51 protein-coding genes, 1 tRNA gene and 1 other RNA gene (1 of these 53 running past the window's edge) are annotated in these 57,671 nt (G+C 61.7%); 33 read left to right on the forward strand and 20 right to left on the reverse strand.

Going from position 1 to position 57,671, the window contains the following annotated elements:
* Positions 1–108: 108 nt before the first annotated feature.
* On the reverse strand, positions 109–723 hold the full coding sequence (locus tag B0E55_RS23320; RefSeq protein WP_019746510.1) for a hypothetical protein: 615 nt from the start codon (positions 721–723) through the stop codon (positions 109–111).
* A 340-nt stretch (positions 724–1,063) separates the two neighbouring features.
* A complete protein-coding gene (locus tag B0E55_RS32665; protein WP_029254274.1) occupies positions 1,064–1,777 on the reverse strand; it encodes an RDD family protein in 714 nt (237 codons plus the stop codon).
* Positions 1,778–1,907: 130 nt separating this feature from the next.
* Between B0E55_RS32665 and B0E55_RS23330 the strand changes: the two genes are divergently transcribed.
* Positions 1,908–2,561, forward strand: coding sequence for a DUF4190 domain-containing protein (locus B0E55_RS23330; RefSeq protein ID WP_020968190.1), 654 nt, complete (start codon positions 1,908–1,910; stop codon positions 2,559–2,561).
* A gap of 28 nt (positions 2,562–2,589) precedes the next feature.
* On the opposite strand, the gene B0E55_RS23335 is transcribed toward B0E55_RS23330, so the two are convergent.
* The 5 genes from B0E55_RS23335 to B0E55_RS23355 form a co-directional block, all read right to left on the reverse strand.
* Entirely contained in the window at positions 2,590–3,330 is a 741-nt protein-coding gene (locus tag B0E55_RS23335; RefSeq protein WP_019746513.1) for an EAL domain-containing protein, read from the reverse strand.
* Positions 3,331–3,585: 255 nt separating this feature from the next.
* Positions 3,586–4,482 carry a tRNA glutamyl-Q(34) synthetase GluQRS gene (gluQRS, locus tag B0E55_RS23340; protein ID WP_046377796.1) on the reverse strand — a complete coding sequence of 299 codons (897 nt, stop codon included), beginning with the start codon at positions 4,480–4,482 and terminating at the stop codon, positions 3,586–3,588.
* A 1-nt stretch (position 4,483) separates the two neighbouring features.
* Positions 4,484–5,092, reverse strand: a complete 609-nt coding sequence (locus B0E55_RS23345; protein ID WP_019746515.1) for a TetR/AcrR family transcriptional regulator — start codon at positions 5,090–5,092, stop codon at positions 4,484–4,486.
* 51 nt (positions 5,093–5,143) lie between these two features.
* Positions 5,144–5,704: a TIGR03086 family metal-binding protein gene (locus tag B0E55_RS23350; protein WP_080910602.1), complete on the reverse strand. Its 561-nt coding sequence runs from the start codon at positions 5,702–5,704 to the stop codon at positions 5,144–5,146.
* Between the two features lie 51 nt (positions 5,705–5,755).
* Positions 5,756–6,823: an Lrp/AsnC family transcriptional regulator gene (locus B0E55_RS23355; RefSeq protein WP_225989443.1), complete on the reverse strand. Its 1,068-nt coding sequence runs from the start codon at positions 6,821–6,823 to the stop codon at positions 5,756–5,758.
* A gap of 111 nt (positions 6,824–6,934) precedes the next feature.
* On the opposite strand from B0E55_RS23355, the gene argE reads away from it, so the two are divergent.
* The gene (gene argE / locus B0E55_RS23360; protein ID WP_080910549.1) at positions 6,935–8,122 is read left to right on the forward strand and encodes an acetylornithine deacetylase; all 1,188 of its coding nucleotides are present in this window, start codon (positions 6,935–6,937) and stop codon (positions 8,120–8,122) included.
* A 30-nt stretch (positions 8,123–8,152) separates the two neighbouring features.
* Entirely contained in the window at positions 8,153–9,442 is a 1,290-nt protein-coding gene (locus B0E55_RS23365) for an MFS transporter (RefSeq protein ID WP_080910550.1), read from the forward strand.
* A gap of 22 nt (positions 9,443–9,464) precedes the next feature.
* Here B0E55_RS23365 and B0E55_RS23370 read toward each other — a convergent pair whose 3' ends face one another.
* Together B0E55_RS23370 and B0E55_RS23375 are read right to left on the reverse strand one after the other, a co-directional pair.
* Positions 9,465–10,244 carry a helix-turn-helix domain-containing protein gene (locus B0E55_RS23370; RefSeq protein ID WP_019746520.1) on the reverse strand — a complete coding sequence of 260 codons (780 nt, stop codon included), beginning with the start codon at positions 10,242–10,244 and terminating at the stop codon, positions 9,465–9,467.
* 39 nt (positions 10,245–10,283) lie between these two features.
* Complete coding sequence (locus B0E55_RS23375) at positions 10,284–10,955, reverse strand: response regulator transcription factor (protein WP_080910551.1); 672 nt, start codon at positions 10,953–10,955, stop codon at positions 10,284–10,286.
* A 134-nt stretch (positions 10,956–11,089) separates the two neighbouring features.
* Between B0E55_RS23375 and B0E55_RS31710 the strand changes: the two genes are divergently transcribed.
* Positions 11,090–11,398: a DUF6191 domain-containing protein gene (locus B0E55_RS31710; protein ID WP_007731580.1), complete on the forward strand. Its 309-nt coding sequence runs from the start codon at positions 11,090–11,092 to the stop codon at positions 11,396–11,398.
* Between the two features lie 51 nt (positions 11,399–11,449).
* Here B0E55_RS31710 and B0E55_RS23385 read toward each other — a convergent pair whose 3' ends face one another.
* Positions 11,450–12,268 carry a pentapeptide repeat-containing protein gene (locus tag B0E55_RS23385; protein ID WP_080910552.1) on the reverse strand — a complete coding sequence of 273 codons (819 nt, stop codon included), beginning with the start codon at positions 12,266–12,268 and terminating at the stop codon, positions 11,450–11,452.
* Positions 12,269–12,439: 171 nt separating this feature from the next.
* On the opposite strand from B0E55_RS23385, the gene B0E55_RS31950 reads away from it, so the two are divergent.
* The 4 genes from B0E55_RS31950 to B0E55_RS23395 are packed head-to-tail and all read left to right on the forward strand — an operon-like array spanning position 12,440 to position 14,033.
* Complete coding sequence (locus B0E55_RS31950; protein ID WP_206745219.1) at positions 12,440–12,628, forward strand: alpha/beta hydrolase; 189 nt, start codon at positions 12,440–12,442, stop codon at positions 12,626–12,628.
* A 36-nt stretch (positions 12,629–12,664) separates the two neighbouring features.
* Positions 12,665–13,018, forward strand: coding sequence for a hypothetical protein (locus B0E55_RS23390; RefSeq protein ID WP_080910553.1), 354 nt, complete (start codon positions 12,665–12,667; stop codon positions 13,016–13,018).
* Positions 13,015–13,605 carry a hypothetical protein gene (locus B0E55_RS31370; protein WP_020905887.1) on the forward strand — a complete coding sequence of 197 codons (591 nt, stop codon included), beginning with the start codon at positions 13,015–13,017 and terminating at the stop codon, positions 13,603–13,605. Before B0E55_RS23390 ends, B0E55_RS31370 begins: the two co-directional genes overlap by 4 nt.
* The gene (locus B0E55_RS23395) at positions 13,602–14,033 is read left to right on the forward strand and encodes a YbaB/EbfC family nucleoid-associated protein (RefSeq protein WP_108912727.1); all 432 of its coding nucleotides are present in this window, start codon (positions 13,602–13,604) and stop codon (positions 14,031–14,033) included. Before B0E55_RS31370 ends, B0E55_RS23395 begins: the two co-directional genes overlap by 4 nt.
* Positions 14,034–14,089: 56 nt before the next feature.
* On the opposite strand, the gene B0E55_RS23400 is transcribed toward B0E55_RS23395, so the two are convergent.
* Positions 14,090–14,177 (reverse strand) — tRNA-Ser (locus B0E55_RS23400).
* Between the two features lie 136 nt (positions 14,178–14,313).
* Here B0E55_RS23400 and ffs point away from each other — a divergent pair.
* The 4 genes from ffs (at position 14,314) to B0E55_RS23420 (ending at position 17,802) form a co-directional block, all read left to right on the forward strand.
* An RNA gene (gene ffs, locus B0E55_RS23405) (signal recognition particle sRNA small type) lies at positions 14,314–14,413 on the forward strand.
* Between the two features lie 42 nt (positions 14,414–14,455).
* The gene (locus B0E55_RS23410) at positions 14,456–15,748 is read left to right on the forward strand and encodes an aminotransferase class I/II-fold pyridoxal phosphate-dependent enzyme (RefSeq protein ID WP_080910555.1); all 1,293 of its coding nucleotides are present in this window, start codon (positions 14,456–14,458) and stop codon (positions 15,746–15,748) included.
* A 98-nt stretch (positions 15,749–15,846) separates the two neighbouring features.
* Entirely contained in the window at positions 15,847–17,202 is a 1,356-nt protein-coding gene (locus B0E55_RS23415) for a glycosyltransferase 87 family protein (protein WP_020968199.1), read from the forward strand.
* Between the two features lie 18 nt (positions 17,203–17,220).
* Positions 17,221–17,802 (forward strand): HhH-GPD-type base excision DNA repair protein, encoded by a 582-nt coding sequence (locus B0E55_RS23420; RefSeq protein ID WP_019746526.1) that lies wholly within the window; start codon positions 17,221–17,223, stop codon positions 17,800–17,802.
* A gap of 7 nt (positions 17,803–17,809) precedes the next feature.
* On the opposite strand, the gene B0E55_RS23425 is transcribed toward B0E55_RS23420, so the two are convergent.
* Positions 17,810–18,718: a LysR family transcriptional regulator gene (locus tag B0E55_RS23425; RefSeq protein WP_019746527.1), complete on the reverse strand. Its 909-nt coding sequence runs from the start codon at positions 18,716–18,718 to the stop codon at positions 17,810–17,812.
* 101 nt (positions 18,719–18,819) lie between these two features.
* Between B0E55_RS23425 and B0E55_RS23430 the strand changes: the two genes are divergently transcribed.
* Entirely contained in the window at positions 18,820–19,866 is a 1,047-nt protein-coding gene (locus tag B0E55_RS23430; RefSeq protein ID WP_024487913.1) for a YeiH family protein, read from the forward strand.
* Here the strand turns inward: B0E55_RS23430 and B0E55_RS23435 are convergent.
* Positions 19,859–20,863 carry an AraC family transcriptional regulator gene (locus tag B0E55_RS23435; RefSeq protein WP_021342611.1) on the reverse strand — a complete coding sequence of 335 codons (1,005 nt, stop codon included), beginning with the start codon at positions 20,861–20,863 and terminating at the stop codon, positions 19,859–19,861. The genes B0E55_RS23430 and B0E55_RS23435 overlap by 8 nt on opposite strands.
* A gap of 200 nt (positions 20,864–21,063) precedes the next feature.
* Here B0E55_RS23435 and B0E55_RS23440 point away from each other — a divergent pair, with 200 nt between their 5' ends.
* The 7 genes from B0E55_RS23440 (at position 21,064) to B0E55_RS23470 (ending at position 28,115) form a co-directional block, all read left to right on the forward strand.
* Positions 21,064–22,038, forward strand: coding sequence for a quinone oxidoreductase family protein (locus B0E55_RS23440; RefSeq protein ID WP_019746530.1), 975 nt, complete (start codon positions 21,064–21,066; stop codon positions 22,036–22,038).
* Between the two features lie 30 nt (positions 22,039–22,068).
* Positions 22,069–22,968: a TauD/TfdA dioxygenase family protein gene (locus B0E55_RS23445; protein WP_080910556.1), complete on the forward strand. Its 900-nt coding sequence runs from the start codon at positions 22,069–22,071 to the stop codon at positions 22,966–22,968.
* Between the two features lie 51 nt (positions 22,969–23,019).
* Positions 23,020–24,072, forward strand: coding sequence for a 3-keto-5-aminohexanoate cleavage protein (locus tag B0E55_RS23450; protein WP_003943988.1), 1,053 nt, complete (start codon positions 23,020–23,022; stop codon positions 24,070–24,072).
* 96 nt (positions 24,073–24,168) lie between these two features.
* Positions 24,169–25,530, forward strand: coding sequence for an MFS transporter (locus B0E55_RS23455; RefSeq protein WP_080910557.1), 1,362 nt, complete (start codon positions 24,169–24,171; stop codon positions 25,528–25,530).
* Positions 25,530–26,153: an RBBP9/YdeN family alpha/beta hydrolase gene (locus B0E55_RS23460; protein WP_047888063.1), complete on the forward strand. Its 624-nt coding sequence runs from the start codon at positions 25,530–25,532 to the stop codon at positions 26,151–26,153. Before B0E55_RS23455 ends, B0E55_RS23460 begins: the two co-directional genes overlap by 1 nt.
* Complete coding sequence (locus tag B0E55_RS23465; RefSeq protein ID WP_080910558.1) at positions 26,146–27,735, forward strand: long-chain-fatty-acid--CoA ligase; 1,590 nt, start codon at positions 26,146–26,148, stop codon at positions 27,733–27,735. Before B0E55_RS23460 ends, B0E55_RS23465 begins: the two co-directional genes overlap by 8 nt.
* An 8-nt stretch (positions 27,736–27,743) precedes the next feature.
* Entirely contained in the window at positions 27,744–28,115 is a 372-nt protein-coding gene (locus B0E55_RS23470) for a carboxymuconolactone decarboxylase family protein (protein ID WP_020905896.1), read from the forward strand.
* A 6-nt stretch (positions 28,116–28,121) separates the two neighbouring features.
* On the opposite strand, the gene B0E55_RS23475 is transcribed toward B0E55_RS23470, so the two are convergent.
* The gene (locus B0E55_RS23475) at positions 28,122–29,435 is read right to left on the reverse strand and encodes an ammonium transporter (RefSeq protein WP_003943791.1); all 1,314 of its coding nucleotides are present in this window, start codon (positions 29,433–29,435) and stop codon (positions 28,122–28,124) included.
* A 162-nt stretch (positions 29,436–29,597) separates the two neighbouring features.
* Between B0E55_RS23475 and B0E55_RS23480 the strand changes: the two genes are divergently transcribed.
* From B0E55_RS23480 to B0E55_RS23510, 7 genes are all read left to right on the forward strand, one after another.
* Positions 29,598–31,844, forward strand: a complete 2,247-nt coding sequence (locus B0E55_RS23480) for a DNA polymerase III subunit gamma and tau (RefSeq protein WP_080910559.1) — start codon at positions 29,598–29,600, stop codon at positions 31,842–31,844.
* Positions 31,845–32,521: 677 nt separating this feature from the next.
* On the forward strand, positions 32,522–38,632 hold the full coding sequence (locus B0E55_RS23485) for a type I polyketide synthase (RefSeq protein WP_080910560.1): 6,111 nt from the start codon (positions 32,522–32,524) through the stop codon (positions 38,630–38,632).
* Positions 38,629–40,215, forward strand: coding sequence for a hypothetical protein (locus tag B0E55_RS23490; protein WP_080910561.1), 1,587 nt, complete (start codon positions 38,629–38,631; stop codon positions 40,213–40,215). Before B0E55_RS23485 ends, B0E55_RS23490 begins: the two co-directional genes overlap by 4 nt.
* Positions 40,216–40,303: 88 nt before the next feature.
* Complete coding sequence (locus B0E55_RS23495; RefSeq protein ID WP_080910562.1) at positions 40,304–42,181, forward strand: multicopper oxidase domain-containing protein; 1,878 nt, start codon at positions 40,304–40,306, stop codon at positions 42,179–42,181.
* A gap of 222 nt (positions 42,182–42,403) precedes the next feature.
* Positions 42,404–43,618, forward strand: a complete 1,215-nt coding sequence (locus B0E55_RS23500; protein ID WP_080910563.1) for an acetyl-CoA C-acetyltransferase — start codon at positions 42,404–42,406, stop codon at positions 43,616–43,618.
* Between the two features lie 45 nt (positions 43,619–43,663).
* Positions 43,664–45,805 carry a 3-hydroxyacyl-CoA dehydrogenase NAD-binding domain-containing protein gene (locus B0E55_RS23505; RefSeq protein ID WP_003943799.1) on the forward strand — a complete coding sequence of 714 codons (2,142 nt, stop codon included), beginning with the start codon at positions 43,664–43,666 and terminating at the stop codon, positions 45,803–45,805.
* 108 nt (positions 45,806–45,913) lie between these two features.
* Complete coding sequence (locus B0E55_RS23510; RefSeq protein WP_080910564.1) at positions 45,914–46,966, forward strand: hypothetical protein; 1,053 nt, start codon at positions 45,914–45,916, stop codon at positions 46,964–46,966.
* Positions 46,967–46,989: 23 nt separating this feature from the next.
* Here the strand turns inward: B0E55_RS23510 and B0E55_RS23515 are convergent, their stop codons facing one another.
* Positions 46,990–48,291: a class I SAM-dependent methyltransferase gene (locus B0E55_RS23515; protein ID WP_003943932.1), complete on the reverse strand. Its 1,302-nt coding sequence runs from the start codon at positions 48,289–48,291 to the stop codon at positions 46,990–46,992.
* Complete coding sequence (locus tag B0E55_RS23520; RefSeq protein WP_080910565.1) at positions 48,288–49,691, reverse strand: FAD-binding oxidoreductase; 1,404 nt, start codon at positions 49,689–49,691, stop codon at positions 48,288–48,290. The genes B0E55_RS23515 and B0E55_RS23520 overlap by 4 nt, the downstream gene beginning before the upstream one ends.
* A gap of 338 nt (positions 49,692–50,029) precedes the next feature.
* On the opposite strand from B0E55_RS23520, the gene B0E55_RS23530 reads away from it, so the two are divergent.
* Positions 50,030–50,464, forward strand: coding sequence for an SRPBCC family protein (locus B0E55_RS23530; RefSeq protein WP_019746544.1), 435 nt, complete (start codon positions 50,030–50,032; stop codon positions 50,462–50,464).
* Between the two features lie 54 nt (positions 50,465–50,518).
* Here B0E55_RS23530 and B0E55_RS23535 read toward each other — a convergent pair whose 3' ends face one another.
* The 3 genes from B0E55_RS23535 to B0E55_RS23545 all read right to left on the reverse strand — a co-directional run bounded on the left by B0E55_RS23535 (position 50,519) and on the right by B0E55_RS23545 (position 53,211).
* Positions 50,519–52,030, reverse strand: coding sequence for an alpha/beta hydrolase (locus B0E55_RS23535; protein WP_080910566.1), 1,512 nt, complete (start codon positions 52,028–52,030; stop codon positions 50,519–50,521).
* Complete coding sequence (locus B0E55_RS23540; RefSeq protein WP_020905903.1) at positions 52,030–52,326, reverse strand: hypothetical protein; 297 nt, start codon at positions 52,324–52,326, stop codon at positions 52,030–52,032. The genes B0E55_RS23535 and B0E55_RS23540 overlap by 1 nt, the downstream gene beginning before the upstream one ends.
* A gap of 84 nt (positions 52,327–52,410) precedes the next feature.
* Positions 52,411–53,211: an Rv3717 family N-acetylmuramoyl-L-alanine amidase gene (locus B0E55_RS23545; protein ID WP_080910567.1), complete on the reverse strand. Its 801-nt coding sequence runs from the start codon at positions 53,209–53,211 to the stop codon at positions 52,411–52,413.
* A 109-nt stretch (positions 53,212–53,320) separates the two neighbouring features.
* Between B0E55_RS23545 and B0E55_RS23550 the strand changes: the two genes are divergently transcribed.
* From B0E55_RS23550 to B0E55_RS23565, 4 genes are all read left to right on the forward strand, one after another.
* Complete coding sequence (locus B0E55_RS23550; RefSeq protein ID WP_003943929.1) at positions 53,321–53,659, forward strand: YbaB/EbfC family nucleoid-associated protein; 339 nt, start codon at positions 53,321–53,323, stop codon at positions 53,657–53,659.
* Positions 53,660–53,671: 12 nt separating this feature from the next.
* Positions 53,672–54,292: a recombination mediator RecR gene (gene recR, locus B0E55_RS23555; RefSeq protein ID WP_080910568.1), complete on the forward strand. Its 621-nt coding sequence runs from the start codon at positions 53,672–53,674 to the stop codon at positions 54,290–54,292.
* Positions 54,292–54,861: a TetR/AcrR family transcriptional regulator gene (locus B0E55_RS23560; RefSeq protein ID WP_007731538.1), complete on the forward strand. Its 570-nt coding sequence runs from the start codon at positions 54,292–54,294 to the stop codon at positions 54,859–54,861. Before recR ends, B0E55_RS23560 begins: the two co-directional genes overlap by 1 nt.
* Before the next feature lie 86 nt (positions 54,862–54,947).
* Positions 54,948–56,420, forward strand: coding sequence for an MFS transporter (locus B0E55_RS23565; protein WP_069147121.1), 1,473 nt, complete (start codon positions 54,948–54,950; stop codon positions 56,418–56,420).
* On the opposite strand, the gene B0E55_RS23570 is transcribed toward B0E55_RS23565, so the two are convergent.
* Positions 56,407–57,120, reverse strand: coding sequence for a TetR/AcrR family transcriptional regulator (locus tag B0E55_RS23570; protein WP_182262141.1), 714 nt, complete (start codon positions 57,118–57,120; stop codon positions 56,407–56,409). The genes B0E55_RS23565 and B0E55_RS23570 overlap by 14 nt on opposite strands.
* A 65-nt stretch (positions 57,121–57,185) precedes the next feature.
* Here B0E55_RS23570 and B0E55_RS23575 point away from each other — a divergent pair, with 65 nt between their 5' ends.
* Positions 57,186–57,671: the 5' portion of an FAS1-like dehydratase domain-containing protein gene (locus tag B0E55_RS23575; protein WP_080910569.1), read on the forward strand. 93 nt of this gene lie beyond the right edge of the window; the window shows 486 of its 579 coding nt (coding positions 1–486); the start codon lies at positions 57,186–57,188; its stop codon lies beyond the right edge, outside the window.

Here is a 57,671-nt window from a genome sequence, read left to right on the forward strand (position 1 = left end):
ACAAGGCGCTCGGATGCGAGTTGGCGACCGTCCAGTTGCGCAGAACACACCGAAGGCCCTGCGGTTTCACGTGGAACCGCAGGGCCTTCTGTGATGCAAACGAACTGATCAGGCAGCTACATGGCCGCCGGTCAGCACGCGGTATGCGTAGGTACTGGCGATCAGCGCGACGGGCGCCGTCACGAGAAGACCGATTCCGCACAGCAGTGCGCCGATGATGTTGATACCGATCAGAGCGAGCGCCAGCAGGATCAACGTTCCGACGTTCGACGAGGTCAACGCGTAGCTCGATTTGATGCCCGAAATCGCATCCTGATTCTTGTCCACGATGAAGGTCAGCGTGTAGTAGAGCAGAAACGCCGCGATGATGCCGGGAATGATGCACAGAACCAAACCGACATAGGTGGCGACGGCGACAAGGAAACCGCCGAGAACAACTGCACCGATGTTCGTGAATTGGAAGAAGGTGCCGAAAGCCGGCTTGATTCCGTCCAATTCGCTCAACGCTCCACGAAGGAATGCGGCTTGGATGATGTAGCCGACGATTGCGGTGACCAATCCACCCACGATCGACAGCGCGCTGAATTCGGTATTGGTGTAGTCGAAGCCGTTGAAAGCACCCTGGATGAGTCCGGCGATCAGAAAAGCGATGATCGAGATCCCGATCCAGACCAGTGCGTTGTCTTTGAACTTGTTCCAGCCGTAGGAAATTGCCGCACCCACAGAAAGCTGGGGGGCGCCGAAGCCTGCGCCGTAGTCATTCGGGGGCGGAGGCGGGAAGTTGCCACCACCGGGAGGAGGCGGGTACCCACCGGGAGGCGGGTAGTTTCCGCCGGGAGGGGGATAGCTTCCACCCTGCGGGGGTGGAGGGAAGTTGCCCTGTGGGGGCGGCGGGTAGCCGCCGGGCGGGGGATAACTTCCACCCTGCGGAGGACCCGCCGGTGGAGGATAACTCCCCGGAGGGGGTGTTCCCTGCTGGCCGTACGGATCCTGGGGTGGGAATTGCTTCCCGTCTTCTGGGTTCTGGTTCGGGTCTTGCCCACCGGTTGTCATATATGTCTACCTAACCCTTGACTACCTGAGTCCCACCAGCGAGCTCGTCATGCTTGCCCTGCTTGGTGGGGCTGTTGTTGATGGTGACCGCGATGACGATGTACGCAACGAGCGAGAGAAGTCCTCCGATGATCGGAATGATCGACAAGAGGTTGAATGCGTTGCGAATTGCGGACTGCTGCGGAGTGGGAAGGCCAGCGCCTCCCGGGGCCTTCACCGACAGCCCAAGGAGCTTCTTGCCTGGGGTCCAACCTTGTGTGACCTCGAACCCAACGAAATATGCGAATGTCAGAAGGGCAGTCAGCAGGCCTGTTATCCAGTATCCCGAGTCGACGAAGATGATCAGGAGCCCGACCACTAGGCCGAGAATGATGTAGTCGATAAGGCGAGCGCCGAATCGAATACCCAGTCCACCGGCTTCGGCGCCAGAGGGCAGTCGATTTCCTCCGCCGTACGCACCTTGGTCGTTGAACTGCGGAGGCGGCGGGAAGTTGCCGCCTTGCGGAGGCGGCGGGTATCCACCGGGCGGCGGGTAGTTGCCACCCTGAGGGGGCGGGAAGTTCCCGCCCTGTGGAGGAGGCGGGTAGCTACCGCCCTGCGGGGGGCCGGCGGGAGGTGGGTAACTTCCGGGAGGAGGTGTTCCCTGCTGGCCATATGGATCCTGGGGTGGGAATTGCTTCCCTCCTTCTGGATTCTGGTTGGGGTCGTACCCGCCGGTTGTCATGTGTTCCCCTCAGTCGTAAATATCGCGCTCGAGTGTGACAGTGGATATGACCCTACTGGGATCAAAGAGCGATGTGGATGACATCTGCTCACTTGGATTCGGAGGTCACCTGTGGTTTAGGCTGCGTTGTATGACGAGTTCCGGGGGCAACAACGACGATTCTTCGAGCGATTACCAGGCAAAACCTGGATACGGAGAATTTCCGAGCCTGCCGCCCGAGGGGTACGGCGTGTCCCCGTCCGAAACGCAGTCTTCACCTGAAGTTCCCGGATATACCACTCCCAACGAGCAGTACCCGGGTTATCCGCCGCCGTCGTACAACCCAACCGGTAATACGCCTCAGCCGGGTGGAATTGGTGAACCCAATCCATACCTGCCGCCGCAGAATTTCGGACCGCCGAATCAATATCAGCCGAATCAATATCAGCAACCCGGACAATACGGACAAGCTCAATACGGACAGCCCCAATACGGTCAACCGCCGAATGCGTACGGTCAACCGAACCAATTCGCTGGTGGATACATCCCGCCGATGCAGCCAGTCGGCACCAATGGTCTCGCAATTGCGTCGTTGGTGGTATCGCTTGCAGGCGGTTGTTTCTACAGTCTCGGCGGAATCATCGGAATCATTTTGGGAATCGTCGCGCTCAATCAGATCAAGCAGACAGGTCAAGAGGGACGCGGGCTTGCGATAGCCGGAATTGCGGTCGGAGCAACCTTCTTGGCCATTTTTGCCGTGATTCTCGTGGTCGCACTCATCGCGAGCGCATCGTCGTCGTACTGAAGTGGCGTCGTACTGAAGTGGCTGGCGCTCACACGGGAGTGACTATGGACGACGCAGGAAGCGGCTTCCCGAAGTAATAGCCCTGGCCCATATCGCAGCCGGCCTGCAAGACGTTGGCTGCGTGTTCCGCGGTTTCGACGCCCTCGGCGATCGAATCAAGCCCGAGTTTCCGAGCGATGTCGGCGATTGACTCCATGACCATGAAGGCGCGGTCTCCAGCACGACCCGCTGCGCTGACGGCCCAGGTCAAGGATTGGTCGATCTTGAGAATGTCGAGCGGCAATTCCGACAACGCGGAGAAAGACGCGAAGCCCGCCCCGAAATCATCCAGCGCGATTCGAATTCCCTCGTTATGCAAGACGTGAAGAGTCTCGGCGGCATGCCGACCCACGACGCCGAGTTCGGTGACTTCCACGATGATTCTGCTCAGTGGGGTTTCTGAACTGTCCAGCGCTCCGAGGATCTCGTGAGCGGCGTGCGGGGTAGCGAGTTGGCGAGGTGAAAAGTTGACCGCGACCATCATGTGCTCAGGCCACGACGCTGTTTGGGCACAGATCATGTCCAGAGCCTGCAGCCCGATGGGAATGATGAGCCCAGAGGATTCGGCGGAGCGCATGAAATCTTGGGGTTCGATCAACCCTCGAAGCGGATGGCGCCACCGCAGAAGTGCTTCATAGCTGATAATTGCTGACGAGTTCAGATTGACCTGGGGTTGATACAACACCTCGAATTGATGGTCGTCGAGTGCCTCGCGAAGCTCGCGGACCATGCGTATTCCTTTTCGTCCTGAGTCGCCCGTGCCGCACGTGCGTGTCAGCGTGGATGCTGCAAGTGGGTACTGCGGTCGGATCCCAGGTTCAGATCCCGGGCGTAGTTTTGCAGGGACTACTCGCCCTGAATTTCCTTCGCCAGTCTTGACCGTACTTCACTAATCGAGAATTGCCAACGAATAGCTATTGCGGACGGCTTTGTCATATCGGACAATCGAGCTTTTGTCCCGACGAGGTGTCGATTGAAACTTCACTTACTTCGCCGGGAAAATCCACGGGGTTCGGGGGATCTTGCGAGAGTCGAATCGATCCGCCAATTGGGGTGGTGTGACAACTTCGCCGGGTTCAGCGAGACCGATGCTCGACGCGATCATTGTCAGGACCTGTTCGGCACTGCGTCCGGCCTCGAGTTGATCGGCCAGAGTCACTGCGCCGTCGCGCTTCGCGAGTCGTTTGCCTTCACTGTTCAACGCGAGAGGAACGTGGGCGTACGACGGCGGTTCGATGTCGAGCAGTTGAGCAAGGTTCGCCTGACGCGGCGCCGAGGTCAGGAGGTCGTCGCCGCGGACCACCTGATCGATGTTCTGCGCACCGTCGTCGACGACAACGGCGAGGTTGTAGGCGGGTACGCCGTCTCCGCGGAGCAGGACGACGTCGTCGACTTGCCCCGTCACCTCGCCGAACAGTTCGTCGTGCACGGTGAACGAATCGATGTCGGCCCGTAGCCTCAGCGCGGGGGATCGGCCGCTTGCCGATTTCTCGGCGCGTTCGGCCGCCGACAGGTTCCGGCACGTGCCGGGATAGGCGCCATCGGGAGCATGGGGAGCGGACGGTGCCTGCAGGATCTCCTTGCGTGTGCAGAAGCAGGGATAGGTCAGGTGGCGCTCGCGTAGTAGCTCGATAGCGTTGTGGTACAAGGGAAGACGGTGCGACTGCAATACGACTGGGCCGTCCCATGTGAGGCCGAGCCTGCGCAGATCGTCGAGTTGTCGTTCCATCGAGCCGGGTCGGACACGGTCGAGATCCTCGACTCGAATGAGGAAGTCGCGACCGCTGGTGCGGGCGAACAGCCAGGCCAAGAGGGCGGTACGGAGGTTTCCCAGATGGAGATCGCCGGACGGGCTCGGCGCGAAGCGCCCTGCTCCTGCCACGTCAGCTGGCGAGCCCGACGGAGGCGAGCGGGTTCTCGGCGTCGTGCAGGGTGAGGCGGATCTGGGTTTCCAAAGCGTGATCGAGGTACTGCGGCGGATACATGGCGGGGCTTCCGAGTGCGTCGAGGGCCAATCCATTGACGGTTGAAAGTAGAAGTGCCGCTCTGGTTTCCGCTTCCGGAGTTCCGATCCCGATCAGAACTGTCGAGATGCCGGTGCGGATTGTGAACAGGGTTGTCCGGCGGATTTCGGAGAGTGACTCACTGGTTGCGGCGCGCACGGCAAACGCGGCGAGCACATGCGCCTCACGCGTGCGTTGCTCGTCGAGGGGCAGGAGTTGCGAGAGCGCCTGGAACAGGGCGGTATGCGGGTCCGCGTCGGCGGACGATTCGGCCAGTCTGGTCAACAATCGATCGACGAGTGTTCGCAGTGCGAATGCGAACATCTCGTCCTTGGTCGAGAAATGATGTTGCACTGCGCCGATCGAGACACCCGCCCGTTTTGCGACCTCGCGAACGCTGGCATTTTCCAGTCCGGATTCCGCGGCGACATCGAACAATGCCGCCGCAAGCAGGTCTGGACTCGTGGAGGATTTTCGGCGTTCCGGCATACCGCGACATTACATGTGTATGGAAGTAATGCCCACGTCAGGGGTGCTTTTTCACGCCTTCCGGCCGAGGAAGGCAAGGAGTTTCGTCGCTTTGTCAGCGTTGTCCGGAACCTGTATTTCCGGGCCGCACACACCGCTCATACGGATCGACTCGCCGAGGCCCGCGGCGATCTCCGACACCCACTCCACGTCCGTGTCACGCATCGTCGTATCGGTGCCGGTCGCGGCTGCGAGATCCCAACCGTGGATGACCAGATCGAAACACAAGAACCCCTCGACCGTGGCCCCGAGGTTGGTCCGGCCGAAGTGCCCGTCGTATTCGAGGGTGGACTTTGCCGGATCGTCCAGAATGGCCTGCATCGAATCTCGGACGGCCGCCCAGGCTGCCGACGGGTCGTCGTCGACCGACGGACCGGGTGCCAATTCCAGGCCGACTACCTTGACCATGTCTCGTTCGCTGTCGAGCACGTGTCTCACCACGTCGCGGGCGGTCCAGCCCTCGCAGGGGGAAGCGTTGTCCCAGCGGTCGGCGGGTACGGCGTCGATCCGCGCCGTGAAGCCGGCGGCCAGATCCCGATAACGCTGGGCGGGGGAGATCTCTGTTGAAGTCATGACAGCAATCCTTCTCCACCGCGGCGCGTCATGATTGATTATTTCGGACATTCACTCGATCTCCGGGGCTTCCGCCCAGATGTCCATCGGTACGACCCCGGCGCTCTTGCCTTCGTCATCGAGAAGTCGGCCCACCCTCTTCATCGATCGCAGCACCACTGACCTGTTCAGCACCACCAGGCCCGGTGCCTCTTGTGCGAGTTGTACTTCGGTAATGGGAGTTTCGCGAAGGGAGTGTGCGGCGATCGCGAGCAGTGTGTTGGCGCGTCCACCGGATATCCGCATGCACACTCGTGTTCCAGGCACTCGCTCCACCAGAGCACGAATCGTCGACCGGTCCGTGGGATCGACATATCCCCACACCCAGGTCACGAGGGGCCAGCCGGACAGCGGTAGAGACACGTCGCAGCGGAACACGATTTGGTTGCGCGACGTCAGTTCGGCAAGTCGCCGCCTGACCGTACTTTCGCTGAGGCCGGTACCGACCGTGAGCTCGGCAATCGAGGATCGACCGTCCTCGCCCAGCTTCAATATCAATTGGCGGTCGACCGCGTCGAAAGTCTTCCCGTGATGGCGCTGATCCGTCGGAGCATATTTGTAGCGCACAGGCCGGTCTGTCATCACCGCCCGCTGCGTGGCATCGAGTACCTGCAATTTCCAGTCGTCTCCGATCGCGAAGACCTCGGTGACGAGGTGCGCACGCGAACTGACGATCCCGGGCACCGACGCGAGTGAGCGAAGCAGGAAACGCGACAGGAAAGCCATGTCTCTGACCTCGACGAGAAGGGTCAAGTCGCCTGGGCCGCTTGTGTGTTCGACGCTCAGAACCTGCGGCCAGCGGGCAAGACGTTCCGCAATCGCCAAGGCGTTCGAAGTCGTACAGTCGACTTCCACGAAAGCCAGACACGATTCCGGACGGCCGTGGCCGGTTGCCCTCGCGGAGACCCAGGCGGTGCCGGAGTCCTGTAGCCGTTGCCAGCGGCGCGCGACGGTAACGGGATCAACTTTGAGCGCGTCACCAACCGTGCGCCACGACGCTCGCGGGTCGAGTTGCAGGCAATTGATCAGGGCGAGGTCGACGTCGTCGAGCACGGCGGAATCCTGCGTTTCTTCGATCATGTTGCAAGTATCGTGCATCTTCATTGTGTCTGGGATCACTTCATTCATGCTCGAAGGGCAGAACGCGGTGGCAAGTGCCCACCGCGTTCGTGCTGTGAAAGGAGAACCCAGATGTCGTCCACCACGTTGTCCGCTGTTCCAACCGAGAGAAGTCTCGACTGGGTGCAGCGCCTCATCGGAATCGATACGACGAGTGCCGTGAGCAATCGACCGTTGATCGATCTCATCGCCGCGGAACTACGTCGCCACGGGGTCGAGCCGATACTCGTTTCCGACGACGAGGGTTCCAAGCTGAACCTGTTGGCAACATTCACGCCTCCTGACGGAAGCACTGCCGGTGGAGTGATGTTTTCCGGCCATACAGATGTAGTGCCGGTCGACGATCAAGACTGGAGCAGCCATCCTTTCACTCCCGAAATTCGCGACGGAAGTCTGTACGGACGCGGCACGTGCGACATGAAGTCGTTCATCGGGATCGTTGTCGCGGCGATCCCCGACATCGTTGCTCGGCCGCTGGCGAAGCCGATTCACTTTGCATTCTCCTACGACGAGGAAGTCGGCTGCATCGGTGCGGCCGGGTTGGTCGAGGAGGTTGTTTCCCGGAACCTGCGCCCTGATGTGTGCGTCGTCGGAGAGCCGTCGGAGATGCGGGTCATTCGCGCACACAAGTCGATGAACGTCATACGTGTTGATCTGCATGGTGTTTCGGCGCACTCGTCGCTTACTCCGCGAGGAGTCAACGCGATCGAATACGGCGCGGAGTTGATTCGATTCGTCAGAAGCGCGGCCGACGAGCTCCGTGCGTCCGGCCCGTACGACGACGCATTCGACGTGGCCTGGACGACGTGTTCGGTCAATCTCGTATCCGGCGGGATCGCAGTGAACACTGTCCCCGAGGATTGCTCGATCACTTTCGAATTCAGGAGCATCAGCTCAGCTGGCGCCGCAGATTTGCTCGAACGCTTTGCCACCGAGGCGAATCGGATCGAAAACCTGATGCAGGAAGAAAACCCGTCAGCCTCCGTGACGATGCACGTGTCGGCCTCGGTTCCTCCCCTGGAGACGGATGCGAATGCTTCGGCGGCCGCACTGGTCGAACAATGGGGTGGTCGGCCCTCGGACGAAAAGGTCGCGTACGCCACCGAGGCCGGGATGTTCGCGAGTATCGGTGTCCCCACTGTTGTGTGTGGGCCGGGAAGCATCACTCAGGCGCATGCACCTGACGAGTACGTGACACTTGACCAATTGGCACAGTGCGAGCAGTTCGTTCGGAACGTCATCGCTCACGCCCGCGCCTGACCCACCCTCACCCCCCCCCTAAGGAAAACCATGTCCACGGCAACTACGCCAACCTCCGGAGCAGTCACCCCGGAACGCCTGGCCGCTGCTCGCAAGGCGGTGATCAGCAGTTCGCTCGGCGCTGCGCTCGAATGGTTCGACGTCATCGTCTACGCATCATTTGCAGTGGTCATCGCCCATAACTTCTTTCCCGGCGGCGACAACACTCTCGGCTTGATACTGACGTTCGCGACGTTCGCGATCTCGTACGTCATCCGGCCGCTTGGCGGGATGGTTCTCGGAAGCTATGCCGACCGTCGCGGGCGCAAGAACGCCTTGACGTTGACGATGATGCTGATGATGATCGGCACGCTCATCATGGCGGTGGCGCCGACGACCTCGATGATCGGGCCGTGGGTCGGCGTCGTCATCCTGGTTTCGCGACTCATTCAAGGATTCTCCGCAGGCGGTGAATTCGGTACTGCTACAACCTTCCTCGTGGAAACTGCACCGCACAAGAAGGCGTTCTACTCTTCCTGGCAGGTTGCCAGCCAGGGTGCTTCGGTTTTCCTGGCATCGTTGTTCGGATACGTGCTCAATACCCATCTCTCGCATGAAGCGCTTTACTCGTGGGGCTGGCGCGTTCCGTTCTTCTTCGGCATCATCGTCGGGCCGGTCGGTCTCTACATCCGCGCCAAGCTCGATGAAACGGACGATTTCAAGACGAGCGTCCCGGAAAAGGCCCCGCTGAAGACGACGCTGACCAGGCATCTCGGCCGGGTGCTGACCGGCGCCGCAGTAGTCGGCGTCGCGACGATCTCGATCTACCTCATCTTGTACATGCCGACGTTTGCCGTGAAGAACCTCGGAGTATCCGCCTCTGCCGGCTACCTCGGCGGAATCGTCGCCGGGCTGGTCACCTTGATCACCGTGCCGTTGATCGGTCATCTTGCAGACCGGGTCGGACCTGCGAGAGTTATGACCTGGGCCGCCGTTGCGGCAATCGTCCTGGCCTGGCCGCTCTTCAAACTGATGGTCGATCACCCCTCGACTCTGACGCTCGTCCTGGTTGTTTCGGTCCTGGGCGTCATCATGGCGTTTGCCTTCGGCCCGTTGCCTGCCTTGATGAGTTCGCTGTTCCCGGCGGAGATCCGGGCTACCGGGATGTCGTTGTCGTACAACCTCGGAGTGACCTTGCTCGGCGGAATCGCGCCGTTGGTCTTGACCTGGTTGATCAGTACGACAGGCTCGCTCGACGCTCCGAGCTACTACTACATGACGGTCGCAGTGCTCTCCCTCGGCGGGCTGTGGTCTGCCAGGACGCTTTTCAGTCAGAAGTGACGGCGGGGGAGCGCGGTAGCGATCATGCGACCGCGTCTCCCTCTGCCAGCGCGACAACGGTTTCCGACCCGTGCCAGTCGGGGGCTTGGGTTCGCAGTAGAGCTGCCGGGGTCAGCGAAGAGATTCGGCGGCATTCACGCGTCAAGTGGGCCTGATCGCTGAATCCGCAGTGGGCTGCGGATTCAGCGAGGCCCAGTGCGGGTCGACTGCGGGCGAGCGCCATGAAACGCTGGAGGCGCAGGATCGAGCGCAGCGTTGCAGGGCCGTATCCGAAGGCGTCGTTGCATCGACGCTGGAGTTGGCGCGAAGTCAGTGCCGCCGCGTCGGCGAGAGTGCTGACATTCCACGAATGTTCGGACAGTGCGGTGCGGACGTGGTTGATCACCGGATCGTGACGGAAACTCGAACTTGCCCAACTCCGGACAGCGCTTTCGAGGATCGAGACTTGTTCGTGGTCTTCGGAATTTTCCAAGCGGTTCAACAGTATTCGTTCCGTGCGTGCGTCGGTTACAGCGCTGAGGTCAGCGCGAGAATCTCGAAGCTCGGACGCCGAGGTTCGCAACATCGGCGATGCCGATCCAGGGCGGAATCGAACACCCACGGAGCGTGTTCCGGGCGGAAGAGTGAATGACCATGCAGCGGTTTCGGGGCCACAGACGCGTATGCCGACGCCACGTATCCACAGCACGTCCATGCAAGCATCGGGCACGAGCAGGTGTTCACCTTCTGCGCACGCCGTCCAGCCACACACCAGGATGTCGGAGAGATCCGGGGCGACCGATTGTGGTGTGTACCAACCCATGACAAGAGCCTATCGAGCGCCACCGACACGAAGGCGAGTTCATTCGACCGGGCCGAAGCGATATCCGAACCCCCGGATGGTTTTGATGTACTTCGGTTTCGCGGGATTGGATTCGAGTTTGGACCGCAAGCTGAGAATGGTCGCGTCGACCACACGTGTCTTTTCGTGGTCGGAACCCCAGACGTTTCGGATCAGATGATCACGCGAGTACACGCGCCCAGGCTCGGTCGACAGTTCCAGGAGTACCCGCCATTCGGTCCGGCTGAGGACGAGCAGCTTTCCGCCCATCGTCGCCGTCATTGAACGTCGATCGAGGAGCAGGTCACCGTGACGTTGGTGTTTTCCGGCGGCGGGATGCGCGGTTTCACGAAGGATCGCGGTGACCCGAAGATCGAGCGCGTGAGAATCGATCGGGTTCAGTACGAAGTCCGAGACAGCGCCATGTGGTGCTTCGTCGATGTCCTCGTGGGTATCCACCAACATCATGATCGGCATCGAACTGCGCAAGCGGATCTGTCGTGCAATCTCGTAGCCGTCGATGTCCGGCAACAAGAGATCGATCACGGCGATATCGAAACTGTCGGTGTCCAGGTCGTCGAGTAGGCGGCGCCCGGTGCGGACGAGCTGTGTTTGATGACCAAAATGTACTAATTCGGCCCCGAGTGTCTGGGCAAGCTCCGAACGGTCGGTAGCTGCAAGTATCAAGCTCACGTGAAATCCTCCCCCCGAAGGTGTTACTAGTCGTAACAGCTTGCATTCTGGCAGATCATCCACCGCATGGCCACAACAAGGTGGCTGATCAAAAGTTGAGGGAACCTGGGGGCGTTCGTCGCTAGACTTCTTTCATGGGCACTCTGTTCGCGTTGACGCTGCCAGGCTTGCTCGTGCTGCTGGTCCTGTTCGCGTTCGCCGAGACTCTCTGGAACCGGCTCACCGGTGGCCGGGCCCTGCCGTGGACCAGGGGGCGCACGACTCGTCCGGTCTCGGCGGCGGGCTTCGAAGAGGTTGCTGCCCTGTTTCAGGGGTCCAAGCATCATGAATTCGAACAGCGGCAGAGCGCGTTGATGCATCGTGAGGACGGAACCGACGGTGACCCGCCGTGGGTGTCCGTCGATCCGGAAGCTAACAAGGTCGTTCTCCGTCGACGGAGTTGACAGTCGCCGACAGTCGACGGAGTTGACAGTCGACGGAGTTGACAGTCGGGCTCAGGCCCAGTGGCTGGGGCGGGTCAGTGAATCGGGGAGTGTGGTAGCCGAATCGCCAACCGCCGCGTTGATCTGGAACTGAGTGAGAAAGATACTGCCGCGGAGTTTTGCGCCGCGAATGTCGGTGCCGCGCAAGTCTGCACCGATCAGATCGGCGCGATCGAGTTCGCAGCCGCGGAGGTCTGCACCGATCAGATAACTCCCGCGAAAGTTGGCCCCACGTAGGTCGGAACCACGAAATTTGGCGCCGATGAGGTCTGCGCCGCGGTGGTCGAGTTTGCGACCCTTCTTGCCCGAGACAGGTGAGCGCACAAGGTCACTCGTCTGCAAGAGCAGTGTGTTGACAGTCGCTCGGTGTGCTGAGACGTCGACGGCTTGAATCTGCGAAGGCGTGCCGTTGGTCAGGCTTTCCGTCTCTGCGAGTGCAGCGTCGAGTTCCTTTCGTATCGAGTGGGTTTGCTTCAGCGAGCGGGCTTCGGCGAGATACCAGAGCAGTTCGTGCAACTGGCGTACGACAGGGAACGTTTCGAACATGTCTGACGTGGTCTCCGGGGCGTCATGCCAGCTGATGCCGTCGTAGGTCTGCTGTGAAACCTTCTGTCCCGCACCGAAACAGTCGTACACGGTGCAACCGGTGAAGCCCTTCTTTCGCAATCCGGTGTGAATGCCGCAACGGAAATCCTGCTGCAGGTTCTTGCAGGGGTCGCCGGCATTCTTGTTGGTCGCGAAGTCGGAGGACTTGGAAAAGGGGAGTGCGACGCAGCACAGGCCGAAGCAACTGCTGCAATCCGCGAGCAGATTGGTCTGGCCGGCAAGCACGCGTACTCCCGATTGTTGGGTTGGACGGAAAGTCTGGCTTCGAGTTCGTGAGTCTGTCAAACGAATTTTCGTGGTTCTGAAGCAGTCGATGCGCTGCTACGCTGCTTTTCGCATGTCGATTCGAAGCCGGGGGGCTTGGGTGGGGAACGAAATACTGCAAGCGGGCGGCGGTTGGATTCGGGGCAACGGGCGTTGGAGAGGGCCGCAATCGCAGGGTCGACTTCAGTGACGACGTGGTATGGATACGATGCGCCGCAATCGATTCCACAAGCAGGGCTCGACGGGTACGCCGACGGCGGCGCGGGATCGCTGGATCGATTCCAAGACGGACTGCGTGCATCCCACGACGGCACGCATTAATGCAACACGGTCATCGGACACATTTACGGATCGACCGTGATCGGCGCTGCGGCGCCTCGGACGGACGATCAATGGACGCGAATGATCTGTTCTTCGTGGGAAGCCCCGGAACATGTCGGTGGCCACGTGTACGCCGCCGCCGCGGCCAACGATCCGGTTCCGATGATCGGGGACGTGTTCGGCGGTCTCTCGCATGGCGCGAACCCCGCGAACGATCTTCCGCTGATCGGATTCGGTGCCACTGTCATCGAATCCGCACCCGGAACCGGGATCGACGCGGGTCTGTTGGGCGAGCTCCCCAGCCCAGTCGCACACAGCGAGTATTGGGAACGCACCAACCCGGCTCTTGCCGGGATGGGCCACGTGATCGCCGGACTAGGAGCGCCATGACCAACGCAACGCGACGCCGTAAAGCACTCGGCATGAGCAGTATCGCGGTGGCAATCCTGCTGTCGGCGTGTACGACCCTGCTGTCGGCGTGTACGACGACGGAGAACGGGAAAGTGATGGAAGCCAACTTGAATCTGACCCTCATGCAGGCACAGGCCAAGGTGATCGAATACATGACGGACACGATCACGGTACTGCCGCCGGGCGCCTACTTGACGCGGTATTCCGAACTGAACCAGAAGGTCACCCTCGATCCGGGTGGCACCGTCCCGTGCAATGACAGCAATCTGTCGAAGGACACATCCGTGGACTACGGCGTGACGTACTTCCTCACCTCAACTGAAACCGCCGACATCCCAGGTTTCGGTGATCCGATTCGCAATCTGTGGACTGAGCGCGGCTGGAAGTTTCGAACGTACGACTCCGCTGGGGACTCGACGAGCACCGAGACAATCTTGCCGGATGGATATCGAATGGTTCTGGAGGAGTACGCGCGGGGAGCAAGTTTGACCGGGTCGTCGCCGTGTTTCCCCCGACCCGATGCATCGGATCGTCCGAACGCGCCCGTGCAGATCGATCAACCTTGACCGGGCCCGCGTCCTCGTTTCCCGAGTTGACTGTCCTCGCTCGCCAAGTCGACGCCGAGGTCGGGAAGGTTCGCGCCCGCGCAGATGCTGGAGGTGGTGCAGTCAGCGTCGAGGTCGACGCGTACGGCGCGATCACTGACTTGCAACTCACCGAGAGCGGTCTCCGGGCCGGCGCGGCTGCGCTCTCCGCCTCGATCGCAGCGGCCCACCGAACCGCTTCTGCGTCAGCAGCGTCTGCCGCGCAAGAACTACGCGCCCCACTCCCCCGTGACCTTCGCGTCGCCAGGGCAATGAATGCTTTCAATGCAGTGGACGCGTTCGATCAGGCGCCGGCCGCACCTGAACCTCACGTGGTGAAACGAGCCGACCGCGCGTCAGTCGACGACGACCTACCCTTCGACGGCGGTTCGTTCATGCGACGTGCCTGAGCCCGGGCAAAAAGAACCCCTGCGAACCGCTTCTCAGCAGTTCACAGGGGTTCCTTTGGCGGAGGATAGGGGATTTGAACCCCTGAGGGCGTTAACCCAACCCGCGTTCCAGGCGAGCGCCATAGGCCACTAGGCGAATCCTCCGTGGAGCAGCATACCCAATTGCGAGCGTGAAGCGTTAAACGGGTACCTGACCTGCGAAGAACCGGTGGATCTCAGGGTTTGCATCTCCGCCCCGATAGGTGGTGTGCAGCGGCCGACGAAAGCCGTCTACACTGTTCATTGGATCCCGCGCGGCGCGCATCCTGTGAACTCCCCCAGGGCCGGAAGGCAGCAAGGGTCAACGGGCTCTGCCGGGTGCGCGGGGTCCTCTATTTTTTTCACATACCCGACCCCGCCTCGTCGGTGAAAGGCCGCTCCGGATGCCTATCCAAACCCAGATCGGGTTGATGAGCCATGAAGAACTCACCTCCGAGCATGAGAGCCAGAGCGCGAAGTACACGCAGCTCCAGGCGCAGAAGCTCGCACTCGATCTGACCCGCGGTAAGCCTTCCCCGGAACAACTCGACCTTTCCGCAGAGCTGCTGACGCTGCCCGGCGACGGTGACTTCCGTGACGGCAGCGGCACCGACTGCCGTAACTACGGCGGACTCACCGGTCTGCCGGAACTGCGCGCCATCTTCGGTGAGCTGCTGGGTATCCCCGTTGCGAACATTCTCGCCGGCAACAACGCGAGCCTCGAGATCATGCACGACAACGTCGTGTTCTCACTGCTGCACGGCACTCCGGATTCGGCCCGGCCGTGGGCACAGGAAGAGAAGATCAAGTTTCTCTGCCCCGCACCGGGCTACGACCGCCACTTCGCGATCACCGAGTCCCTCGGCATCGAGATGATTGCGGTGCCGATGAACCACGACGGCCCGGATGTCGTCAAGATCGCCGAACTTGTTGCGTCAGATCCGCAGATCAAGGGCATGTGGGCGGTTCCGGTTTACGCGAACCCCACCGGTGCCGTGTACTCCGAAGAAATTGTCCGGACGCTCGCGTCGATGCCGACGGCCGCGCCCGACTTCCGCCTGTACTGGGACAACGCGTATGCCGTGCATCCTCTCGTCGGCGAGACTGCGCCTTCCTACGACATTCTCTCGATGGCAGCGGAGGCCGGTCACCCCAACCGTCCGCTCGTGTTCGCGTCGACGTCCAAGATCACTTTCGCCGGCGCTGGTGTGAGCTTCTTCGGTAGCTCGGCGGAAAACCTTGCCTGGTACCAGAAGTTTCTGGGTAAGAAGAGCATCGGACCTGACAAGGTCAATCAGCTTCGCCACCTGCGTTTCTTCGGCAGCGCCGACGGCGTTCGTGCGCACATGGAGAAGCATCGCGCGTTCCTCGCGCCCAAGTTCGAGCTCGTACTGCGGATCCTCGAGGATCGTCTCGGTGCTTCGAAGGTCGCGTCCTGGACGGAGCCGAAGGGCGGATACTTCATCAGCCTCGACGTGGTCGACGGCACGGCCAAGCGCGTCATCGAACTGGCGAAGAACGCGGGTATCGCGCTCACCGCTGCCGGATCGGCTTTCCCGTACAGCACGGATCCGGATGACCGGAACATCCGGTTGGCCCCGAGCTTCCCGTCCACGGCTGAACTCGAAGTTGCCATGGACGGCGTGGCGACGTGTGTCCTGCTCGCAGCCACCGAATCGCGTCTCTCCGAGATCTGAGTTCTCGAAGCGGCGTGCCCGGTCGGTACTTTTCGGTCTCGTCTTGTACCGTTCGGAGCATCAATTCCCGACATAGGGTGTAAATCCCGGAGGTTGTAGTGACGGGCGCGATCAACGCTTCGGATGGGCCTTCTTTCGAGGCGCACACCGCGAAATCAGAGTCGGTCATCGAAGCTGACATACCGCGACGCAGTCTCCGTGTCGGTGTTCTCGGATTCTCTGTACTCGGTGTTCTGGCTGTCGCGTCCGTGCTGATGGTTCTTTTCGCCGTGCCGATGAATACGCGGTACTGGGGGATCTTCGAAAATTTCCTCGATCTCGACGTCTACCGCCACGGCGGCAGCGTTGTGGTTCAGGGCCTTCCGTTGTACGACGGGCCAGTCCTGGAAGGGATGATGTTCACGTACACCCCGTTTGCGGCTTTGCTGTTCACGGTGTGGGCGGTGCTCTCGTTCAAACAGGCGATTGTCGTGTGGACGGGTTTGAACATCGCTGCGCTGTTCGCAGTGATCGTGTTGTGCTGGAAGTACCTCGGTTATCGGCTCGACGTGAAGGCGTACGCCGTCAGTGCGTTGGCCACCACGATCTTTCTGTTCATGGAACCGATACGTACGACGCTCTGGCTCGGGCAGATCAACATCTTCCTGCTGCTCTTGATCGTGTGGGACCTCGGTCGGGACGAGAAGAGTCGGCTCCGAGGAATCGGGGCAGGCATCGCCGCCGGTGTGAAGCTCACTCCGGCCTTCTTCTGGGCGTACCTCTTCATCACTCGTCAATGGCGTGCGTTGGTGACGGCCGTCGTGACGTTCGCGGCGACCGTCGCGATTGGTTTCGTCGTGATCTACAACGATGCGTACAAGTACTGGACCGGCACTCTTGTCGACAGCGAACGCGTCGGACCGACGGATGCTCCGAGCAACCAGTCCGTGTCCGGTCTGATTGCTCAGCTCACTCACACTCCGACGCCGTCGCGGGTCCTGGTCCTCGTCTTCAGTGCGCTGGCAGTATGCCTCGGACTCGGTGCCGCGTGGATTGCTCACCGGCACGGCCAGAAATTGCTCGGCCTCACCATGACGGGGTTGACTGCGACCACTGTCTCGCCGTTCTCGTGGGGTCATCACTGGGTGTGGTTCGTCCCGCTGGTCGTCCTCGCCGCGCACTACGCGATGGTGTCGAAGAAGCGCTGGGCGTGGGTGGCGCCGTTCGTTTTCCTGCTCCCAGTCTTGAACTGGTCTCACACTTGGTGGGACCCGTCGGTCATTCCGGGTACGGATCGCTTTGTCGGAATGGGCCTGTTCATGTTCGTGCCGCCCGAGTATCTGCGGATTCCGACCGTCGGCGTCTACCTCTGGGTCTTCACGCTTGCCGCGGTCTCGACGTTGGTTCTGTTCGGCTGGAAGAAGTGGAAGATTCCGGCTCCGGATGCGTCGGCGCCGGTCACAACTGCCGCCTGACGTGGCAGTATCGGACTCATGGCACTTCAACTGAACCTTGTCGGTGACCCCGAAGCTGATGCCCTCCTGGCCGAGGACCCGTTGGCGTTGTTGATCGGAATGCTTCTCGATCAACAGGTTCCGATGGAAACGGCCTTCCTCGGTCCGAAGAAGCTGGCGGATCGGCTCAGCGGTATCGACGTCAGGCGTATCGCCGACATGGACACCGACGAGTTCATCGCCATCTGTGCCGAGCCTCCGGCTGTGCACCGATTCCCCAAGTCGATGGGCGAGCGTATCCAGCTCATGTGCCAGTTCATCGTCGAGAACTACGACGGCGACACCGCGGCGATCTGGACTTCGGGAAATCCCGACGGCAAGGAAGTGCTGAAGCGGCTCAAAGCCCTACCCGGTTACGGGGATCAGAAAGCCCGGATCTTCCTGGCGTTGCTCGGAAAACAGATCGGCGTCGAGCCGAAAGGTTGGCGCCAAGCGGCCGGCGACTACGGGCTCGAGGGCTCGAGGCGCTCGATTGCAGACGTGGTCGACGAACAGTCTTTGCTCGAGGTCCGCGAGTTCAAGAAGGCCGCAAAGGCCGCAGCGAAGGCCGACAAGAAGTAAGCCGCTTTCAGGATTTCCGGGACCCGCTCGCACGCACTACTTTCATCAGGTCGCCTGCGGGGCCCTCGAGCTGACGCGGCGGGCGCCACACTGCACGCAGGGATCGGTCGAGTTCCAAGCCTTCGACGGCTACGACCCGAAGTTCTCCCTGCTTCACCTGGTCCTCGACGGCCAGCGTGCTCAGTACCGCCGGGCCGACGCCACCGAGCACGCTGGTTCGAATCGCGGCCGAACTACCCAGTTCCAACAACGGTGCACCGCGCTCGTATTCGTGTAACGCCAGGTCGAGAGTCGTTCTGGTTCCCGATCCGGGCTCACGCACCAGCAGCGGTGTCGCTGCCAGTTCGGCGACGGTCAGCGGCTTTCGTCGACGCGCCCATGGATGATCCGGGTGAACGATCACGACCAGCGAGTCACGCGCGACGGTGACGCTGGGCAGGCTCTTCGGAACGGTCGGTGACTCGACGAATCCGAGGTCACACATTCCTACTTCGACGGCTTCGAGTACGCGTGTCGAGTTGTAGACCTGAAGGTGGACGGTGACACCAGGATGCAGTGATCGAAAGACGCCGAGCCAGGCCGGGATCAGATGTTCGGCGACGGTCATGCTGGCACACACGGTCAATTCCGCGGATCGTTCGGTCCGCATCCCTTCGGCGACGTCGAGAAGCTGCTTCGAGTTGGCGAGGACGCGGCGCGCCCAGTGGACGATGACGGTCCCCTGCGGAGTCAAAGTCGCCCCCGTCGACCTTCGGTGTATGAGTGGCATCCCGAGCTGCCGCTCGAGGGCTTTGACGGCGCGGCTGGCATTCGGTTGTGCGATGTGAGCCAGACGGCTTGCAGCACTGAGGCTTCCGTGATCATCGATACCGACGAGTAGCTCGAGTGTGGTGAGGTCGGGCCACCTTCTGGTCATGCAGACAGGCTATACCCAGCATCTATTCCATATCGATCTGATATGTCGTGATGGTAGAAATCGCCCTACCGGAGCGATGGTGGCTCAAGGACGCTGGATGAGTGAACCGTGATGTGAAGTCCGTGGCCGAGAAACCCGCAGTCGCCCCTTCGTCAGAAGTACGACGGTGGTCGAGCGTCGCTGCATTGATGCCCGGAGTTGCGTTGTGCGCCTTGGGGGCCACGGTCGCGCTGGTTGCCGGTCAGTTCACCTCCGCCGTGAGTCCGTTGCTGATTGCGATAGTGGCGGGTGCGGTGTTGGCGAATACCGTCTCTTTGCCGGCGAAATTCCAACCTGGCCTGGCATTCTCGGCGAAACGGCTACTTCGGGTGGGTATCGCTCTGCTCGGGCTGCAATTGATGTTCTCCGACATCGTCGGTTTGGGTTGGGGAGTGATCGCCGTTGTGGTGGCGATAGTGTTCCTCGGTATCGCCGGGACCATGTATGCCGGAAAGCTTCTGGGATTGAGTTGGTCGCAGAGGATTCTGATTGCCTGCGGCTTCTCGATCTGTGGCGCCGCCGCTGTGGCTGCTGCGGACGGTGTGGTGAATGCGCGAGAGGAAGAGTTGCTGACCGCTGTTGCGCTGGTGGTGATCTTCGGAACTCTGATGATTCCGACGATCCCCTTGCTGGCCGATGCTTTCGGTATGAACGAGATCGAGGCGGGCATGTGGGCCGGTGGGTCGATCCACGAAGTGGCACAAGTAGTGGCTGCCGGCAGCGCTCTCGGCGCCACCGCGTTGGGTGTCGCGACCGTGGTGAAACTTGCGCGCGTATTGATGTTGGCGCCGGTCATGGCGTTTCTGAGCATTCGGCAACGCACGATGGTCGACAACACCGCAACGAAGCGGCCCCCGCTGATTCCGTTGTTCGTCGTGGCATTCATCGGCTGCATGGGTTTGCGCTCCACCGGAATGTTGCCAAATGAGCTTCTCGGATTGGCGAAGACCGTGCAGACGGCGCTGTTGGCTGCTGCGATGTTCGCTCTCGGGCTGGGGGTGCGGCTGAGCGTCATTCGTGGAGTGGGCGCACGACCATTCGTTCTGGCCGCGATTTCCACCGTGTGGGTGGCGACGATCGCCTACGTCGGAGTCGTGCTGGTCAGCTGATCGAGCGTTGAGTCCGCCATGCGCTCGGGCTCGTCGAGAACTGAGTGCGAAACCAGCGCGAGAAACTACCCTGCGTCGAAAACCCCAGGTGGACCGCCACTTCGGTCAATGAATAGCGAGGGTTGGCGACAAATCGTTCCGCGAGGGTGCTTCGGACCGAATTGAGAACAGCCGTGAACGTATCTCCGGATTCGGCGAGATGACGGTGCAGTGTCCGCCGGTCGAACCCGAGGCTTCGTGCCACCTGCTCGACAGAGCAGCGGCCGGTCGGAAGCAGAACTTCGATCAATTCCTTGGTGCGGCTGAGGGTGTCGGAGGTTTCCGATGCGGGAAGTGAGTCGAGGAACTGGCGAGCGTACGGCCGGAGCAACTCGTCGGACAGTTGGTTTGCCGCATCCAGGTCGGCGGCGAAGAAAACGATTCCGGTGAATTCGTGATCGAATTCCACGGTGTCGCCGAGGATTCGTCGATGCGTGCTCGTATCTTTCGGGGCATTGTGCGTGAATCCCACGCTGACCGGATGCCATCGAGAACCCAGGAAACTTCGCAGGATCTGCAGCGTCGCGCCGACTGCGAGTTCGACGCTCTGTCTGGTGTCGACCGGTTCGCCGACCTCGAGCGAGATTCGCAGGGTGGCGAGTCCGTTGACCTCGTTCAATCGGATGCGCAATGACTCGTTGTACGTGTGCTCGTATCGCATCAATACGTCGAGCGCGCTCCTGACGTCTGGTTCTTCCCTGATGACCAAGCTGAGGGGACCGAGATTGGACAGTCGACGCAGGCCGGCGAGTAGAAGCCCGAAGTCTTCGTGTCCGGACTCCGCTGCCGATCGCTCCAGGAGCGATGCGATGGAGGCGGCCGGTACCCATTGGTCGGGGTTCGCCAGGCTTGCCGGGCTCAGGCCGACACTTCTCATGAGGGCCACAGCGTCCACGTCCACTGTTCGGCACAGGTCGACGTATCGGTTCAGTGACGCGTAGCGGGCGAGTGGCTTCATAGGGCCCCCTTTACTCGATGTCCCGAAATGTTGTGTTGTGTGTCTCGTCAAGTTAAGCATGTGAGCCGGATCTCACATAGTTTTGTTCACATCAGTTCGGCACGACCGCGAAGTCGAGCACCGGCTTCTGGAAGTTGTTGCGTACGAATACAGCTCGACCGTAATCGAGTCGAGCCCGCCCACAGAATTGGAGAGCATTGATGGCAAACGCCATTCGGTTCCATGAGATCGGCACACCGTCCGTCATGCGTTGGGAAGAGATCGAGGTAGGACGACCGGGTGCCGGAGAGGTTCGGGTTCGTCATGAAGCGGTGGGGTTGAACTTCGCCGACACCTACTTTCGAAGTGGCCTCTATCCTGCGCAATTGCCTGCCGGGATGGGCGTTGAGGGCGCCGGTGTGGTCGAAGAGATCGGCGAGGGAGTAGTCGATTTTGCAGTGGGGGACCGTGTGACCTACACCGGCAGTCCGCTGGGTGCGTACGCCACCGAGCGGATCATGGCGTCGTCCGACCTGATCGCGCTACCCGACGGCATCGCCTTCGACACCGCGGCCGCCATGACCATGCGAGGACTGACCGCCGCCTACCTTCTGCGTCGCATCTACCCGTTGAAAGCGGGAGACACCGTGTTGCTGCATGCTGCGGCGGGCGGGGTTGGACTGATCTTCACCCAGTGGGCAAAACTGTTGGGAATCAAAGTGATCGGAACGGTGTCGAGCGACGAGAAGGCGAGCGTTGCCCGAGCTCACGGGTGCGATGAAGTCGTCATCTACACCCGCGAGGACGTCGTAGCGCGTGTCAAGGAGATCACCGGGGGCGTCGGCGTGCCGGTTGTCTACGACAGTATCGGGCAATCCACGTTCGACATCTCTCTCGATTGCCTTGCCAGGCGCGGGCTGCTGGTGTGCTTCGGAACGGCGTCCGGGCCGACTCCGCCGATTCAGGCAATGCAGTTGGCCGTCAAGGGATCTCTCTTCCTCACACGTCCGGCACTTGCCGATTACATCGCGGATCCCGAGGAACGTGCCGAATTGGCGGGCGAACTGTTCTCACACGTCGAATCCGGGCGAATCACGATCGAGATCAACCAGCGATACCCCCTCGAAGATGCGGTGCGTGCGCACCACGACATGGAGTCCGGTCGCAGTATCGGTTCCTCCGTCTTCTCCGTCTGAACCGAAACAGCACTTCCCAGAGGAATTGTCATGACCAACACCGCAACGTTGACAGAAAACCTTCCCTCGTCGACCAGCATGATCCACGTCGAGAAATTGACCTGTTCGATCGGGGCAGAGTTGTCCGGGGTGGATCTCGGCGAGGTCGCGCGAGATGCTGCACTCTTTGCCCAGATCAAGGGATTGCTGCTCGAGCACAAGGTTCTGTTCTTTCGCGACCAGAACTTCTCCAAAGCCGAGCACGTAGAGCTTGCCCAGCGATTCGGGGAGCTCGAGGATCATCCGGCACTGGGCAGCGACCCCGACCACCCGGGCCTGGTCCGCATCTACAAAGACCTGGACAGCCCGTCGGAGCATTTCGAGAATGCGTATCACTGCGACGCCACCTGGCGCGTGAACCCGCCCATGGGATGTGTATTGCGTTGTGTGGAAACACCTCCGGTCGGCGGCGACACGATTTGGGTGAACATGGCACTCGCCTACGAGAATCTGCCGGCGCGGGTCAAGGAGCAGATCAAGGATCTGCGTGCCAGGCACAGTATCGAGTCGACCTTCGGCGCTCGGATGCCGATCGATCAGCGGCACCAGCTGAAGGAACGCTTTCCCGACGCCGAACATCCCGTGGTACGAACACATCCGGAGACCGGCGAGAAGATTCTTTTCGTCAATTCGTTCGCCACACACCTCGTGAACTATCACACGCCCGAGAACGTCCGCTACGGAATCGATTACGCCCCCGGCGCCGGGAATTTGCTCACTTACCTGGCGAGCCAGGCTCAGATTCCCGAGTATCAGGTTCGGTGGCGCTGGACCGAGAACAGCGTCGCGATCTGGGACAACCGTTCGACACAGCATTACGCGGTGCAGGACTACTGGCCCGCGGTTCGAAAGATGGAGCGCGCCGGAATCATCGGCGACGCACCGTTCTGATCTCTCTGCTCAGCCCCGAAGATAATTCATTCACTCGATCGGAGTCACGCTATGCATTTCCACGACGATTCACTGTTCCCTGAAACCCAGGACAAGCTTGTCATCACCGTTGCTCCCTACGGACCGGAGTGGGAGCCGGACGATTTTGCAGAAGACCTCCCGCTGTCGATGGACGAGCACGTCCAGCAAGCCGTCGACTGCTTCAACGCCGGTGCCACAGTTCTCCACATCCACGTGCGTGAACTCGACGGCAAGGGCTCGAAGCGACTGTCGAAGTTCAACGAGCTTCTCGGCCGCTTGCGTGAGGCCGTTCCCGAGATGATTCTGCAGGTCGGCGGCTCGATTTCGTTTGCCCCGGAGGGCGAAGGCGCCGATGCGAAGTGGTTGTCCGACGACGTGCGTCACATGCTTGCGGAATTGGAGCCGGCTCCCGACCAGGTGACGATCGCGATCAACACCAGCCAGATGAACATCATGGAACTGATGACCGACGACGACATCGCGGGTACGTCGATGCAACGTCCGGAATTGGCCGATACGTATCGGGAAATGACCGTGCCCGCCGGTCCGGAGTGGGTGGCAGAGCACCTGCGCCGGTTGCAGGCCGCCGGAATCCAGCCGCATTTCCAGTTGTCAAGCATTCCGCAGCTCGAAACGGTGGAGCGGTTGATCCGACGCGGCATCTACACCGGCCCGGTCAACCTCACATGGGTGGCAATCGGCGGCGGCTTCGACGGCCCCAACCCGTACAACATGATGAACTTTGTCCAGCGTGTTCCCGACGGTGCGTGCCTGACGCTGGAAACGCTGATGCGTAGCGTCCTGCCGGTGAACACGATGGCCATCGCGATGGGCTTGCACGCTCGTTGCGGCAACGAGGACACCATCTGGGGCCGCAAGGGCGAGAAGATGACGTCGGTGCAGCAGATCGAGCAGTTGGTGCGCATTGCAGGCGAATTGGGCCGCGAGGTGGCTACCGCGAAGGAAGCTCGGGACATCTACCGGATCGGTGAGACGTATGCCGACACCGACGAGACGTTGGCGAAGCTGGGTTACGCGCCCAACCGCCGGATCGGCCAGCTGGGATTCACGCAGCACGCCTGAGTTCGCACCCTCTCGTACAACAGTTCCGGGGGTACGAACCGCGACGGTTCGTACCCCCGAATCCCCCCGTCTACCTCGAGTACTTCTAGGAGAGTCATGGGACTGCAAGCTCCCGCCACGCCACGTGTGGACACCGCGCTCGGAATGGGCGGACGACGAAAGTTATACCCGTGGATCGTTTTCGCCCTGGCTTTCGGTCTTCTGCTCTCTGACTACATGTCGAGGCAGGTGCTCAGTGCAGTCTTCCCGATCCTGAAAGCGGACTGGGATCTCTCCGATTCGCACCTCGCCTCCCTGAGCAGCGTGGTGGCGTTGATGGTCGGGCTGTTGACGTTCCCGTTGTCGCTGCTCGCGGACCGCTGGGGCCGCGTCAAGAGCTTGATCTTGATGGCGGTGTTGTGGAGTGTCGCGACGTTGCTGTGCGCAATCGCTCAGACCTACGAACAGATGTTGGGCGCCCGATTCTTGGTCGGTGTCGGTGAAGCGGCGTACGGCAGCGTGGGTATCGCCGTGGTCCTCAGTGTGTTTGCGCCCCGCGTGCACGCAGCTCTTGCCGGTGCCTTCATGGCCGGTGGATCGTTCGGTTCGGTCATCGGTGTGGCAATCGGTGGGTTCATCGCAGTCCAGTTCAGTTGGCGGTGGTCTTTTGCCGCCATGGCGATCTTCGGTCTGATTCTGGTTGCGCTGTTCCGTGCCCTCGTCACCGAGAAGAAGCTCACCGCTTACGCCGTCGAGGCCGCGCCGGATGCCGCCGGGGAAGCGGTGAGACACGACGGTTTTCGTGCGCCGGTGTCCTCGCTGTTCACCAATCCCGCCGTGTTGTTCGCCTACATCGGTGGTGGTCTCCAGATGTTCACCGCCGCTGTACTTCTGGCGTGGTTGCCGAGCTTCTTCAATCGCTACTACGATTTGGCCCCGGACAAGGCCGGCGTCACGGCTTCCGTGTTCGTCCTCCTGGTCGGAAGCGGGATGGTGGTCTGCGGTTTCATCACAGATAGATTCAGCCGCGACGATTCGGCGCGAAAATGGACTACCGCCATCGTTTACTGCGCCATCTCGTTGGTGACGCTGAGCATCGGGCTCCGGTTGGGCACGGGGACAGCGCAACTCGTATTGCTCGGTATCGGTGCATTCTTCTCCGCCGGTTCGTCGGGGCCGACGGCAGCTATGGTCGCGAACCTTACCCATCACTCGATTCGAGCGTCGGCCATGGGAACGCTCACCGTTGCCAACAACCTTCTTGGGCTGGCGCTCGGTCCCTTCGTGGTCGGCATCCTCGCCGATCACCTGGGTCTTCTCGGTGCTCTACAGCTTTCGCCCTTCGTCTATGTCGTCGCGGCCCTCGCGTTGGTAGCCGGCAAGCGTGCCTATCCCGCCGGGATGAGGCGGTTGGCGACGTTGCAGAATCGGCCCGAGATCCCCGGCGCCACTGAAGTAGCAGAAGTTCGGAGTTCCTGATGGATGAATCACCCACGGTAGTAATAGTTCCCGGTCTGCGCGATCATGTCGAGGATCATTGGCAGACTCACCTCGCGCGCAGGCTCGACAACGTTCTGACGGTTCCTCCCCTCGAGACCGACAAGCTCAGTCGCGATGCCAGGGTTGCGGCATTGGACGAGGTGTTGACAAGTGTTTCCAGCCCGGTGGTCCTGGTCGCGCACAGCGCCGGAGTTATGACAGTTGCCCACTGGGCGAGGGCGCATCATCGAGATGTTGCCGGCGCACTTCTGGTCACGCCGGCGGATCTCGAACTTCCTCTACCCGAGTCCTATCCGTCTCTCGAGGAGCTCGATCGGAACGGGTGGCTACCGATACCGCGTCAGCGTCTGCCTTTTCCGAGCACGGTCGCGGCGAGTCGGAACGATCCGCTCGCCGGGTATCGCCGAGTTGTGGGTTTGGCTGAAGGATGGGGGAGTCGGTTGCTGGATCTGGGTGAGGTCGGACATCTCAATCCGGCGTCCGGATACGGGTATTGGCCGCGGGCGGAATCATTGGTGTGGGAACTGCTCGAGTCGGTGTCGCACGCCGCCTCGTCTCGTACCACGGATTCCGAGTCGCAGGAGGAACACAGTCATGCTTGATCTTGCTGCTCTGCTGGAAGATTCGGCCCGGCGATACCCGGAACGGGATGCGCTGGTTCTCGGAGAAGCGAGGCTGACGTATGCGCAGTTCGACGCCTACGCGAATCGCATCGCCCATCTGCTCGTCTCGCGGGGTGTCGAGCCAGGTGACAAGGTGGCGTTGTCCTGCCCGAACGTTCTCGAGTTCCCGATCGTCTACTACGGCATTCTCAAGGCCGGTGGCGTCGTCGTTCCTCTGAACATCCTGCTCAAGGGGCGCGAAATTGCCTATCACCTGGCTGATTCGGAAGCGAAGCTGTACTTCTGTTTCGAGGGAAGTCCCGAATTACCGATCGCCGAGTACGCCATCGCCGGGTTCGAGCAGAGCGAGACCTGTTCGGCCCTGATCGTGATCAGCACCGAGCCGGGTGCACCGTCGTCGATCCTCGGAGTCGAGACTCTAGGCGAAGCACTGGCATCCGTGTCCGGCACGGAAACGCCTGCAGCCGCGGTTGTTCGTGAACCGACGGACACCGCCCTCATTCTCTACACCAGCGGCACGACCGGAAAGCCCAAGGGCGCCGAACTCACTCACTGCAACATGGTCTTGAATGCACTGTCGACCAACCGGTTGTTCGAGAGCGTTCCGTCCATGCATGAGCGTTATCTCCTGACTTTGCCGTTGTTCCACTCGTTCGGCCAGACAGTGACCATGAATGCGGGAATCTGCGTCGGTGCCACTTTGGTGTTGATGCCGCGCTTCGATGCGACGGCGGCACTCGAGATCATGGAACGCGAAAAGATCTCGGTCTTCGGGGGCGTCCCGACCATGTATTGGGGACTGCTCGGCGTGCTGGAGGAGGTAGTGAAATCCGGGGTGGATATCGAGACCGTTGCACAGAACATGCGGTGCGCGATCTCCGGTGGTGCAGCGCTTCCCGTCGAAATCTTGACACAGTTCAGGGAACGCTTCGGTGTTCAGATCCTCGAAGGGTACGGGTTGTCCGAGACCTCTCCGTTGGCCTTGTTCAGTGACCCGGAGAGCGACCCCCGGCCCGGTTCGATCGGCGTGCCGATCTGGGGCGTCGAAGCGCGGCTTGTCGATGACTCTTGGCGTACGATCACCGGCCCCGATGAAGTGGGTGAGTTGGCCATTCGCGGGCACAACGTCATGAAGGGCTATTTCAACCGACCCGAGGCGACGGCGGAAGTCATGTGCGACGGATGGTTTCGCACCGGGGATCTGGCACGGGTCGATACCGACGGAAATTACTACATCGTCGACCGCGCGAAGGACATGATCGTGCGGGGAGGATTCAACGTCTACCCGCGCGAAATCGAAGAGGCTCTGCTCACCCACCCAGCCGTCTCACTCGTCGCCGTCGTCGGGGTGCCGGACACGAGCCTCGGCGAAGAAGTTGTCGCCTACGTGATCCGAGAGCCGAGTGAAGAGATCTCCGAATCGGATCTCGTGGAATGGTCGCGGGAACAGATGGCCGCCTACAAATATCCGCGCCGCATCGAGTTCGTGCCGTCGCTACCGATGACGGCAACCGGAAAGATTCTCAAACGTGAACTGAATCAAGCATTTTCGATTGTCTGAGGAGATCGATGACTGACGTTCGAGCAAGTGAAGCTTTTCCCGTGACCCAGGCCATGAAGGATTCGGGTGGCTGGAATCCTTTGTGGGACGGACTTTCGGAGCTGGATCCCGAGTGGACCGAGCTGTACATGAAGACAGCAATGCAGCCCTGGAACAGTGGGGTGCTGTCACCTCAGGTGATCCAGTTGCTGTGCATAGCCGTCGATGCGGCGAGCACACACATGTACGCGCCCGGCGTACGACGCCATATTCGCGCTGCGCTCGACATGGGAGTGACCCCGAAGGAGATTCTCGAGGTGCTGAAACTGACCACCGTCGTCGGGATTCACTCCTGCAATGTCGGCGTTCCGATCCTGATGGAGGAAATCGCGAACCGGTGACGGCGGTCAGTCCCGCTCGCGGTTCTCCCGTTCCTCACGCTGACGCTGGAGGAACGGGCTCGGGTTCTGTCCGCCGATCGGACCGTGGCCGAGGACTCCGTGCTCGTAGGCGGACTCCGCGTGCAGGGCAACGTCGATTCCGCGGGCCTCGTCTTCACGCGAAATACGGAAGCCGAAGGTCTTGTCGATGAGCTTTCCGAGACCGTAGGTCACACCGAAGGCATAGAGCGCGACCACGACGACACCGACGAACTGCTTGCCCAGCTGCGCGAATCCACCGCCGAAGAACAAACCTTCCGGACCGCCCGTCATCACGGCCGTCGCGAGGAGTCCGATCAGCAACGAGCCGACGATTCCGCCGACGAGGTGCACGCCGACGACGTCGAGGGAGTCGTCGTAGCCGAGCTTGTGCTTCCATCCCACGGCGTACGAGCAGACGATGCCCGCGATCAGACCGATGACGAGCGCACCGAACATGTTCACCGTTCCGCACGACGGGGTGATCGCGACCAGACCGGCGACGACGCCCGAAGCTGCGCCGAACGTCGTGGGGTGTCCGTCACGGTTCTGCTCGACGAACAGCCAGCCGAGTAGTCCGGTACAGCCGGCGACGAGTGTGTTGAGGAAGATCTGCGAGGCCATACCGTCAGCCGCAAGGGCCGACCCGGCGTTGAATCCGAACCAACCGAACCAGAGCAGACCGACGCCGAGCAGGACGAACGGCAGATTGTGCGGACGCATCGACTCGGCCTTGAAACCCATCCGCTGGCCGAGGACCAGTGCCAATGCCAGGCCTGACGCTCCGGACACGATTTCGACCACGAGGCCACCGGCGTAGTCGAGTGCGCCCATCTGGGCGAGCCATCCCTGCGGATTCCACACCCAGTGAGCGACGGGGACATAGACGAGCAAGGACCAGATGGGGACGAAGATCATCCAGGCGGAGAACTTCGCGCGGTCGGCGATCGCACCACTGATGAGTGCTGCAGTAAGGATTGCGAACGTCAATTGGAAGGTTGCGAACAACACTTCCGGGACATTCCCGTGCACGGTCGACGGGTCGATGCCCGCCATGCCGATGTGTTCGAGTCCGCCGATGATGCCACCGTGATCGTCGCCGAACACGAGGCTGTAGCCCACGAACAACCACGCGACCGTGACGAGTGCGATGGAGACGAAGCTCATCATGATCATGTTGAGTACGCCGGTCGAGCGGACCATGCCGCCGTAGAAGAGCGCGAGTCCTGGCGTCATCAGAAGTACGAGTGCAGTACTGACGAGCAACCAGGCAGTTGCTCCGGCATCGATGGTGGCGGGCACAGTTTTCTCCTCACGCATGCGGACCAGCCCGCGTGCACGGAACCCACGATGGGTGCGTGCGGTTTCCTCCGCACTGCGATTGTGTTGCGAACATGTTTCGGGAGAAGTCGGCGTTGCACCCGCACCGGATCACCTGTCGTGGGTCGCCGGTAGTCTTTGCGCGTGGCCCTGTACCGGAAGTATCGACCCGCGTCCTTCGCCGAGGTGGTGGGGCAGGAGCATGTCACCGCACCGCTCAGCACGGCCCTCGACACCGGACGCATCAACCATGCCTATCTGTTTTCCGGCCCGCGTGGCTGTGGAAAGACGTCGTCGGCGCGAATCCTGGCGCGTTCGCTGAACTGTGAGCAGGGACCGACGTCGACGCCGTGCGATGTATGCGACTCGTGCGTTTCGCTTGGCCCGGGCGGCACAGGCAACCTGGACGTGACGGAACTCGACGCCGCAAGTCACGGTGGCGTCGACGACACCCGAGAACTCCGAGACAAGGCGTTCCACGCCCCCGCCGCTTCTCGCTACCGCGTCTTCATCATCGACGAGGCACACATGGTGACGGCGGCGGGCTTCAACGCGCTGCTCAAGATCGTCGAAGAGCCGCCGGAGCACCTCATCTTCATCTTTGCGACGACGGAACCGGAAAAGGTTCTCCCGACCATCCGTTCTCGTACACACCACTACCCGTTCCGCCTGTTGGCGCCGTCGACCATGCGCGGACTCCTGGAAAAGATCTGCGCCCAGGAAGGCGTACCGGTCGAGCCTGCTGTTTATCCCCTGGTCATCAAGGCTGGCGGCGGTTCGCCTCGCGACTCGTTGAGTGTCCTCGATCAGTTGCTCGCGGGAGCCGGCGAAGAAGGTGTCACGTATCCGCGGGCGCTCTCTCTTCTCGGAGTCACCGACGTCGCGCTCATCGACGAAGCAGTAGACGCCCTGTCTGCCAGTGACGGAGCCGCCTTGTTCGGCACTGTCGATCGGGTGATGGACGCCGGTCACGATCCACGCCGATTCGCGCTCGATCTCCTCGAACGTCTACGCGATCTCATTTTGATGCAGGCAGTCTCCGATGCCAGCGAACGAGGGTTGGTCGATGCGCCGGAGGCCGAGCTGGTCACGATGCGTGAACAGATTCAGCGAGTCGGCCCGGCCACGCTCACCCGTTTCGCCGAAACCGTCCACGCTGGTCTCAGTGAAATGCGTGGGGCGACGGCGCCGCGGCTGCTGCTCGAAGTGATGTGCGCGAGAATGCTGCTTCCTTCGGCCTCCGACACCGAGTCGGCTGTGTTGCAGCGGCTCGAGCGCCTGGAACAAGGTATTCCGGCTGCCGGAGTCGCGGCTGCCGCTGCCCCTCGCGCGGCAGCAACGCCGGCACCGACTGTGCCGCCGCTCGAACCGGAGATTGCTTCCAAGTTCCAACGGCCCTCCCAACGCAAGGCCGAGCCTGAGGCACGGCCGGAACCAGCCGCCCCGGCTCCGGCGGCGCCGCCGGTCGTCGAGGCTCCTGTCGTCGAACCTCCGGTAGCGGCAGCTCCCGTGGTCGAGCCTCCCACCGTCGAGATCGTGGAACCGCCGGTTGCGGAAGCTCCAGTGGTTGAAGCTCCGGTGGTTGAAGCACCAGTGGTTGAAGCTCCGGTTGCCGAAGCTCCAATAGTTGAAGCTCCTGTGGTTGAACCACCGGCCCCTGCTCCGGTCGAAGCGGAAGAGCTGATCGGGCTTGCCGAGCCGGAACCCGACTACGAGCCCGAGCCCGAGTACGAGGAGCCGGCGGCTGCAGAAGCTGCGCCGGTCTCGGCGGGCCCCACAGTCGAGACCCTCCGTGAATCGTGGAACACCTTGCGCAACAAGGTCGGTGAACGAAACAAGGTTCTTCCGGCCATGCTGTCCGCTGCGACGGTTCACGACGTGCGTGGGCATGTTGTGGTCATCGCTCACGGCTCGCCGGTCCTGGGTGCTCGTGTGACGCAACCGCACAACGCGGCGGTCATCTGCGAGGTCCTTGCCGAGATGTTCGGTGGCACTTGGCAAGTCGAGTATCAAGAAGGTGCGCCCACAGCGCCGGCAGCATCGAGCGCACCCAAGGCGACAGAAGCTGCGAGCCGCCCGGCCGCTGCGCCCCGATTCTCGCGCCCCAGTCAGGAGCGTGCAGCGCAGCAGCCCAAGGCCCCGCAGCCCCAGCGCGGAGATTCGGACGACATTCCGCCGCCTGAGGCCCCCGACTATCCGGAAGACCCTGGACCGGCCCCTGCTCCTGAGGTCGACTACGAGGCAACTCCTCCGCCTGCAACGCCGGAGGACGAGGACGAGATGTTCGCGGAGGCGGCTGAGCCCGCTGATCCGACTGCCAGACGTGATCCCGAGGACGTTGCAAAGGAACTCCTCAAGGACGTCCTCGGGGCACGCCGCCTCGAAAGCTGAGTTGCCGACTCGGTCCGTGCGCGTGAAACGGCTGTCGGAATGCCGCGGCACCACTGTGTGATCGAATTGTTATAAGTGCCGTTCCTTTTGTGTGCGCACGTGTCGAAAGGGCACCGACTCGGCCCGGCAAAGCTGAATTGTGTGTGGCCGGTTTGCTGGCACATTCGTTCGCCCAATTCCGGTGTAACGAAACATCGATTCGGACGATGGTCGCCGAAGAATATCTGGAATTTCTTGTTGCCTGATCGACATTCGCGTGCTGTTGCTAATTCTCAGTGTGTCACGAATGTTCAGATTGATAGTTGTCGGATGTTTGTTTTGCGGTGATCGACCAATTTGGGACATTCGGCGAATTGGCCACATATTCGGCATTGCGGCATTTCGGTGCGCACTCAACTGAGCATTTGCCGATCTCGAGAAAAAGGTGGCCGTGAAACCGGCATCCGGTACGGATGTTCAAACCACTGCTTGACCGGCGACGAAGCAAATAAGTAACTCTGAGTTACAGCTAACTCTCGATTGCTATCAAATTGCTGACACATGTTCACGGAGCTGAACGACCTTTGTTATTTGTTTATGCCTTGAGGTGAATCTGCGTTTTACACACGGCTGAACGCGTGGTTAGTCTTCGGTCGATTGAGTCTCCCGTGGATGCGCGCGAAAATAGGAAGTGTAAGATGACTGAAGATTCAACTAATCCCGCGATCGCGATAGTCGGGATGAGCATGTGGTCTCCCGGTGCCCATGATCTGCAAGGATTTTGGGAGAACGTCCTCGCGCGACGGATGCAATTCCGAAAGTTCCCCGAGTCGCGGATGTCGCTCGACGACTACTGGAGCGCGAGCCCTGACGACGTCGACAAGACATACGCCGACCGCGGCGCGTTCATGGACGGTTTCGAATTCGACTGGGTCGGTCGCCGGATACCGGAGCGAACCTTCAAGTCGACAGATCTCACACACTGGTTGGCGCTGGAAACAGCACTCGGGGCTTTGACGGACGCGGGCTACAGCCGAGGATCGGTGCCAACTGGACGCAGCGCCGCAATCGTCGGCAACTCCCTCACCGGTGAAGAATCCCGGATGTGGTCGATGCGTTTGCGTTGGCCTTACGTCAAGCGCGCACTCGCTGTGGCAGCCGAAGCGCGCCAGTTGGACAGTTCCGTCGCCGATGCTCTCGCCGAGACGATGGAAGAGGTCTACAAAGGCCCGTTGGTGGAGCCGAGTGAAGACACTCTGGCCGGCATGTTGTCGAATACGATCGCCGGCCGTATCTGCAATTACCTCGACTTCAACGGCGGCGGGTACGTCGTGGACGGTGCGTGCGCGTCCGGAATGCTCGCGGTGGCGACTGCAGCCGAAAAGCTGGCGTCCGGCGCGGCCGACTTCGTATTGGCAGGTGGAGTCGACGTCAGCCTGGATCCTTTGGAACTGGTGGGATTCGCCCGTTTGGGTGCACTGACACGCGGCGACATGAACGTGTACGACGCAAGCCGAAGCGGATTCATCCCGGGTGAAGGTTGCGGATTCGTGGCCTTGAAACGACTCGAGGACGCCAGGGCGGACGGCGACTACGTGTACGCGACGATTCGCGGCTGGGGCATCTCTACCGATGGCAAGGGGGGAATTACCAAGCCCCGCGCCGAAACTCAGGCCGAAATGATCCGTCGCGCATACTCGGGAGCGGGATTCGCGGCCAGCGAGGTTGCCTTTGTCGAAGGACACGGAACTGGTACTCCCGTCGGGGACCCTGTCGAATTGGCCGGAGTCCAGCAGGCCGCGCAGACGGACGGACCAGTCGAGGCTCGTAGCATCGGCATGACCTCACTGAAGTCGCTGATCGGGCACACGAAGGCGGCTTCGGGCATCCTTGCGCTGATCAAGGCGACCATGGCCGTCAATCAACGAATCCTTCCGCCGCTCGCCGGTTGCACCGACCCGAACCCGGCGTTCGGAACCGAAGCACCGGCACTCTTTCCGCTTGTCAACGGCGAGATCAGAGATCCGTCGGAGAAGATGCGTGCCGGTGCGCAAGCCATGGGTTTCGGCGGTATCAACTGCCACGTCGCGATCGAATCGGCTGATGCACCGTCCAGCAAGCTGACACCCTCGCAAGACGTCCGCACGATGATGGCGTCGTATCAGGACACCGAGGTATTTGTACTCTCTGCAGATTCCGCGGTGGACTTGGCGACCCGAGCGCGGGATGTTGCAGATCTGGCGGTTCCGTTGAGTGTTGCGGAGCTGCTGGACTTTTCGGCGAAACTCTCGCGAGTGATCTCGCCGACCGCGCCCTTCCGTGCCGCAGTGGTGGCCGGACGTCCCGCGCAGTTGGCCGAACGCATGCGTCAGCTTGCCGTGATCTGCGAGAACTCCGCTCCAGCTTCCGGCCAGGTCAAGGTGGTGAGCAACGAGATCTCGATTTCGAACAGCGTCCGCCACGACATCGGATTCCTGTTCCCTGGACAGGGATCCCAACAACTCGAGATGGCTCGCGTGCTGATCGAGCGCTTCGAGTGGGCGCGCGAACTGGCGACCAATGCGGACGGCTGGTTGGAGGGAGTTGGAGCGGAGGCGATCACGCCGCGGATTCTGCGGAACCCGGTCAAGAGCGCAGACGCTGCGGAATTGGCGAAGTGGAAGCGGGACCTCGCCCAGACACAGTTCACCCAGCCCGCCGTCGCCTTGGCGTCGCTGCTCTGGTTCGAGTACCTCCGCCGATTGGGTGTCACACCCAGTGCTGTCGCCGGCCACAGTCTCGGGGAGTTGACTGCGCTCTACGCGGCCGGAGCTTACGACCAGAAGACGCTGATCACCTTGGCTGCGGCGAAGGGTGCGGCCATGGCTGTCAGTGGTGGTGGAAACGGCGCAATGGCGAGCCTGACCTGCGACCGATCGACGGCTGAGGCGATCATCGCGGAGGCAAAGGGTTACGCGACCGTCGCGAATCTGAATACGCCTACGCAGAGTGTGGTTTCGGGTACCAAAGACGCGGTCGACGATGTGGTTGCCATCGCGAAGACCCGCGGAGTGTCGGCTCAGGCGCTTGCCGTGTCGAATGCTTTCCACTCCGAGATGATGAACGAGGCCGAACGGGAGCTGAAGTCCACTGCGCCCGTTGACGAGCAAGTCGATTCGTTGACTTGCCCCGTGTATTCCTGCGTCGAAGGGGAACGCGTACAGACGCCACTGGCACTTCGCGAACTGGTCACCAAACAGGTTGTCTCACCGGTTGACTGGGTCAAGACGGTAAGTGGGATCTCGCAGGAAGTGGACCTGCTCGTCGAGGTCGGACCCGGCCGTGTGCTGACCGGGCTCACCAAGGCGATCAATGGGACCGACGGCGTGCGCTGCTTCCCCGTTGCGTCCAAGTCCGGACGCGACGAGGACTTCAACGTCGCACTGGCCGCGATGTACGTACACGGCGCTCAGGTCCGCTGGAACGAACTTTTCGACGGCCGGTTCGTGCGCGAATTCGTTCCTGCCGATCAGAAGGTGTTCATCGAGAACCTGGCCGAGGCGAAACTGACGGTTGCCTCTGCTCCCGAACCGCTCGCACTTGGTACGTCCGGCGGGGATCCGGCTGCGGCGCTGGCCGATTACCTGAGCCGACGCGGGACCTTCCTCGTCGACGTCATTCGCGCGGATGTAGGCAGTGGAGCGACTTCTCCGTCTTCTCCATCTGCTCCGACTTCGCGGGCAGTCACCAACGGCCACGAATCTGTAGCAGCGAAAGCTCCTTCGCCGGTTTCGGCTCCGGTAGTCGAAGAGCCGGCTGTTGCGGGCGCCGGGTCCGTGGAAAGTGAGCTGATCAGGATCCTCGCCGATACGACGGGATTCCCCGCCGAGTCGATCACGACGGATCTGCGTCTGCTCGATGATCTGAATCTCGACTCGATCAGTGCGGCAGAGGCTATTTCGAAGGTTGCACATCAGTTCGAGGTTGTCGACCTCGACCCTGCCGAGTTGGCCAACGCCACCATCGGAGAAGCAGCATCGCTGATCCTTGCGGCATCACCGCATCCCGGTTCTGACGTTCCAGCAGCGAGTTCTGCGCAGTCGGACGTGTCGCGAATACTGCTCGAGGTAATCGCGGAGGACACCGGATTTCCGGTGGAGTCTCTCGACGTCGACCTCCACCTTCTGGACGACCTGAACATGGACTCGATCAAGGCCGCCGATGCAATCGCGACGGTGGCAACACGATTGGGTGTTCAGGGTGACCTGGATCCGGCCGAACTCGTCAACGTCAGCCTGGGTGAACTGATCGAAGTGCTCGATCGGTCCGCGAAGGAGAAGTCGGGGCAGCAGCAGCCGGCTGCTCGGGCGCTGCCGGCGAAGGCAAAGGGTATATCAGCCGACAGTTTCACCTGGGTTCGCGATTACACCCTGGAAAAGGTTCGGAGCGAGACAGCGTTGCACGGAGTCCGAGACCTCACGGACACGACGTTTGTCGTCATCGGTGACGACGCCGGTTTGGTCGGAAGGTTGGAATCCGAACTTCGAGGTCGTGGTGCTCAGGTCGACATTCGCACATTCTCCGACAGCACTACTGCGAATGCACACCACGTGGTTGCCGTCATGCCGCGCGTGACCGATGATTCCGTCACCGAAAGCGGCTTGCGCCGTGGGATCGAACACATGTACAAGATAGTTCCGGCGCAGCAAAGTGGAGGCGCGCGAACCACATTGGCAGTGGTTCAGTTCACCGATGTCGAGTTGAGCAATCCAGCGCCGGTGCCGAGTGTGGCGGCTTTCACCGCTTCGGTGCATCACGAGCGTCCCGAACTGGATGTGCGCGTCATAGGATTCGACGGCTCGACTGCGGACGCGGAGGTGGCAGCCACTGTCGTCTCCGAGTTGGATTCGGTTGCACCCTATGTGTTCGCGACTTACGACGCCGAGATGGGACGCACGGCACTGCAACCGCGAGTTCTCGCCTCCAACGACTACACCGTCCGCGAAAGCGGATTGGGAAGTTCGGATGTCGTGGTCGTGACCGGTGGCGCGAAAGGCATCATGGCCCAATGTGCTCTGGCCCTCGGCCGAAAGACCGGCGCCGAACTGGTGCTGATCGGAAGCTCTCAGCGACAAGCGGGCGACGAAATCGCCTCCACTCTTGCGGACTTCACGTCTGCCGGTTTGAGCGCTCACTACTATCGCTGCAACGTCACGGATGCCGCGGCGGTGACCGGCGTCGTCGCCCAGATCGAGGTCGAGGTGGGGCCGATCACCGGGTTTGTCCACGGTGCGGGGGCAAATGTTCCGCGGCGGTTCGAGAGAGTCGACAGCGCTGCGGCTTTCAAGGAGGTTGCACCTAAGGTCCTGGGCGCAGCCAACTTCGTCGAAGCGCTCGCTGATCGTGACTTGAAGCTGTTCGTGGGCTTCTCTTCCATCATCGGATTCACGGGTATGCCCGGAAACAGTTGGTATGCATACGGAAACGAGCTTCTCGACGAAATGGTGGTGCGGTATGCCGCCGGGCACCCGAAGACTCGGACGTTCTCGCTCGCGTACAGCGTGTGGGGAGAGACCGGGATGGGCGCCCGCATGGGCAGTGTCAACCACCTCGCGAAGATGGGTGTCATGCCGATTTCGACGGCTGCGGGAGTGGATCATTTCCTTCGCCTGGTCGACAGCGGACCCGAGGCGAGTCGTATCGTCGTGACCAGTCGACTCGGCGGTCTCGACACCTGGGCGCCGGCAGCACCGGCTCTGCCGGCGGTGTCGCGCTACATCGACCAAGTGGTGACATTCGAGCCGCAGGTAGAACTGGTGACCCGGACGACGTTGTCCACCTCGGCGGATCCCTTTGTCCTCGATCATGTCTGGAAGGGATCGGCGCTGCTTCCGACGGTGTTCGGGCTCGAGGCGATGTCGCAGGCGGCGGCGTATGTCACCGGACGCGTGACCCTGGGTCGCGTCCGCATCGACGACATCAAACTGGATCGACCGATCGTCGTCGACACCGTCGAGGGCACCAGAGTCGAGATCAAGGCAAGCGTCGTGGAGCAGGATCGTGATGCCGCAGGAACGCGGGTGCATGTCACGATCGGCACCGAACGGACCGGGTACGGGCGGCCCCATTTCTCGGCCGACTTCATCTTCGGGCTGGACGAATCACTGCCGGAGTTCGAGAAGGAGTTGCCGCGACCGGTGCTCGACATCGATCCGTTGGACGACCTCTACTCGTGGTTGCTGTTCCAGGAGGGCGATTTCCGCCGACTCGAAGAGATCTCGAGCCTCGATTCCGAGCACATTCTCTTCAGTGCTATTTCGCGAGCCGACCGTAAGCAGCACCTCCTCGGTGATCCGTATTTCCTCGATTCCCTGCTCCAATCGGGCCAGATCATGGTTCCGCGGGAGATCTGCCTTCCGGTCAACATTGCGCGAATCGACATGTACGACGGACGATTCGAGGCTCGTTCGTTCACCGCGTACGCCTACGACAAGGTGCAGACAGAGACCCACATGCAAGCCGACGTGGCGGTGGTGAAGGACGGACGAGTGGTGATGCAGCTCGAGGGATATCGCTCCCAGATTCTCTCCCACGACGAAAGCCGTCCTACGGCTGAGGAAATCGCGGATCCGACTGCGCGCGACGCACAGATCATTCTCGACAAGCTCGCGCAACACAGCCGGGCGTTGGGAGTGAAGAGCCCGCGGGTTGTGGTCGCGCACACCCCGGGGATTCACGAGTTGACCAAGTCGGAACGCCACGAGCAGGAGAAACCGATCGCCGAGGCGGCCGTGAACATTCATCTCGATGAGGATGTGGTGATCAAATGAGTAATGCCTTTGCCATCGAATGGCAGGAAACCGGAAAGCCCGTCGTTGTCGGTGATATTCCACCCTCTGTGGATGTCTCGCTCTCGCACGACGGCAGCAAGTCACTCAGTTCGGCCGGCGACTGGCCTCAGGGGTGTGACATCGAACCGATTCGCTCCCGAACCGTCGTTCAGTGGAAGGCGCTTCTGGGTTCGGCGCGGATTCCGCTGCTCGACGAGTTGATCGCAGGCGGCGAATCACTCGATCGTGCGGGCACCAGGCTGTGGGCGGCGGCCGAGGCGATCCGAAAGGCCACGGGGCAGATGTCGGTTTCTCTGGCGATGGGCGCCAGGGAGGACGACGCAGTGACCTTCCGCGGCGGCGCAGAGGGAAGCGTGGTGGTTCTGACCTTTCCGGCTCTGTTGACAGACAACGAGGAGCGGATTCTCGCTTTTGTGACCGATGAGGCGGATGCCGAAGAGCGTGTTTCGGACGAGGAGGATGCCGAAGAGTCGGCGCAGGACCCGGCACCACAGTTCGACACCGGCCCGTTGTCGGCGAAGTCTCTCGCGCAGTTCGACCCGATGGCCTACGGCTCCGACGTGCATGTGGTGGCCCGAAGCGGCTATCCGGCGGTGTCGATCCGGTTCCCCGTCGGGTTCCGGGACGCGTGCAACGTCGGTGGATCAGTGGGGTTCGCGAGCTTCGCGCTGTGGTTGGGCGCTTTGCGAGAGAGGGGAACCGGACCGATCTCGAAGCAGATCGTGGAGGACATGGCGACGGGTCGTTGGGGCATGGTGACCAACAACTCCGAGGTGTTCATCGATGCGAACCTGTACACCGACGACATTGTCGAGGGGACGATCTGGATCACCGAGCTCACCGGTCCGGATCGGGCAACCACCAATCTGCATGTCGAATGGTGCCGGGTCGACGGCGAGACGCGCACTCACATCGGGTGGAGTGCGATGCAGACGACGTGGGTGGAAATCCTCTCCCACGGTGTGGTGGCGGCACGGCCGATGCCGCAGTACTTCCACGATTTCATCGAGCCGATGACGATTCCGACGGGGGCGAAGAACATCGCTGTCCCCACACAACCGAAGGACGTCGATCGTGGTTCCTTGATCCGCTCGGCTCCGATGGTGCCGCGCAATCCGTACCTGCTCGAATCCGAGGTGTTCTCGACGACGATGCAGGACGGAAACGTCGTGGGCAACATCTACTTCGGCAACTATTACATCTGGCAGTCGAGGGTTCGGGACAAGTTCCTCGCCCGTTCTCAGCGTGAGGCCATGGCGGCCAGAGGCGCTCTCGGGGAACTGCGTTGTGTGCACACCAGGGTTGAGCATCTGCGCGAGGTCATGCCGTTCGACGACGTCCTGGTCACGATGTCCTTGGCTGCCCTCTACGAGAGGGGGATCGACCTCGAGTTCGAGTACTTCAAGGTCAATCAGGACGGATCACGGGAGAAGCTCGCGATCGCTCGGCACAGAACTGTCTGGACGATGCCGGGCGCTCCGGGAGAACTGGAAATCTCTCCGCCGTCGAAACTTCCGCAGTCACTGATCGATTCGGTGCTGGAGGCGATCGACGGAAAGTAGACGGGGGATTTTCCGAGATCGAAGTGGAGAGACGGGTTGCGTTTTCCTTGCCGGAGAACGCAACCCGTTTCGATGGGGAGGGGTATGTATGGGTATCGGGGTTTCGAGAAGGTCGGTTCTGAAGGGGTCGGCAGTCGGCACGGTGGCGGTTGCATTGGGTACAAAGGCAAGTGCTGTTCCAACCGGGAGCGCGGACATCGAGTCGCCGTTGATTTTTCATTCGCCGGAGTTCGAGCCGTTTTGTGACGAACTACCCTCGTTGTCGACGCTTTCCGGAAACGAGATCACGCTGACAGCGCAAGTGGGGCAACATGCCTTTCATCGGGACTTTCCATCGTCCCCGGCACTGTCGTACCGCAGCGGAGAGATCGGTGGCGGCTATCTGGGCCCGACCGTCGAGGCGCATTCCGGCGAGCCGATCATGTTGACGTTCGAGAACGATCTGACCGGACATCCGTTGGCAGCGGACATGGATATGACGCTGCACGGAATGCAGGCCGACTTTCGTGCGAAACCGCCGACGTCGTTGCACTTGCACGGTGGAGTCACTTCACCTGAGAGCGACGGCCACCCGGAACTGCTGGTGATGCCGGGACAGGCTGCGATGCATCACTTTTCGCACGGTCAGGAAGCCGCCCACCTCTGGTATCACGATCACGCGATGGGCATCACCCGGCTCAACGTCTACGCCGGTCTGATCGGCAACTATCTGATCAGGGATGAATTCGACACCGGCAAACTGGGAAATCCGTTGGGGTTGCCGGCCGAGGAATTCGAGATCCCGTTGATCCTGCAGGAGAAGATCTTCACGCCGACAGGCGCCCAGAACGGCCGATCCACCATCTTGATCCCGGAAGGATCGTGGGAAGGCGGCGCGGTGGGCGACGTTGGCTTGGTCAACGGCAAGGTGTGGCCGGAACTGTCTGTGGCTCGGGGCCTTTACCGCTTCCGCATCGTCAATGCGTCGTCGGCAAGTGTGTGGAATCTTCACTTCTCGAACATGATGACGTTCTGGGTCATCGGCAACGACGCCGGAATGCTCGACGCACCCGTCGCGGTCAATGCCTTCCGCTGCGCACCGGGGGAGCGGTACGACCTCCTCGTCGATTTCACCGGACTGTCGGAGGGTTCGACGGTGGAGCTCCGCAACGACGAGGCGCCCCCGCTGCCCGCTGCTGTCATCGGTGAAGTGACGATGCCGCTGTTCTGCCGGTTCCGCGGCGACTCCAGGCGCGGATTCACCGGTGGTGTTCCGTCGCAACTGCGCGGTGGGCGCCGACAACGTGACGTTCTCGCCCCGTTGGAGCAGCCGACGGTAATTCGCACGGTGACAGTGAGCCAGCAACTGGAACTGCGGAATCCACCGGCTCAGATGACGCTGAACAACCTGACGTTCAGCACCACGGACGTCGAGAGGCCGCGGCAAGGCACCGTCGAGCAGTGGAACATCGTCAACACCACGCCGGACCCGCATCCGATACACCTGCACCTGGTGAATTTCCGGATTCTCGGCAGGACACCGATGCGGACGCTGGAGTACTTGATCCGCCATCCGCAGCCGGTGATCGGCAACAAGTGGACTCCGTCGCCCGACGGGTTCGAGGCGGGGCCGATGATCGCGCCGGCGCCGTGGGAAGCGGGGATGAAGGACACCGTCAGGGTGGACGGCGGCACTGTCACCCGGATCATCGTGCGATTCCCCACCGAGGATGAGCTGGGTTTCGATCCCGACGCGATGTTCGATCGTCTTCCGAGCGCTGTGATGACGAGCGCTGTGATGACGAGCGCTGTGATGACGAGCGCTGTGATGACGGGCGGTGATCAGGCGCATCAGGGAAACGGGCATCACGGCATGAGCAACCACGACGCGAGTAACACCGGTCGGCTCCAGGGATACGTGTGGCATTGCCATCTACTCGATCACGAAGATCACGACATGATGTTGCCGTATCGCATCGTGCCGTGAGTGCTTCCGGGGGCGCTCTCGAAATGAACCGAAGCGGGCAGGCGTTCGCGCGTCGGATCACCTCGGTCACCTAGCAGGATCGCTTCGGTCCTTCCCATGAATTTGGAACACGTTCTACAGTGAAAGGGCTGAGGTCTGTACCTCGGCCATGCGCCACCACCGAAGGCGGCGCGGACGATCTGCAGACCGGTTCGACGAATTACACGGAAGGAACACCTCACAGTGACCACAGAGGCATTCATTTATGAAGCCATCCGTACCCCGCGAGGCCGCGGCAAGAAGACCGGGTCGTTGCACTCGGTCAAGCCGATCTCGCTGGTCACGGGTCTGATCCAGGAACTGCGCGTGCGCTTTCCCGACCTCGACGAGGATCGGATCTCCGACCTCATCCTGGGCGTCGTCACCCCCGTTGGCGATCAGGGAATGGACATCGCCCGCGTTGCAGTCAACGATGCGGGACTGCCGGACACCGTCGGCGGCGTTCAGCTCAACCGTTTCTGCGCTTCCGGCCTCGAAGCCGTCAACATGGCAGCTCAGAAGGTTCGGTCCGGCTGGGACGAACTGGTGATCGCCGGTGGCGTCGAGTCGATGTCCCGCGTTCCGATGGGATCCGACGGTGGACCGTGGGCGCTCGACCCCGCCACCAACTACGACAACTACTTCGTGCCGCAGGGCGTCGGCGCAGACCTCATCGCCACCATCGAGGGCTACTCGCGTGACGACGTCGATGCATACGCCGTGCGCTCGCAGGACCTCGCCGCCAAGGCGTGGACCGGCGGATACTTCGCCAAGTCGGTAGTGCCGGTCAAGGACATCAACGGCATCACCATCCTCGACAACGACGAGCACATGCGTCCGGGCACCACGGCCGAGAACCTTGCCGGCCTGGCTTCCGCGTTCGGTGTGATCGGTGAAATCGGCGGATTCGACGCCGTATCGCTGCAGAAGTACCACTGGGTCGAGAAGATCAACCACGTTCACCACGGCGGCAACAGCTCGGGAATCGTCGACGGCGCTGCCCTCGTGCTCGTCGGTAGCGAGCAGGCCGGCAAGGACATGGGTCTGACGCCGCGCGCTCGCGTCGTCGCCACCGCCACCAGCGGCGCCGACTCCACCATCATGCTCACCGGCCCGACGCCGGCGTCGAAGAAGGTTCTGGCAGCTGCCGGCCTGACGGTCGACGACATCGACCTCTTCGAGATCAACGAGGCATTCGCTTCCGTCGTCCTGAAGTTCCAGAAGGACCTGAACATCCCGGACGAGAAGCTCAACGTCAACGGTGGCGCGATCGCAATGGGTCACCCGCTCGGTGCAACCGGCGCGATGATCACCGGAACGATGGTCGACGAGCTCGAGCGTCGTGGCGGCAAGCGCGCCCTCATCACCCTGTGCATCGGCGGCGGTATGGGCGTTGCCACCATCATCGAGCGCGTCTGACGCGGCGTCCGTCCTTCCAACGAGGCTTACCAGGAGTCAAGCAAAGTGACTGATCAGAACATCATCAACTGGGACCAGGACGCCGACGGCATCGTCGTGCTCACCATCAACGATCCCAACCAGGGCGCAAACACCATGAACGACGCGTACATCGCGTCGATGAAGGCCACCGTCGACCGTCTGGTCGCCGAGAAGGACTCCATCACCGGTGCCGTCATCACCTCAGGCAAGAAGACCTTCTTCGCCGGTGGCGACCTCAAGAACATGATCAAGGTCGGCCCCGAGCAGGCCGAGGAGATCTACAACCACAGCGTCGAGATCAAGGCAGACCTGCGTCGCCTCGAAACTCTCGGCAAGCCGGTAGTCGCCGCCATCAACGGCGCGGCGCTCGGCGGCGGCCTCGAGATCGCTCTCGCGACCCACCACCGCATCGCGGCAGACGTCAAGGGCGTCAAGATCGGCCTGCCCGAGGTCACCCTCGGCCTGCTGCCCGGCGGCGGCGGCGTCGTGCGCACCGTGCGGATGCTCGGTCTGCAGAACGCGCTCATGGGCGTCCTGCTCCAGGGGCAGCAGCGTGGACCAGTTCAGGCCAAGGAAGTCGGCCTCATCGACGAGGTCGTCGGCTCGGTAGAAGAACTGGTTCCGGCTGCGAAGGCATGGATCAAGGCCAACCCCGAAGGCGGCGTTCAGCCGTGGGATGTCAAGGGCTACAAGATCCCTGGCGGAACCCCGTCCACCCCGGCATTCGCTGCCAACCTTCCGGCGTTCCCCGCGAACCTGCGTAAGCAGCTCAAGGGTGCTCCGATGCCGGCTCCGCGCGCCATCATGGCCGCAGCCGTCGAAGGCTCGCAGGTCGACATCGACAACGCGCTCCTCATCGAGGCTCGCTACTTCACCTCGCTGGTGACCGGCCGCGTCGCGAAGAACATGATTCAGGCGTTCTTCTTCGACCTGCAGTCGATCAACGGCGGCGGTTCACGTCCGGCAGGCATCGAGAAGTCCACCATCAAGAAGGTCGGCGTCCTCGGCGCGGGCATGATGGGCGCGGGCATCGCGTACGTCTCCGCGAAGGCCGGCTTCGACGTCGTCCTCAAGGACGTCAGCATCGAGGCTGCCAACAAGGGCAAGGCGTACGCCGAAGGCATTGAGGCCAAGGCACTCTCGCGCGGCAAGACCACGCAGGAGAAGTCCGACGCACTCCTCGCCAAGATCACCCCGACGGCCGACCCGGCCGATTTCGCCGGCGTCGACTTCGTCATCGAAGCGGTCTTCGAGAGCCAGGAACTCAAGCACAAGGTGTTCCAGGAGATCGAGGACATCGTCGATCCCAAGGCGCTGCTGGGCTCGAACACCTCGACGCTGCCCATCACGGGTCTCGCCACCGGCGTGAAGCGTCAGGAAGACTTCATCGGCATCCACTTCTTCTCGCCCGTCGACAAGATGCCGCTGGTGGAGATCATCCGCGGTGAGAAGACTTCCGACGAGACTCTGGCTCGCGTGTTCGACTACGTCCAGGCGATCCGCAAGACGCCGATCGTGGTCAACGACTCGCGTGGCTTCTTCACCTCACGTGTCATCGGCACCTTCATCAACGAGGCCATCGGCATGCTCGCCGAGGGTGTCGAGCCTGCCACCATCGAGCAGGCCGGTATGCAGGCCGGTTACCCGGCTGCGCCGCTTCAGCTTTCGGATGAGCTCAACCTCACCCTCATGCAGAAGATCCGCAAGGAATCTGCCGACGCCGCCAAGGCCGAGGGCAAGGAACTGCCGGCAGATCCGGCCGGCGAGGTCATCAACACCCTCGTCGAGAAGTTCGATCGTAAGGGCAAGCTCGGTGGAGCCGGCTTCTACGATTACGCCGAGGGCAAGCGCACCGGCCTGTGGTCCGGACTCCGCGAGAACTTCAACTCCGGAACCTCCGACGCCCCGATCCAGGACCTCATCGACCGCATGCTGTTCATCGAGGCGATCGAGACGCAGAAGTGCTTCGACGAGAACGTCCTGATCACCACGGCGGACGCCAACATCGGCTCCATCATGGGCATCGGATTCCCGGCCTGGACCGGTGGCGTTCACCAGTTCATCGTCGGATACGAGGGCGGCACGGCCGGCTTCGTCGCTCGCGCAAAGGAACTCGCTGCGCAGTACGGCCCGCGGTTCACCCCGCCGGCTTCGCTAGGGGCATAGCCCCCGTGCGCGGTTAGGGAGTCTCAACACTTCCTAACCGCGCACAGCTTTATCCACAGGTTGGTTTTCTCGGCGAAATCCGACTGTATGTATTTGCAGGCTCGTCGTATGCCTTCACATACAGAAATCGATGCATTGCAGACCGTCGTCGATGCTCAGCACGGACTGGTCACTCACACTCAACTTCACACGCTCGGATTTCCTCGCTCTCGCGTGAAACAACGAGTTGAGGTCGGACGCTGGCAAACTGTTCTTCGCGGCGTCTACTCCGTCACCACGGGCCCATTGACCAGGTATGCCGTACTCGAGGCCGCGCTCTTGTACGGCGGCGGGTCGTCGATGCTCAGCCATCGCACCGCCGCTGAGGAATGGTCGATGTGTCGGCCGGATGGCACTGCACCCGTACATATCACCGTTCCGTACGGGAAGTCTGCGATCTCTCAAGCCGCCACTTTCGTTCGTGGCCTCGGCGCCGACCGACATCCATCACCCATGATCGGCACTGTCCTCCATCCCGGCGTTGTGGTCCACCGTTCGAGGGCTCATCGTCACATCGGCGTCGACGCGCAGATGCCGCGCACCGGCAAGGCTGATACAGCACTCGATCTGGCCGTCGCAGAACCGACTCCGCGCGAGGCCTATGTCAGCCTCATCACCACAGTCACCAACGGCCGCATCCGCTTGACGGACATCCGCCGACGCATGGAGGAGCGCTCACCCCGTAGGTACCGGAAGGCCCTCGAAAGTGCGGTGAAGCTTTTGGCAGACGGGGTGCAATCGACTCTCGAATATCACTATGCGGTGGATGTGGAGCAGGCACACGGGTTGCCGTCGGCCAGACGCCAATCACCGGTTCGCGTCGACGGTCGCACACTGTACGAGGATTGTGATTACAGCGAAGTGGGTGTGCCGCTGATCGTGCGTCTCGACGGTCGGTGGGCGCATTCCATGGCCGAGGTGGCATTCCGTGATCGCCGTCGTGACAACGCGGCAGAGCTGGCAGGTCGTCCGCGGTTGGTCTACGGATTCGACGAGGTGATGAAGACTCCGTGCCAGGTTGCACATGAAGTGGAGACGGTCTTGCGGCGGGGAGGTTGGGAGAGAAGAGGGGAGAACCCCTGCGGGGCCTGTGAGTGGTTAAGGAGTGCAGAGACTCCTTAACCACTCACAGGGAGCGGAGCTCCCTAGGCCTTCCACCACGGGCGAAGCGGCACATGCGCCTCACCCTTGGGGCCGAGCTTGACGGCCAGAACCTGGTGCAGCTGAACGACGTTGCGCTCGAACCCGAGTCGTGAGCCGGCCATGTACAGGCCCCAGACGCGGGCGGTTCCCTCGCCGACCTCGGCGACGCAGGCGTCCCAGTTGTCGACGAGGTTCTGGCACCATCCGGCGAGCGTCAGTGCGTAGTGCTCGCGCAGGTTCTCCTCGTGGCGCACCTCGAGACCGACGTTCTGGATCTCGGAGATGATGCGACCCGAACCGGTGAGCTCCCCGTCGGGGAAGACGTACCGGTCGATGAATCCGCCTGCCTTGGCACTGCTTCGGTTGTCCGGACGGGTGATGCAGTGGTTGAGCAGGCGCCCACCTTCACGCAGCTTGCCCTTGAGGAACTCGAAGTACGCCGGGTAGTTTCCGACGCCGATGTGCTCGGTCAGGCCGATGGAGGACACTGCGTCGAATCCGGTTTCGGCCACGTCGCGGTAGTCGGAGAAACGGACCTGGGCGAGATCGGCGAGGCCCTCGTCCTCGATGGCCTTCTGTGCCCAATCCGCTTGCTCGCGTGAGAGAGTCACGCCGATCACCTTGACGCCGCGTCGGGCCGCGTAGCGAACCATCGAGCCCCAGCCGCAACCGATGTCGAGAAGTCGATCACCCTTCTGGAGTCCGAGCTTCTCGAACACCAGGCGGTACTTGTTCTCCTGGGCTTCTTCGAGCGTCTGTTCCGCATTGTCGTAGGCGGCACAGGTGTACGTCATGGACGGGCCGAGGACGTACTCGTAGAAGGTGTTGGAGACGTCGTAATGGTGATGGATGACTTCGGCGTCACGAGTCTTGGAGTGACGCAGTCCTTCTGCGACGCGACGCCAGCGAGGAAGGTGTTCCTGGGGCGGCGGGGCGATGGGCCGCAACAGATCCCAGCCCAGTGAGCGGGTGATGCTGGCGAGTGTCAGTGCCGACGGGCGCTTGAGGTGGAGTTCGTCACCCATGATGCGCAGGATCTCGTACGGATCACCTGGGTGAACACCCTCGGCTTCGAGATCGCCGGAGACGTACGCGCGGGCCATGCCGAGATCGCCGGGCGCCGTTGCGAGATAAGTGGTTCCGCGAGTCGACTTGAGGTGCAGTCCGTAGTCGGCATCTTCGGGGCCGGCGGTGCTGCCGTCGTACGCGGTGAATCGAAGCGGCAGCATGCCGTCGGAAAGCGTCTCGAGAATCTCGGCAATAGAGAGCTTGTCCTGGCTTTTGGAGTCTTTGAACGTGGTCATTTACGTTGCACCGCCTTAGAGAATAGATCCAATAAACGGGATTTCGGGTCGTAGCGTTCCTTGAGTCCGATGTACCGGTCGCCGCCGTAGTACAGCTCCTCGAAGTCTTCCTTCGAGTAGTAGGAGTCGGAGTAGAGCGATTTGTGTCCGTCGAAATCGCTGACCTTTTCTTCGATCAGTCGATTTGCTGCCCCCTCGCGCTCGCCGGGAACGATCGGCACCGAAGACCAGAAGCCGATGTTGACGTAGGTGCGCTTGGGTTCGAGGGGGTAGAGGGGCCACGGCCGAGAAGCTGAGGCAGCGGCCGGGCTGGGCTCACGAAGACGCAACGGGCACAACCACAGTGGTTCGATCGGAATTTCCTCGAGGAACCACGAGACGAAGTCCGCGGTTCGTTCGATGGGTACCTCGACGTCCTGGACGACGCGTTCGCGCGGGGGCTTGCCCTTGCGCTTTTCGAGGCGATCTCCGATGTCGTACTTGTGGTCGAGGGCGATCAGCTTCCAGTAGAAGCTGCTGCGCAGGTACTGCTTGGGCCAGAAGCGTCGAATCTTCGGGTTCTGTGCACCGAAAGCCCGTGAGCACCAGAACCAGTCGGTGTCCCAGCGCCACAGGTAGTCCCGAATGGTCAAGCGATCCGTCTTGGGCTGTGTGAGTGACGGATGCTGGATCGACCGGTAGAAGATGTCCTGGTCGGTGTAATCGCTGACCGGGCCTTCCTCGTCGGTTTGTACGCCGAGTGTGAGGTAGCTCTCGGAATCGGTGAAGACCGCCCCGTCGAGATAGTCGACGGCGATCCCGTCGTACTCGCGCTCGGTGACGATGCGATCCATCGTTTCTTCGAGCTTCTTCAACGAATCGAAACGCACGTGTCGCAGGGCGACGTACTTCTTGACGGGTTCGAGTGCGATCTTCAATCGCGTCGAATAGCCAAGTGTGCCGTAGGAATTGGGGAAACCGAAGAACAGTTCGGCATGTTCGCCGTCCGGCGTAGCGGTGATGATCTCGCCGCTCCCGGTCAGTACGTCGATTTCGAGCACCGACTCGTGTGGCAGGCCGTTGCGGAACGAGGTGGACTCGATGCCCAGGCCCGTCACCGCACCGCCCAGGGTGATGGTCTTGAGTTGAGGTACGACCAGTGGCGCCAGACCGTAGGGCAGTGTCGCGTCGACGAGGTCTTCGTAGGTGCACATGCCGGCGACGTCGGCTGTGTGCGCCTGCGCATCGACGGCGATGACACCTGCCAGACCGCTGACGTCGAGGCCGGGGGCCGACGTCTTGGCGCGAGCGCGGAACAGATTGGATGTCTTCTTTGCCAGGCGTACAGAAGCATCGGCGGGAATGGCGCGGTATGACGCGAGTAGGCGTTCGACGCCTTCTCTGTGCTGCTCGAACCCCATTTCACGCGCAGCATCGGAACCCGGGCCTTGCTTTGTCCGGATTCGATCTAACTTCTGAACTACCCCATTGAACGAGAGAGTCACACCCTGACGCTATCGGTAGTTGCGTGTGCAAGCTATCCGGAGGGGTATTAATGCCTGAATTTGATCGAGTTGTTGCAATCGAACTCGGTAAATGCTCCGAGTGGTGAACCAGCTCACACGGAATGGGTAGATGGTCGAGATACCCGGGCGCAGCAGGCAGTATGGAAAGGAATATCTGCGCAGTTCGAGGTGCGGATTCGGGTAGTCATTCGCGGTATCGAGCCGCGTTGGTCGAGCAAGGAGACGTAGGGCATATGGGTCAGGTCAATGCAATGAGTTCGATAGTCGTCACAGCAGCACCCGACAAGGTGCTCGCGGCGCTCGCGGACTACGAGACGGTTCGCCCGCGGATCCTGTCCGAGCAGTACCTCGACTACAAGGTCGTCGAAGGCGGCCAGGGTGACGGCACCGTCGCGCAGTGGACGCTGAAGGCGACGGAAAAGCGCTCGCGCAACGTCAAGGCCACCGTTACGGTCGACGGCAACGTCATCACCGAGAAGGACGCGAACTCCAGTCTCGTCACCACCTGGACCGTTGCCCCTAACGGCACCGGAACGACGGTGACGACGCTCACCCAGTGGCAGGGTGCCACCGGTATCGGCGGTTTCTTCGAGCGCACGTTCGCCCCGAAGGGTCTGCAGCGCATCCAGGCCCAGGTCCTGGACAACCTCAAGCGCGAACTCGTCTAACTGATCCTGCATCACCGAGATGGCGTCGTACCTTCACCGGTACGGCGCCTTCTTTCATGGGCCGGTAATGATCCGCCCCAATTCGGTGAGTGCGGGGTTTCCGCTTTCCCAGTAGTCGCTGTGAACTCCGAACCCAGGCTCCCCGGGTGATCCGGCGAACATCTGCGCGCCGAATTCCGGATCCGACGGGTCGAACCCGTGGACTCCGAGGATCTTGGGGATCAATTGGACCGGATCCCAGAAGGCCGTCGTCGAATGAACATGGCGCGCCACCTCGTCCGAGTCGACGCCGTCCAGGCTCAGTTCGTTCACGCGCTCGACATCGACGCCAGGACTTGCGACAAAAACCAGTTCGTCGACGTCGAGAGAAGCGCCACGGGTAGTCGCAGCACCGACGACGGTGCTGCCGTAGGAATGACCGATCACCACGTTGTGCGACGGCTGACCGTCATGCGAGGTTCGTAACCCGTCCTGGAAGCTGTCCAGCCTCGGTGCCGCGGAGTTGGCGTACTGATCCGAGGCTGCATCGGGAATGCCTGGGGGAGCGTCGTATCCGGACCACAGGATCACTGATGTGGCTTCCGTTGGCGCCGCCCTCACCGCCGAGTCGTACATGGCCTTGGTTCGTTGCAGATCTCCGCCGACGCCCGACAGCCCGGAGCCGGTTCCGGGAACCAGTGTTGCGACGTTGTCGGCGGCATCGGGATTACCGAATGCCACGACGGCGTGCCCATCCGTGACCGAGAGAAGGAACGTGTCCGGTCGCAGTTCGCCGCGCACGGCCGTGTATCCGGCAGCTACCGTTCGATCCGGCAACTGCTCGAGCGCAGAGAGGTACCGCCGGTTGTAGTAGTCCCGGTCGAGAGCGGGAAGGCCGTCGCGGCTACCGATGGACGGATCCCACCTCGCCAACGCGTCTTTCTCGTTGGGAGTGAGCGATTCCCACAGTCGGTGTAACTCCGTTGGTGTCCCGGGGAGTGTCGACCTCCCATCGATGATGTCGACGACAGTGCGGTTGAGGCGATCAGTCTGATTGCCAAGGAGTGATCCGATCTCCCGGAATGCCTCACCCAGAGCAGTCGCGGCCCGGTTGTCTTCGTCGTCGAGTGCCGTCAATGCAGTGGAGATCCTCTGCTGAAAAATCTCTGCAGCCGTGGCGTTTTCGGAATCTTGCATGACGTCGGCCAGATTCCACGGCTGCTTCGTCTCAGGCGCCGATACAGCTCCACTGTCTGACACCGTCAATCCGTGTTCGAGAGTCGCCTCCTCGACCAGGTCCAGAACTGATTTTCGCGCCGCCCCGATCGTATTGGCCGCTCCGCCATACAGATCCGCAACAACGCGAACCGCAATCGACAGCCGCGACGAGGAAAGCGAGATGCCAGACCACTGCACTGCCGCCGCGCTCGACGCTTGTCCCTGCCAGAATTCGCGGACGGCGTCGATGCTGCCTCCGGCGTCATTGCCGAGAGCTTCGATCTGCCGGTCGATGTCGATCAGTTCCGAAGTGCTCGTGCGCAATTTCTCCGGTGACCACGTTCGAAGCTGAGAGACGGTGGGCTGCATCAGTAGGCTCCGCGCAGTTCGGACACCACTTCGCCCTCGGCAGCGTCGTACAGACGTGCTGCGGCAGCAGTTCCCGACGCCATGAGTCCCAATTGCGTAGCCAGGTACCGGTACGCGTCGGCGATGACGCCGGCATTCCCAGTCGACACAGCCGCGACAGCGGACGAGTTCAGGGCCGCCGCGGCTTCGAAAATCGGGCCGGCGGAATCGATCCCCGAGATCTGATCCGCAATTCGAGACAGATCAGCTGAAAGTTGCTGCAGAGCAGCGAAATCTACCTGAAGTATCGGCCCCATGGCAGAACCGTATCCAGGTGAGCTGGCTAGCGGGACGGTGCCGAGTTTCCTGTGGACAATCGGGATTTCTCCACAGAAGCCAGGTCAGGGGGTTGTCAGGAAGGCGGTGACTCCGCTGGTGACGGCGGTTGCGTACTCCTGCTGACCGTCCGGGCTCGTCATGCGCGCTGCCTCGTCGGCATTTCGCATGTTGCCGAGTTCGACCAGAATCGACGGCCGCTGCGAAAGATTGAGTCCTGTCAGATCGGCGCGTGGCGCCAACCCGCCGTCACCGATGTAGGTCGACGGGGTGAGCCCGGCGGTGACGAGTGAGTCGCGCATGGTTTCGGCAAAGGCGACGGACGGGCCGGCCTGCACCGTGTTCAGCGGGGGCGCGGAGTAGCAGACGTGGAAACCCTCGGCCCCGGCCGCTGCGCCGTCCGCGTGAATGCTCACCACTACGTCGGCGCCGGAGGAATTGGCAGCTTCGGCACGTGCGTCGACGCATGATCCGACGCTGACGTCATCGGGTCGACTCAGGACGACAGTTGCGCCTTGGCCTTCGAGCTCGCTCTTGACCAGGCTCGCGACTTCCCAGTTGAAGGTGTGCTCGGGGAACCCGGCATCGGTGTTGGTGCCGGTGGTCTGGCAGTTCTTGGTGCCGCCGCGGCCCGTGGGGACCTGGGTGTTGATGCTGTCGTCGTTCGCCCCGCTGTGCCCGGGATCGAGGAAGACGACCTTGCCGGTGAGCGCAGCGGGGACGTCAGCGGCGACAGTGCTCAGCGGAGACACCTCGACCGAAGTCGTGGCCTCGGCAGTCTCGGTCGGAATCGTGCACGCAGCGCTCAGAAGCCCAGCCCCGACCACGGCGATCAAGGCAGTGGAGCGGAACACACGTGATGCCATGTTTGACCTACCTGACGGTTTTACGGTGTCTGACTGGTTCCGGCGCACCCGCTCACGGTAGCGCGCACCGACTACGCTGGTGGGGATAACTCTGTAGAAAGGACCGCTCGTGCAACCAGGTGGAGCACCCGACATGTCTGCTCTGTTGGCTCAGGCTCAGCAGATGCAGCAGCAATTGATGGCGGCGCAGCAGGAAATGGCTCAGGCCGAAGTGACCGGTCAGGCCGGTGGCGGACTGGTTGTCGCCACGGTCAAGGGCACCGGCGAGGTTGTCGGTCTGCAGATCGATCCCAAGGTCGTCGACCCCGAAGACGTCGAGACGCTGCAGGATCTGGTGATCGGCGCGATCGAGGACGCTTCGCGCAAAGCACAGGAAGTCGCTGCTGAGAAGCTCGGCCCGTTGGCCGGCGGACTCGGCGGAGGCCTTCCCGGTCTCCCCGGCTTCTAGAAACGAGAACGCGTGTACGAAGGTCCGGTTCAGGATCTGATCGACGAACTCGGGAAGCTTCCCGGAGTCGGGCCGAAGAGCGCTCAACGCATCGCTTTTCACCTGCTCTCCGTGGAGCCTCCCGAGATCGACCGTTTGAAAAATGCATTGCAGCGCATCCGTGACGGCGTTCAGTTCTGCACGGTGTGCGGAACTGTGTCCGATCAGGAGAAGTGCCGCATCTGCGCCGACGCGCGTCGCGATCGCACGGTGATCTGCGTCGTGGAGGAACCGAAGGACGTCCAGGCTATCGAGCGCACCCGTGAGTTCAAGGGTCGCTATCACGTCCTCGGCGGTGCGCTCAATCCGCTCTCGGGGATCGGGCCGGACCAGTTGCGTATCCGGGAGTTGTTGGCTCGCATCGCAAATCAGGAGGACGGCGTCGACGTGTCCGAGGTCATCATCGCCACCGACCCCAACACGGAGGGTGAGGCGACAGCTACCTATCTCGTTCGCATGATGCGAGACATTCCGGGGCTGACGGTGTCTCGGTTGGCTTCGGGTCTTCCGATGGGTGGCGATCTCGAATTCGCAGACGAGTTGACGCTGGGTCGGGCATTGTCCGGCCGTCGTGAATTGTCGCGGAACGCTTGATGAGCGGCACGGAGCAAGGTCAGCAGGTGCGTCGTACGTCCGAGCAGACGCGTGCGCAGATCATCGCGTCGGCCGGGAAAGCATTCGCGACTCGGCCGTACCGCGAAATCACGCTCAAGGACATCGCCGAAGACGCAGGCGTCAGCGCTCCTCTCATCATCAAGTACTTCGGTTCCAAAGAGCAGTTGTACGACGAGTTGGTCGACTTCCGGGCAGCGGCGGTCACGGTCTTCGACGCCCCGAACGACTCGCTCGGCGAGCGCATGGTCTCGCTGTTCACCAAGCCGCTGGAGTCGTACAAGCCGCTGTCCATGAGCTTGTTGTTCATGAGCGGCGTCAGTGAAGAGAGCAACCGCAAGCTGCGCGAGAACTATTCGACGCAGATGATCGACACCCTCGCCGCTCGCCTGTCCGGCCCCGACGCGAGATTGCGCGCGGAACTGGCGATGTCGATGGTGGTCGGAGTGGCGATCATGCGCCGACGGATGATGGCCGGCCATGCCACCGGCACCCAGGACGAAGTGGTTGCGCTGTACGCACCACTTGTCCAAAAGCTGCTCGACGGGTGAGCGGCATCACAATTCTTGCTTGGTAAATATCCGTTCACCTAATGTAGGTGAACGGATATTTACCTAGTGGGAACAGGCGGTGTGGGGTGACGACGCTCGACCGTCCGCCGGGCACGCCTGCAGCCACCACCCCCGACGCGAGTCTCGCGCAGCCGCGCTCCCGCTTCCTCTTTCCCATCGTTGTCGCCGCCGCAGTGTTCCAGGCTGTTCTGCAGACGGTCATCGTTCCACTGCTGCCGGAGTTGCCGCACTTCACAGGCGCTGGACGCACGGCCGTGTCCTGGCTGGTGACCGTAACGCTGCTGGTCGGCGCTGTCGTCACTCCCATCTTCGGCCGGCTCGCCGATATGTTCGGCAAGAAGAAGATGCTTCTGGTTGCCTTCTCGATGATGACTCTCGGCTCGATGTTGTGTGCGCTGTCGTCGGACATCGCTGTCCTCATCTTCGCGAGAGCGTTGCAGGGGGCCGGGTCGGCAGTCATCCCCATCGGAATTTCCATGCTCCGTGACGAATTGCCACGCAACAAGGTCAACGGCGCAGTGGCCATGATGAGTTCGACGCTCGGCGTCGGAACCGCTTTGGGCATACCGTTTTCTGCGATGATCGCGCAGTACTCGAACTGGCACGTCCTGTTCTGGGTAACCACCGCCATCGGGCTGTCCGTGACTCTTGCTGCGGTGCTGTTCATTCGAGAGTCCGAGCCGAATCCGTCGGGAAGATTCGACGGCGTCGGGGCTGTCGGTCTGAGCGCCGCGATGATCGCTCTGCTCGTGCCGATCACTCAGGGATCGAGTTGGGGATGGACCAGCGGAGCGGTGATCTCCATGCTGGCCGCGTCGGCGGTGCTGTTCACGCTCTGGGTAATTCAACAGCGGCGCAACGTCAATCCGCTGGTCGACGTCCGTGCTCTCGTGAAACGTGCGGTGTTGATCCCGCATCTGGCGGCTCTGCTGGTCGGGTTCGCATTTTTCGGGAACACACTGATCACCACACAACTGCTGCAGGGGATGAAGGGGCCGGGCGCCGGGTACGGCCTGTCGATCATTGCGGCGGCGCTCTGCCAGATTCCGGCGAGTATCGCGATGGTGCTGTTCTCGCCGGTTGCGGTGCGGATCACCGACCGCTTCGGTTCACGGACCGCGATGTTGACCGGTGCCGTGTTCCTCGCCGGCGGGTACGGGATTCACGCCGTTGCCGGTAAGCCGCTGTGGGGAGTGGTTGCAGCACTGGGTATCACAGCAGTCGGGACCGCCATCGTCTACAGCACGCTCTCGCTGCTGATTCTGGTTGCCGTGCCTCGACAGCGACTGGCGGCAGCCAACGGGGTGAACTCACTTCTGCGGACGTCCGGAAGCACGATCTGCAGCGCGACGGTGGCAACGATCCTCGCCGCGTTCGTGATCAGCGGTTCGGAACATTCCACGTCGTGGACCGGATTCTCCGTCGCCTACCTGGTGTGCGCGGGCTGCGCCGTGGTCGTGTTCGCAGTGTCGATCCTGTTGCCGCAGGGGCGAACCCCGAAACATCTGGACCTGCCGGATCTCGTCAGGCGACCCTGAATCCCGAGAGGAAGAGTGTGATCATCAGATCCGCGAACTCTTCGGTGGTGTACTTCTGGCGGTCCGGCCAATGCGTGGTCGACCACAGGGTGTCGCGAACCGATCGATAGAAAATCTCGGGGGCCACGTCTCTGCGGAAGATTCCCTGATCGACGCCTTCGGCGATCGCTTTCATCCAGTGCTCGCGGACTTGGCGGGAAGGTCCGTCGACGGATTGCAGGAGATCGTTGTCGCGTAGATACGCCCGATCGTTCTGGTAGATCGCCGTCGGGTGCGGGTGCAGTTCGATGACGACCAGGGTCTCGCGGATCAGGCCGCGTAGGACGTCCTCGGGGTCGTTCGCCGTCTTCTCCACCTGATCGAAGCGGAGTTGAATGTCGGTGATGAAGCCGCGCATGAGCTCGGCGACTATCGCATTCTTCGACTTGAAGTAGTGGTAGAGGCTGCCCGAGAACACACCAGCGGCGTCGCCGATCTCGCGAACGGTCGTGGTGGCGACACCCTTCCTGGCGAACAGCTCGGCTGAGCTCTCCAGGATCTTCTCCCGACGATCTGGTGATGCCACTGAAATCTCCACTGGTTGTCGGTCCTGCTCAGGGCAGGGTTTCGCGGGTGCCGGGCTGCCGGCGTCGAACGTAGCGCAATCCTGCCTGATGGCTCCGGCTCGAACCAATTCGTCGGTGAGATCGCGTGTTTCCACTTCCGGATTCCTATGCTAGCTTCAAAATCAAGCGCTTGCTCAACTTTCGTTCACGGAGGATTTCAGTGCAGAGCCTGCAGACGCAGTTTCCGAATTTCATCGGCGCAGAGGCCGAACCACCCCGCGTCGCCCGCTACGCCGTCAACGAGGCGATGATCCGCAACTGGGTCGAGGCACACGACGACCGTAACTCGATCTACGTCGACGCCGAAGCTGCTCGCAGCACCGGTCGTCGAGACGTCGTCTGCCCACCCGCGATGATCTCGACCTGGGTGATGGCTGGCTACCGACGCTATCGGCAGGTTCAACAACTTCGTGCCGACGGAGCCGCCGAGGAATTCGCCTATTCACGACTGCTGGCGTTGTTGGACGAGGCCGGCTACACGTCGGTAGTCGCGACCAACGTCGAGCAGGAGTATTTCGCGGAGTTGAGTCCCGGAGACCACGTCACCGCATGTTTCACCATCGAAGCGATCTCACCGTTCAAACAGACGGCTCTCGGTCACGGGTGCTTCATCACTCTGTTCAAGAAGTACGTGGACCAGGACGGA

It is taken from the genome of Rhodococcus sp. 66b (genome assembly GCF_002076325.1).
GTDB lineage: Bacteria > Actinomycetota > Actinomycetes > Mycobacteriales > Mycobacteriaceae > Rhodococcus_F > Rhodococcus_F erythropolis.

Excerpts from the sequence above, each read along its gene's own strand:
- argE (WP_080910549.1), top strand. The coding sequence starts at position 6,935 with ATGTCGTCCACCACGTTGTCCGCTGTTCCAACCGAGAGAAGTCTCGAC.
- B0E55_RS23490 (WP_080910561.1), top strand. The coding sequence starts at position 38,629 with ATGAGTAATGCCTTTGCCATCGAATGGCAGGAAACCGGAAAGCCCGTC.
- B0E55_RS32665 (WP_029254274.1), bottom strand. The coding sequence starts at position 1,777 with ATGACAACCGGCGGGTACGACCCCAACCAGAATCCAGAAGGAGGGAAG.
- B0E55_RS23535 (WP_080910566.1), bottom strand. The coding sequence starts at position 52,030 with ATGCAGCCCACCGTCTCTCAGCTTCGAACGTGGTCACCGGAGAAATTG.
- B0E55_RS23345 (WP_019746515.1), bottom strand. The coding sequence starts at position 5,092 with ATGCCGGAACGCCGAAAATCCTCCACGAGTCCAGACCTGCTTGCGGCG.
- B0E55_RS23350 (WP_080910602.1), bottom strand. The coding sequence starts at position 5,704 with ATGACTTCAACAGAGATCTCCCCCGCCCAGCGTTATCGGGATCTGGCC.
- B0E55_RS23560 (WP_007731538.1), top strand. The coding sequence starts at position 54,292 with ATGAGCGGCACGGAGCAAGGTCAGCAGGTGCGTCGTACGTCCGAGCAG.
- B0E55_RS23425 (WP_019746527.1), bottom strand. The coding sequence starts at position 18,718 with ATGACCAGAAGGTGGCCCGACCTCACCACACTCGAGCTACTCGTCGGT.
- B0E55_RS23495 (WP_080910562.1), top strand. The coding sequence starts at position 40,304 with ATGGGTATCGGGGTTTCGAGAAGGTCGGTTCTGAAGGGGTCGGCAGTC.
- B0E55_RS23540 (WP_020905903.1), bottom strand. The coding sequence starts at position 52,326 with ATGGGGCCGATACTTCAGGTAGATTTCGCTGCTCTGCAGCAACTTTCA.
- B0E55_RS23450 (WP_003943988.1), top strand. The coding sequence starts at position 23,020 with ATGCATTTCCACGACGATTCACTGTTCCCTGAAACCCAGGACAAGCTT.
- B0E55_RS23455 (WP_080910557.1), top strand. The coding sequence starts at position 24,169 with ATGGGACTGCAAGCTCCCGCCACGCCACGTGTGGACACCGCGCTCGGA.
- B0E55_RS23515 (WP_003943932.1), bottom strand. The coding sequence starts at position 48,291 with ATGACCACGTTCAAAGACTCCAAAAGCCAGGACAAGCTCTCTATTGCC.
- B0E55_RS23330 (WP_020968190.1), top strand. The coding sequence starts at position 1,908 with ATGACGAGTTCCGGGGGCAACAACGACGATTCTTCGAGCGATTACCAG.
- B0E55_RS23460 (WP_047888063.1), top strand. The coding sequence starts at position 25,530 with ATGGATGAATCACCCACGGTAGTAATAGTTCCCGGTCTGCGCGATCAT.
- B0E55_RS31710 (WP_007731580.1), top strand. The coding sequence starts at position 11,090 with ATGGGCACTCTGTTCGCGTTGACGCTGCCAGGCTTGCTCGTGCTGCTG.
- B0E55_RS23420 (WP_019746526.1), top strand. The coding sequence starts at position 17,221 with ATGGCACTTCAACTGAACCTTGTCGGTGACCCCGAAGCTGATGCCCTC.
- B0E55_RS31370 (WP_020905887.1), top strand. The coding sequence starts at position 13,015 with ATGACCAACGCAACGCGACGCCGTAAAGCACTCGGCATGAGCAGTATC.
- B0E55_RS23520 (WP_080910565.1), bottom strand. The coding sequence starts at position 49,691 with ATGGGGTTCGAGCAGCACAGAGAAGGCGTCGAACGCCTACTCGCGTCA.
- B0E55_RS23530 (WP_019746544.1), top strand. The coding sequence starts at position 50,030 with ATGGGTCAGGTCAATGCAATGAGTTCGATAGTCGTCACAGCAGCACCC.
- B0E55_RS23355 (WP_225989443.1), bottom strand. The coding sequence starts at position 6,823 with ATGATCGAAGAAACGCAGGATTCCGCCGTGCTCGACGACGTCGACCTC.
- B0E55_RS23545 (WP_080910567.1), bottom strand. The coding sequence starts at position 53,211 with ATGGCATCACGTGTGTTCCGCTCCACTGCCTTGATCGCCGTGGTCGGG.
- B0E55_RS23445 (WP_080910556.1), top strand. The coding sequence starts at position 22,069 with ATGACCAACACCGCAACGTTGACAGAAAACCTTCCCTCGTCGACCAGC.
- B0E55_RS23335 (WP_019746513.1), bottom strand. The coding sequence starts at position 3,330 with ATGGTCCGCGAGCTTCGCGAGGCACTCGACGACCATCAATTCGAGGTG.
- B0E55_RS23485 (WP_080910560.1), top strand. The coding sequence starts at position 32,522 with ATGACTGAAGATTCAACTAATCCCGCGATCGCGATAGTCGGGATGAGC.
- B0E55_RS23440 (WP_019746530.1), top strand. The coding sequence starts at position 21,064 with ATGGCAAACGCCATTCGGTTCCATGAGATCGGCACACCGTCCGTCATG.
- B0E55_RS23410 (WP_080910555.1), top strand. The coding sequence starts at position 14,456 with ATGCCTATCCAAACCCAGATCGGGTTGATGAGCCATGAAGAACTCACC.
- B0E55_RS23435 (WP_021342611.1), bottom strand. The coding sequence starts at position 20,863 with ATGAAGCCACTCGCCCGCTACGCGTCACTGAACCGATACGTCGACCTG.
- B0E55_RS23510 (WP_080910564.1), top strand. The coding sequence starts at position 45,914 with ATGCCTTCACATACAGAAATCGATGCATTGCAGACCGTCGTCGATGCT.
- B0E55_RS23470 (WP_020905896.1), top strand. The coding sequence starts at position 27,744 with ATGACTGACGTTCGAGCAAGTGAAGCTTTTCCCGTGACCCAGGCCATG.
- B0E55_RS23465 (WP_080910558.1), top strand. The coding sequence starts at position 26,146 with ATGCTTGATCTTGCTGCTCTGCTGGAAGATTCGGCCCGGCGATACCCG.
- B0E55_RS23370 (WP_019746520.1), bottom strand. The coding sequence starts at position 10,244 with ATGGGTTGGTACACACCACAATCGGTCGCCCCGGATCTCTCCGACATC.
- B0E55_RS23365 (WP_080910550.1), top strand. The coding sequence starts at position 8,153 with ATGTCCACGGCAACTACGCCAACCTCCGGAGCAGTCACCCCGGAACGC.